This window comes from Ciceribacter ferrooxidans (assembly GCF_004137355.1).
In the GTDB taxonomy this organism is placed as follows: Bacteria; Pseudomonadota; Alphaproteobacteria; order Rhizobiales; family Rhizobiaceae; genus Allorhizobium; species Allorhizobium ferrooxidans.
In genome coordinates this window covers 1-55,732 of record NZ_SDVB01000042.1, presented here as the reverse complement: position 1 = coordinate 55,732, position 55,732 = coordinate 1, and the positions used below count along the sequence as shown (strand labels likewise).

The window sequence follows — 55,732 nt, the reverse complement described above, 5'->3', positions numbered from 1 at the left end:
TCTTCTCGCTTGCGGAGAGACTGCTGCTGGCGTTGACGCGCTCCTTGAGCGCATCGATCTTTGCTTCCGCGGTCGTGGGTCCCTTGGGTTCGTTGATGAGCACGTCGGCGGGCAAGGGCCTCAGTGCGGTCTTGGCCGCCGACATCAGCATGATCGCATGCGGCACGTAGTAGACCATGTCGTCGCCGGTCGTGCCGAGCGCGTCGAGGTTGCGCCCGAACAGGATGGCACTGCCGCCGCCGGAGAGCCGCTCGATCGCATTCGTGCCGACCTTGAGCCGTTTCATTTGCTGTATCTGCGTTCTCTCGGCATCGGTCGGCTGCACCCTTCCCGCCACGATATCCTTGAGGCGCCCCTCACCGATCTTTTCGGTCACGTCCTTGACGAACTTGTTGAGTTCAGGGTTCTTCTTGTCGGCCGTCCCGTCGATGTACTTCATGACGGCGTCGACCTCAGCCTTGCTCAGTCCGGCTCCGCCATTCATGAGAGCGGACTGGACGCGGTTCTCCGCGAGCGCCGTCTGGATGTCGCCGACACGGCCCTTGAGGGATTCGGTGACGGCGAAGGTTGCGAGCGCCCGCGCCGAACGCTGAACCCAGATCGTACCGGTTGCGTCCGGATCGGTGCCCTTTTCCACATTGGCGTAGGGATCCGGACCGTCGTTCTTCGGCATGTCCGGCAGGTCCTTCATCGCTTCGCTGATCGACTTCGACTTCGTCATCATGATGCCGGTGCCAAACAGCGAGGGAATCGGTGCTTCCGTCTTGAGGCCGTCGACCTTGCTGAGCGGCTCCTCGTAGATCTTCAGGGCGAGATCGATGCTCTCCTGCTGTTCCCAGAGCTGCTGGCGGACCTGCCCTTCCTTCACGAGGTCCTGGGACTTCTGCTTGTTTTCGGGGCTGAGGTTGTCGATCGCCTCCATGTCTCGGGCGAGCTGCGTGGCACCCGAGACAGGGTCGTCGGGTTTGGCGCCGTTCCAGCCGGACAGGCCGTGGTAGAGCTCGTTGTAGAGCGTGGTGATCTTCTCGTCCTGCGCCTTCGAGACATTGCCGAAATTCTCGATGCTGCGGCGGATCGCCCATTGGGCGTCGGAGTTCTGCTCGAGGTAGTCGTTGTAGCCGAGCTCGCCCTTGGCCTCGAGTTCCTCACGCTTCTGACTTCCGAGCTCCGCCGTTCGAGCCGCCATCGCGGTCAGCAGTGCCGTGCCGCCACCCTTCACGTCCTCACTGCTCAAGATGCTGAATATCCGCTGGTGCGAGAGGACGTTGAGCCCCGGCAATTCGGTGTTCATCTTCTCGACGATGCGATTGGCGACGTGATCGACAAACTCCTTGCCCGGCCCGGCCTTCTTACCGTCGCCGTAGAGAATATTCTGCGAGGCGACACCGAGATCCTGTATCGCCTTGATCTTCGCTTTGGTGTCCCCCTTGCTTCCGGAGTCGGCGATGGCGTCGATCGACTGGTCGACCATCTTGCGGACCCGAGGATCCGATGCGATCAGTGCGCCGGTCGACTGGTCAAGCAGCTTTTTGATATCCCCGGTCGCCTTGCCGGAGGTATCGAAGCTCGGAAGCGCATGAGCCGGGTCGGTCTGCTCCTTGAGCTTGGCGAGGAACTTCTCGGCGCCCTCGACTCCTCCCTCTCCGTAAGCCGCTTCGAGATCGCGGACATGGCGATCGACACGCACTTCCTTCAGGGCATCCTCGATCCCCGCCTTCAGGGCGTCGCCGTATTTGTCCGGATCGCCTGCGGTATAGCCGGCATAGATCGACGCACGGTTCGTCAGCGCGGTGATCTGCGCGCCCTCCTCATTGCCGGCGGCGAGAGCGATGTCGACCAGTTGCTTCTTGGTCTCCCTGGTGACCCCTTCATAATCCTTCTTGTCGCCGAGGCTGGCGATGCGCCCGAGTTGGTCGTCGGTCCTGCCGTCCGCCTTCCATTCCTTCTCCTTCATGTCGCGCACCTGATTGAGCGCGTCCATGAAGACCCGGTCATCCGGTGCCCGCTCGGCGATGGGGCGGACGAGATCGCTCACCTCGCCGGCATCGAGCTTCTTGTCGCCGTTCTTGTCGACGCCGAACTTCGGCGTGCCGAGACTTTCCGAAGCGAGATCGACCTCCTTGGCGATGGCGACGACGAGATCGTCCTTGGCCTTGTCGCGTTCGCTCTCGCTTTTGGTCTTGTCGTTGGCCGTGGCGAGGGCCGTTCTCTGCTTTTCCAGAAGGTCCAGCCGTTCGGGGCTCAGGACGAAGACGGCGTCCCCGTTCTCGAGTGCCTTGTCTGCTTCTTCTGGCGCCGACGGCCTGTTGCCGAAGGGTTTCCGGTCGAGCTCGGGCGTCGCCGCCAGCTGCTCGTTGAGGGCCTTGTTGTCCTTGGGATCGATGCCCGCCTGCTCATAAATGCGGAAAGGCCAAAGTCCGGGCTCCACCTGCTTTTCGACAATGCCCGAGGGGCCACCGTTCCAGGGTAGCGCCGGCGGCGGCTCGTTCTTCTTGCTGTTCTTCTTGGTCTGATCGATGACCTGCTCGAACGGTTTGGTCATGTCCGAGCGTTCGGAACGGTTGCGTGCGAAGAAATTGACCAAAGACATCAGCTACTCCCTGCTCCGTTTTCAGGATTTCGAACCGGCAAGACTACCGGGGAATGCAAAGCGACAGGCGGCAGGTGCCACCCTTCGTGAGTGTCAGAATTCGGGAATCGGCCCTATTGAATGCCGTATGCGGTGCGGGCATGCCCGCTGATCAGCGCGTCGACCTGCTTTTCGTCCAGGCCCTTGCTGTCGGTCGACGACCAGGAATGCTGTTTGAGCGCATCGACGATGCTTCTCCGCGTCGCCTCGCCCTCATAGGGCTCGATGAGGACATCCATGATCTCCTTGAGACGCGCTTCCTGCATCTCGGGCGAACCGAAATCGGCGCGCGAATCCATGAGCGCGACGGCGGCGTTCGTGCGTTCTCCGACATTGCCGGAATGCTGGCCGAGATAAGTCCTGACCGCGGCCTTGCGGTGATCGGCCGTCGACGAGGACGCCTTGAGTGCGTCGATCGCGGCCGGCGCTCCTTCGGGCTTCATGGTCGGGACGAGGACGAAATCCGGCTTGAGGCTTCCCTCATGATAGGCGTTGATGAGATCCGGATTGGAAAACTGGACGTTGCCGTCGATCATCAGCATCGTATCGACGTCGCTCAGGTTGTTGTCCTTGCCGATCTTGAACTGCGAATCGCCCTCCTCCGGAACGGCGATCTTCACGTTTGCCAGCAATTCCTCGGAGTTCTTGAGCCCCTGCTCGCGTGCGCGTCGATCGAGGATCTCCTGCCACGCCTTCGCCTGTGCCGGCGACACGTCAAATTCCCGCTTGTTGTCAGCGCTTTTCAGCCGGAACCCTTTGCCGACAACCTCCAAAGTCAACGCCATGCCTACCTCCCTGCGTGTTATCGTCGGTGGTGGAGTCGCGCCTTCTCAAAGGCATTCAGTCCGCTCGGCTCACTGCTTTCGCCATCCTCCATGGGAAAGGATCGCCGAGGTAAAAGGATGTCACCCTAATACTAGAGATTGCAAAAGGCCGCAAACCCTCATTTAGCCTCTTCTAAAGGTAATGGTTTCCGAGCCGACGCCGTCCATGCCGGATTCACCGTGGTGAGTGCATCCGGTGAATTTCGGACAGCTGGCAGCTTCGGAAAGCGGCTCTCCCATGTATCCGCGCCTTCGGCCATGCCGCCATTGGCCGAGCTCCCCGCGGCCTCGGCGCCTACCAGCGCAGAAGCCGCCGGCCGAGAAGCGCGCCAGCAAGGACGACGATTGCAATCGCCAGCATGTACCAGGTCGCACCGAAGAGCGGGCTGTCGTCCGGGCAGTGCCAGGCGTAGATCGCCGCGGCGATCGAGCCGGAGGCGAGACCTGCAACAGCGCCGGCGAAGGTCGGATTGCCAGGGGCTCCCCGCTTGAGTGCGGCCATCAGGCCGACCATCGGAGCGGCAGAAAGCACCGGGATGAAGAAGAGGCAGAAAGCGGCGTTCTCGCCGATCAGCTTGCGGCCCCAGGTGCTTGCCGGGGATACGTAGAGCTCGGCGACGACCGCGCCTGCGAGCAGCAGGAGAGGCAGAAGCAACGCCGACAATTGCATGCCGAGCGAGGCGCCCGGCCGGCCGACGCGGAAGACGAGAGCTGTCGAAAGGGCGGCCAGCAGCAAGGTCATCCCGATCTTGAAGGCGACCCGGGCGGTCTCGATCGCCGTCGCGATGTCGTCCCGCAGACCGATCGTCGAGAGCAGTAGCAGCAGCGAAACGCAAATCCCCACGGCGACGGCCGACCATACGGCGGGGGCGAGCGGCCGGACGCTCGGCGCGTCTGCAGCGATCATGGAAATCAACTCACTCGTCTTCATCGACATCACTCCGGTATAACTTCGCCAGCGTCTTGAGCGCCCGATGCAGCGCGACGCGCACGGCCCCTTCCGACATGTCGAGCCGGCCAGCCATCTCGCGGGCATCCTTTCCCGCGAGCGACAGCCGGACGATCTCGTCCTGCGGTGGCCGCAACCGCGCGATCAGCCGTTCTGCATCGCCGAGATCGGTCGTCCCGTCGGTGGTCTCATCGGCCGTCAGAGTGTCCATCACATCCTCGATCGGCACATTCGTTCGCCTGCCCCGCCGCCTCAGGGCGTCGATCAGCTTGTTGCGGACGATCGCCGAAAGCCAAGGGCCGATCGGCCGGTCCGGATCCCATGTCCCGCGCTTCAGGTGCACGGCCAGCAGCACTTCCTGCACCACATCTTCGGCCTCGCCTTTCGGCGCGCCGAACCGGTCGCATCCGTTGAGCGCCAGCGCTCTCAGATGCGGGGTGACGCCCGTCAGGAACGACTGGTACGCGCGGCTGTCGCCCGCGATCGCCGCCCGCATCCATTCCGCCCATTGCTCTTCTCGCGTTCTCGCTGACAAGCCTTCTTATTCCCCTACGCACCGGCCCGCGCCTTTATTACAGGCCGAAAGAAAAAATTCGTCAAATTTCCTCTCGCTCCGGTCAACTTCTCGTGCATCTCCGAAAAATACGCCCGGACAACAAAAAAATCTCGGCGCTTGTAACAAAGCGACGAACGGTTCCGTAGTCCCTTTCGCAGCCGATCCTCGGCCAGCACCCTCAAAGGAGACAGAACCATGAAGAAGTCTATCGCAACACTTGCACTGACCGGTGCCATTGCTTCGGCCCTCGCATCGATTTCCGTGCCGGCCGCCGCCGCCGAAAACAAGGAGAAGTGCTACGGCATCGCGCTCAAGGGCCAGAACGACTGCGCCGCCGGCAAGCACGATTGCGCCGGCCACCAGACGATCGACTACGACAAGGCGTCCTTCAAGCTCGTGCCGGCCGGCACCTGCACGACGATCAAGACGCCTGCCGGCATGGGTTCGGTCACCCCGGCCTGATCGGCCGTCGGCAAGTCAGAACACGCATCAACAAGGACGATCCGAAATGAACCTGCTCACCCCCACGCTTCTTGCCGCCTCCGTCGCCGCCGCCATTGCTGCGGCGTCCGCTGCACCGGCCGCGGCCGCCGACGCAAAGGAGAAATGCTACGGCGTCGCCCTCAAGGGCCAGAACGACTGCGCTGCGGGCCCCGGCACCACCTGTGCCGGCACGTCCAAGGTCGACTACCAGCAAAACGCCTGGAAGCTCGTTCCGGCCGGAACCTGCGAGACGATCAGCACGCCCAATGGTCACGGCACGCTGACCCAGGGCCCCGCCCCCGTCTGAGCCGAGCCTCCCTGTCCCTCGCCGCCGTGCACGAAGGCACCGGCGAGGGACGGGTACCGTCGCCACAAAAGGAGACTGACCGATGCGAGCCTCACGACTACCGCCCCGCCCCGGCGTCGGCTTCAAGCCGGAGCACTTTCACGACATCGACGCCGCCCGGCAGCCTCTGGGCTTCTTCGAGGTCCATGCCGAGAACTACATGGGCGCCGGCGGGCCGCCGCATGCCCGCCTCGGCAAGCTCAGGGCCAACTACGCCCTGTCGATCCATGGCGTGGGCCTGTCGATCGGTGCCACGCAGCCGCTCGACCGCGATCACCTCGCGCGGCTCAGGACGCTCTGCGAGCGCTACGAACCGGAGAGTTTCTCCGAGCATCTCGCATGGTCGAGCCACGGCGAGAATTTCTATAACGATCTCCTTCCCCTCCCCTATACGGACGCGACGCTCGCGACCGTCGCCGAACACGTCATGCAGGTGCAGGAGGCGCTCGGGCGCCAGATGCTGCTCGAAAACCCGGCGACCTATCTTCTGTTCGAGGAGAGCACGATCGAAGAGACGGCGTTCCTCGCCGAGGTGGTGCGCCGCACGGGTTGCGGCCTCCTGCTCGACATCAACAACGTCTTCGTCGCTGCGACCAACCACAATCTCGACGCGCGGGACTACCTCGACCGCTTTCCGCTCGCCCATGTGCGCGAAATTCACCTGAGCGGCCATTCGGCAACCGTCGACGATCATGGCGCTCCGCTGTTGATCGACAGCCACGACACGCCGGTCCATGATCCTGTCTGGGCGCTCTACGCGCGCACGATTGCCCGCACCGGGCCCGTCGCAACCCTCATCGAGTGGGACAACGACGTGCCGGACTGGACGACCCTGCGCGCCGAAGCGGAAGCGGCGGGGTGCATCCTCGATCACGCCGCGCTCGCCAGAGCGTCGTGAGGTTGCCATGACGTCACAAGCCATCTTCTCGGCCGCGCTGGTCTCGACCGATCCCTCCGCTCCCGACGGGCTGACGGCCTGGAACGGCGCGCCGGACCGCCGCTTCGGCGTCTACCGCAACAATGTCATGGTCGGATTGACGGCGGCCCTGCAGAGCCGCTTCCCGGTTGTGGAAAAGCTTGTCGGCGCGGATTTCTTCGCTGCCATGGCACGGGCGTTCATCACCGCTCATCCACCCCTGAGCCCACTGCTGCTCGCCTACGGCGACGCGCTTCCGACCTTTGTCGAAGGCTTCGAACCCGCAGCCTCCCTGCCTTACCTCGCCGATGTCGCGCGGCTGGAGATTGCCCGCTCGCGCGCCTATCACGCGGCGGATGCCGCACCTCTCGATCCGGCGACACTGGCGGCAATCCCGCCGGAAAGCCTGGCGTCGTTGCGTTTCGGGCCTCACCCGTCGCTCACGATCCTGCGCTCGTTCCATCCCATCGTCACCATCTGGGCGATGAATGCGGGTGAGGCCGAACCTGCGCCGATCACCGTCTGGCGTGGCGAGGACGCCGTCGTCGTCCGACCGGAAATGCTGGTCGAAGTTCGGCGATTGCCGCCCGGCGGCGCCGTCTTCCTGCAAAGCCTTGCCGACGGCGCCCCGCTCGGCGACGCGGCGGTCCGGGCTATGGAAGCAAGCGCTGACTTCGATCTTCCTGCCAATCTCGCCGGCCTCTTCGAAGCCGGTCTCTTCACGGCCATAGAGGCCCCGGAGGAATTGCCATGACATTCGTCGCATCTGCCGTCGCGCTCCATGCGCGGGCGGTCTCTCTCGCCGAGATAATCCCCCACTCCTTCCTTGCCCTCCTTGCCCGGGTCTCGATCGCCGGCGTGTTCTGGCAATCGGGCCAGACCAAGGTCGACGGCTGGATGGTCACCGACAGCGCCGTCTACCTCTTCGAGAACGAATACCGGCTGCCGCTGATCGACCCCTGGCTCGCCGCCCATCTCGCAGCGGCGGCGGAGCACTTTTTCCCCCTGCTACTGGTCGTCGGCTTCCTCAGTCGGCTCTCGGCACTCGCGCTCCTCGCGATGACGGCGGTCATCCAGATCTTCGTCTATCCGGGCGCCTGGCCGACGCACGGAACATGGGCGGTCTGCCTGCTGGTAATCGTCATCCGCGGCCCGGGCGTCGTTTCGCTGGACCACGTGCTCGGGCGATGGTGGCACGGAAGTGCCGTACCGCCGGCGATGGCAGGCAATCGGCCTCACATGCGCTGAGAGCCAGGGACACGAGAAATGGATCGCCAGCTCACATGACGAGCAGGCGCAGACCGGCGGCCATCAGGCCAATTCCAGCCAGGCGCGAGAGCAGGTGCCCCGCCGGCGTGAGTTTCTCCGTGAGGGCGAACACGGCGAGTGCGGCGATCCAGAGAACATTCATCACGCCGCCGACGAAGAGGAGAGCCATCAGCGCCCAGCAGCAACCGAGACAATAGACCCCGTGCGTGGCTCCCATCCTAAACGCTCCGGCCGCCCCGCGGCGAAAGCCGCCGAGGCGTTGAATGAACAACACCGGAGACTGGCATTGCGAAAGGCAGGCGTGCTTCAGCGGCAGCCACTGGTAAAGCCCGGCTGCGACCAGGATCACGCCGCCCAGAACGTTGTTCGTGCTCGCCATTTCCGGACCGAGCAGGGCCAGCCGTTCAAGCGCCCATTGGGCCGTCGTTGCCGCGAGAGCAAACCCGCTCCACACCGCCAGGTATCCGGCCACGAACCAGCCGGTCGCGGCAAAGGGCTTGGCAGACGCGGCGGCCATCCTGCCCGTGCGTGCGTAGATGAGGATCATCGGCGCCGCAGACGGCGTCATCATGCCGATCATCATCACCGTCCACATGACGAACATCAGCGCAAAATCGCCGGGCGTCCAAGCTTGCTGCGCGGGCGCCATCGCCATCTCGAAGCCGTTCGAGATCATACGATAGCCCATCATGTCCATGCCGCCCATGGTCATGCCCGCAGCAAGCCGCAGGATATAGGCCCATGCAAGCACGGTCAGGGCCGCGATGGACGTTGCGACGATCAGTCCATCGCGCCGCAGCACGGCCTCGAGCGGTGTATCCGTCACCGTGTTCAATGGACGACACCGCTTTCGGTCATGTTCAACCGCGAGAAGTGCGCGTGCGAGTCATTCAGCGAAAGCGCCAGAGGTCCCTTTGTCTCGCCCCAGCCTCGCCCAACCTCACACACATCGTATTCGAAGCCCTGCGGCAGGTTGATCCGCGCGCGATGCGCGTCACCCGTCACGGGGTTGCGGATCGGTTCGCCGCGCGCCTCGACCCAGCCCGGAACGGCCACTCTCGCGGTGCGACCGTCGACATCGATCTCGAAATCGATCTTCGCGAAGACCGGGTCGTGGACCTTCTCGAACGTCGTTGAGAAGACCTGGAAGAAGGTGGCGCCGGGCTCTGTGTCCAGCCCGCTCATGATGCGCAACAACGCCTCTCGCTGTTCGGGCGACGCGCGCTCGTCGACGATCGGCACCACCTGCCCCCTGCCCTCATGAATGGCGCCGGGCCAGGAGGCGATGATGCCGATCCTCAGCCCGCCGAGCTTCGTATCACCGTGGAAGCCTTCCTCGATATCGACGAAACCGAGCGCGTCGCAGCCGCCTTTGGTGGGACGAGAGTTGAACTGGCACGGACACCCGTAATCACAGTTGCAGTGGATGAATTCGCGGCCACTGATGGACCATTTTGTCTCGGTCATTGTCCTCTCCCTTTCTCGATTTACGTGTCCTGCCGGATCGTTCCTCCGTCGCCATAGCCTATGGCGTTGAGCTGGCCATATGTCTCCTTCAAGTCCAATTCGATCGGTCGAAACGCCGGCTCGTGGACCGTCCTCGACAGGACGCGAGGCACGCTCCCATGCCGGTGGCAGACTTTTGCCATAAATCAAAAGTCTACACCTTTCGCCGAGGTGGAAGAAGTCGTCCGAAAGCATTAGCTAATACATGCTTTGATTGCATCCCTGTGCGTCGGCACGTCGCCAAGCAGCGCCCGATCACCGTGCCCAACCCTGGTCGCCTGCACGCTCCGGCGGCGAAAGCGTCTGACGTCACCGGCCATGCGGTGCTGCGACCGTCCCGCACCGCATGGTCGGCCTACCGGGAACCAGCATCCCAGCCTCGCGGGCCGCCGTCATGAAGGAGCACCGGGCGAGACCCGCCAGTTGCTCCGTCTCGAGCGACTGGCCGCACCAGAGGACGGCACGCCGGTAGGCCGCACCATGCGGCGTCGGCCATTCGCATTCGAGGAAGTCGAGCGCGTCGTAGGGGTGGCGGAAACTTCGCGTCAGCCCGCACTGCATTTTGATTTCGACGGGCTTCGTCCAGTAGAGATCGTAGATGCTCATCTTGTCCTCCGGTTCGTGAGGACTGTCGTGGAGGCAAAGGCGAGTCGCCGCTTTGACTGCGATCAAACGCATGCGGCCGCGGAAACGACCTTGCTCGGCCTGTCAGGACTTGAGGGCCGGAACTTCGGGGATTTCGGCGCGCTCTGCGTCACGCCGCCGCAACCAGTCGGCGGTTGCCCGGCCCGCCTCGGACGCCGCCTCGCCTATCGTGCGGCCGAGCAGGAGATAGTGCAGAAGCGCGCCGCTGAAGCTGTCGCCGGCGCCGATGGTGTCGGCCGTCGTCACCGCATCCGTCAGGTGGACGTCCGTCGTCTGCCGCCCATCGTGAATCGTGATGCTGTTCGGCCCGTCCGTCAGCAGCAGATGTTGCAGCCGATCGCCGGCGATTTGCCGCGCCCGCGTCCAGACCGCGTCGAGCCGCTCACCCGGAAAATCGGCAATCGAGCCGACCATGACGTCAGCGGGACGCGGCGTCACTGCGCGCAGCGGAAACTGCGACACGACGAGCGGCGCCTGCGTAAGCGCGGTGACCAGCGCCTCCGGCAGTTGCGTGCCGTTGACGTAGAACGCATCCCCCGAGACCTGCCCGGAAAGTTCGACGCTGCGCGTCACCTTGTGGATGCTTCCGAGGATCGTGCGCTCGCCTGCGGGATCGAGCAGGATCTCGGCAAACTCGGTTCTGCCCTCCGTCAACGTCACATGATCGGTGACGAAGCCGAATGCCGCGAGCTCCCGCAATGCAGCGAGACCGTGCGCGTCTCGCGCCAGCGAAGCGACCAGCGTCACCCGGTGCCCGAGTTCGATCAGCCGTCGTCCGGTGTAATAGCCACCACCGCCGAGACGCAGGCTGCGGTCGCTGAAGCTGATGCGCCCGCCGGGCCGTAACGGCTCGGTGATCCGCCAGATGTGGTCGTGGTTGACGTGGCCGACGACGACAATGTCCATCAGGCGGTCCTCGGCCTGGTCGATTCCCGCAGGATGAGTTCGACCGGCCAAAGCTCATGGATATCGGTCGGCTCACGCCCGCCGAGCACCTGAAGCAGCAGGTCGGCGACGCGCGTGCCCGCTGCCCGGATCGAGGAGCGGGTGGTCGAGAGCGACGGCGACATGTTGTCGGCAGTCAGATAGGGAAAGACGTCGTCATGGGCGACGACGGAGATGTCCTCGCCAATCTTCAGGTTCAGCGAGCGGGCGGCGCGGTAGACGCCGAGCGCCGTCATCATCGAACCGGCGACGAAGGCGGTCGGGCGCGGGGTCTGCTCGAGCGCGGAACGGGCGAAACGGAAACCCACCTCGTCGGTGAAGATGCCGTGCGACACGAGCTTGGGATCGAAGGCGATCCCCCGCGCCTCGAGTGCCTTGCGGTAGCCGGCATCGCGGTGGAGCGTAAACGTGAGGCCCTCGCGTCCGTTGATCATGGCGATCCGCTGGTGTCCGAGGTCGAGCAGATGCTCGGTCGCCCTGCGGACGGCGCCCTCGTTGTCGATGTCGAGCCAGGCATGCGGCACGGTCGTTTCCGACCGCCCATGCACGATGAAGGGCATCTGCATCTTGTGCAAGAGGGCGATGCGCTCGTCCTTCGGCCGCGGCGCATGGACGATCACCGCATCGACCCGCCGGCTCTCCGCGAGCCTTCGAAAGACTTGCAACTCGCTCTGCAGGTCCTGCTCGGCCATCGGCGTCACGAGGATGTCGATGTCCTCGTCGCTCAGCCGCTCCGCGATCCCGCTCATGAATTCGGTGAACTGGTATTCGCCGGTCTTGCTCATCACCACGCCGATGGCGCCCACCCTGCCTGTCGCGAGCCGGACGGCGTTGATGTTGGGACGATAGCCGAGCCGCGCGGCCTCCTCGACGACGCGCGCGCGCGTCTCCGCGTTCACCTCCGGGTAGCCGCCGAGCGCCCGGCTGACAGTGGTCGGTGAAAGCCCTATGTGTTCGGCAAATTCCTTGAGCTTCATCCTGCGGCGGGTTCCTCCGGAGATTGCGTCAGTGCCGGTCGCATCGGCGTCCGTCAAACGGCTTATCCCACGCTCGCGCGGCCACTTGCAAGATGGCGCCCCTGGGAATCGAAAGCGCTTACAAAAACCCGTGCAAATGAGTGGGGCACGGCTTCCGCAGTAAACCAACGACGGATGCCTTCACAGCCATGACCGCGATAAAATGCACCATAAATCAATTGGATACCTCGACGCCATCAATCCAAGTCCCTCCTCATTTGACTCCCGTCAGGTTTTTTGCCACAGTCGCAGAACCAAAGCGCTTTCAATTTAATTCAGAGGCTGCCTTGGGTTCTGGTTTTTCTGGGAGGAGAGACGCATGAAGAAGCTGTTGAGTGCCGCCGTGGTCGCCGCCATGGCCCTGTGTGGTTCCGTTCAGGCGGCCGAGATTTCGATGGCCGCAAATTCCACCGGCAAGAATCTCGATTTCCTGCGCAAGATGTTCGGGGAGTTCGAAAAGCAGACCGGCCACAAGGTCACGCTGGTGACCATGCCGCCGTCGAGTACGGAGCAATTCGCGCAATACCGGCTCTGGCTCGCCGCCGGCAATTCCGACGTCGACGTCTACCAGACCGACGTCATCTGGGCGCCGCAGCTCGCCGAGCAGTTCGTCGACCTCAAGGAGGCGGCGAGCGACGTCGTCGACCAGTTCTTCCCCTCGATCATCGCCTCGCAGACCGTCGATGGACGTCTCGTCGCCATGCCGATGTTCACCGATGCGCCGGCGCTCTACTATCGCAAGGACCTGCTGGAGAAGTACGGCAAGGCCGTCCCGAAGACCTGGGAGGAGCTCGCCGCGACCGCCAAGGAAATCCAGGACAAGGAGCGCGAGGCCGGCCAGAAGGACGTGTGGGGCTTCGTCTTCCAGGCGAATGCCTATGAAGGCCTCACCTGCAATGCGCTCGAATGGATCAAGTCCTCCGGCGGCGGCCAGATCGTCGAGCCGGACGGCACGATTTCGGTCAACAACGAGAAGGCGGCAGCCGCCCTCGAACAGGCAAAATCGTGGATCGGCACCATCTCACCGCCCGGCGTTCTCTCCTATCAGGAGGAAGAGTCCCGTGGCGTCTGGCAGACCGGCAATGCCGTCTTCATGCGCAACTGGCCCTACGCCTACGCCCTCGGCAACGGTGCCGACAGCGCGGTGAAAGGCAAGTTCGACGTCGCCCCGCTGCCGGTGGCGGCCGTGGGCGACAAGCCTTCCTCCACCCTCGGCGGCTGGAATCTCGCGGTCTCCAAGTATTCCGACGAGCAGGAGGCGGCGATCGCGCTCGTCAAATTCCTGACGTCGGCGGACGCGCAGAAGCGCAGGGCCATCGAGAACTCCAATCTTCCGACCCTGCAAGCGCTCTACGACGATCCGGACATTGCTGCCGCCCAGCCCTTCATGCCGAACTGGAAGCCGATTTTCCAGGACGCCGTTCCGCGGCCGTCGGCGGTCACCAAGGTGAAGTACAACGAAGTCTCCTCGCGGTTCTGGGGCGCGGTCCACAACACGCTCTCGGGCTCAGGGACGGCTGCTGAAAATCTCGAACTGCTCGAAGTCGATCTCACGGAACTCATGGGCAGTTCCTGGTGATCCGCGAGCCGGGCGGCCGTCCCCGCCGCCCGGTCTGACTTTGGCTGTTCCCGAGGATCGCTCATGACCAATCTCACGCTCGACCGCCCCGCGCTGCATCGGCCCGCGAATATTGCCGCCGGTTCCGATCTCAGCGCCCAGCGCATCCGTTCCGCATGGACCTTTCTTGCGCCGACCCTTCTGGTGCTTGCCCTCGTCGCCGGCTGGCCGCTGATCCGGACCATCTCCTTCAGCTTCACCAACGCCACCCTCACCAATCTCGGCGCGGCGGAGTTCATCGGCTTCGACAATTACCTGAGCTGGATCACCCTGAAGAGCGGCCGCACCGTCTATCGCGGACTGCTCGCCGATCCCGCCTGGTGGGGCGCTGTCTGGAATACGCTGCGCTTCACACTGATCTCCGTCACCGTCGAAACGGTGCTCGGCCTCGTCGTCGCGCTCGTCCTCAATGCGCGCTTTCCCGGCCGCGGGATCGTCCGCGCGGCCATCCTCATTCCGTGGGCGATCCCGACGATCGTCTCGGCGAAGATGTGGGCCTGGATGCTCAACGACCAGTTCGGCATCCTGAACGACATCTTCCTCAGTCTCGGGCTGATCAGCGAGAAGATCGCCTGGACCGCCGATCCGCAGACGGCCATGACCGCGGTGCTGATCGTAGATGTTTGGAAGACGACGCCGTTCATGGCGCTCCTCATCCTCGCCGGCCTGCAGATGGTGCCGCAGGACATCTACGAGGCGGCGAAGATCGACGGTGTTCATCCGGTCAAGGTCTTCTGGCGCATCACGCTGCCGCTCATCCGTCCGGCGCTGATGGTCGCCGTCATCTTCCGCATGCTCGACGCGATGCGGGTTTTCGACCTCATCTACGTTCTGACGCCGAACAACGACCGCACCAAGACCATGTCGGTGATGGCGCGCGAAAACCTGTTCGAGTTCGACAAGTTCGCCTACGGTGCGGCCGCCTCGACCATGCTCTTCCTGATCATCGCGACGATCACCGTGCTCTACATCCGCTTCGGTCGCGTCAATCTGTCGGGAGGTGAACGCTGATGCCTACCGTCGTCCGGCAATCCGCCTTCTACCTTCTCGTCACCGTCATCGTCGTGGTCGCGGTCTTTCCGTTCTATTACGCCGTCATCACCAGCCTCAAACCCGGCAGCGCGCTCTTCGACGTCAGCTACTGGCCGCGATCCATCACGTTGTCCAACTACGTCGCCGTGCTGTCACGGGGCGCATTCCTGCGCAATCTCGGTAACTCGCTGCTGATCTCGACGCTGGTGGTGATGATCTCGCTGCTGCTCGCCATCACCGCCGCCTATGCGCTTGCGAGAGTGCGTTTCCGCGGGCGCGGCCTGCTGCTGCTGACCATCCTCAGCGTCTCGATGTTCCCGCAGATCGCCGTGCTCGCCGGCCTCTTCGAGCTCATTCGCTGGTTCGGAGTGTTCAACACGCCGATCGCGCTCATCTTCTCCTACATGATCTTCACCCTGCCCTTCACGGTCTGGGTGCTCACCACCTTCATGCGCGAACTGCCGATCGAGATCGAGGAGGCAGCGATCGTCGACGGCGCCTCGTCATGGGTGATCGTCAGCCAAGTCTTCATGCCGCTGATGTGGCCGGCGCTGGTGACCACCGGCCTTCTCGCCTTCATCGCGGCCTGGAACGAGTTCCTGTTCGCGTTAACCTTCACCTCGTCCGACAGCCAGCGCACGGTGCCGGTCGCCATCGCGATGCTGTCGGGCGACAGCCAGTTCGAAATTCCCTGGGGCACCATCATGGCCGCCTCGGTCATCGTCACCTTGCCGCTGGTCGTGCTCGTGCTGATCTTCCAGCGGCGGATCATTTCCGGCCTCACCGCCGGCGGCGTCAAGGGATAGGAGGAGAACCCATGGCCCACATCCAGCTTGCCGATGTCCGCAAGTCCTTCGGCGCGCTCGAAGTCATCAAAGGTGTCGACCTGGAGGTTCGTTCCGGCGAGTTCATGGTCTTCGTCGGCCCGTCCGGTTGCGGCAAGTCCACCCTGCTGCGGCTGATCGCGGGGCTTGAGGACATTACCTCCGGTACGCTTGCTTTCGACGGCGACATGATGAACCGCCTGCCGCCGGCCAGGCGTGGCATCGCAATGGTCTTCCAGTCCTACGCGCTCTATCCGCACATGACGGTCTACGACAACATGGCTTTCGGCATGAAGCTCGCCGGTCAGGACAAGTCCGAGCGGGACCGCCGGGTGCGCGAAGCCGCCGAAATGCTCCAGCTGACGCCCTATCTCGAACGGCTGCCGCGCCAGCTTTCCGGCGGCCAGCGCCAGCGTGTCGCGATCGGCCGGGCGATCGTGCGCGATCCCCGCGTCTTCCTGTTCGACGAGCCGCTCTCCAACCTCGACGCGGCACTGCGCGTGGCGACCCGTCTCGAAATCGCGAAGCTCCACCGCAGCATGCACGGCACGACGATGATCTACGTCACCCACGACCAGGTGGAGGCGATGACACTGGCCGACCGCATCTGCGTGCTGCGCGACGGCGTGGTCGAGCAGATCGGCACGCCGCTCGAACTCTACGAAAGGCCGAACTCGCTCTTTGTCGCGGGCTTCATCGGCTCGCCGAAGATGAATTTCCTCTCGGGACGCTTCTCCGAGGACTTCGGCGTCCCCACGATCGGCATCCGCGCGGAACACATGTCGCTCGGCCAGGAGGGCCGCTGGCAGGGATCGGTCGTCCATTCGGAAATGCTCGGATCCGACAGTTACGTCTATGTCGACATCGGCGCCGCCGAGCCGCTGGTCGTGCGCCAGGAGGGCACCGTCACCCCGAAACCGGGCGAGACCGTCGCCATCGTCCCGCAGGAGAGCGAGTTGCACCGGTTCGACGCGAATGGCCGTGCCCTCCATCGCGACCTGATGAAGGGCGCTGCCTGAACGGCAAAGAGAGCAATGCCGGACGCCACGGCGGCGTTCGGGAAACAAGGAGAAGTCACGTGACGATCAGGACAGTTGTCTGGGGAGAGAATATCCACGAGCGCGTCAACGAGGTGGTGCGCTCGATCTACCCGGACGGAATGCATACGACCATTGCCGCCGCATTGAACGCGGACGACGCGATCACGGCGTCTACCGCGACCCTGCAGGAACCCGAGCACGGGCTGACGGAAGCGCGGCTGAAGGAAACCGACGTGCTCGTCTGGTGGGGCCACAAGGATCACGGCGCGGTCGCGGACGAAGTGGTCGAGCGCGTCGCGAGGCGCGTCTGGGAAGGCATGGGGCTCATCGTCCTGCATTCCGGCCATTTCTCGAAACCGTTCAAGCGGCTGATGGGAACGCCCTGCGCCCTGAAATGGCGCGAAGCAGGCGAGCGCGAGCGCATCTGGACGGTCAATCCGGGCCACCCGATCGCCGCCGGCATTCCGGAGAACTTCGTCCTGGAGAACGAGGAGATGTACGGCGAGTTCTTCTCCGTGCCGGAGCCGCTGGAAACGGTCTTCATCTCGTGGTTCGCCGGCGGCGAGGTCTTCCGCTCGGGCCTCACCTGGCGGCGCGGAGCCGGAAACATCTTCTACTTCCGGCCCGGTCACGAAACCTATCCCACCTATCACGACGAGACGGTGCAGAAGGTGATTCAAAACGCTGTCCGCTGGGCCTACAATCCTCAGCCTGCGTTCGCCGGTATCCACGAGGCGCCGAACGTGCCGGTCGACAAGGCGCTCGAACCGATCGCCGAACGCGGCCCGAGACTCCACAAGGCCGGCGAGGAAGGATACCGCTGATGGCTCCCGTTCGTCTTCTCGTCCTCGGAACCGGCGGCATGGCCAATACCCATGCCATGAACTTCGCCACGATCCCGGATGTCGAGCTCGTCGCCGCGGTCGACGTCGATCTCGCGAAGGCGCGTGCCTTCGCCGCCCGCCACGACATCCCGAACACGTTCACGTCGCTCGACGAGGTCCTGGCCTGGGGCGAGTTCGACGCCGTTACCAATGTCACGCCGGATCGTGCCCACCACCCGACGACGCTTCCCCTGATTGCCGCCGGCAAGCACGTGATGTGCGAAAAGCCGCTCGCCGAGACCTACGGCAAGGCCGACGAGATGGCGACGGCCGCCGAACGCGCCGGTATCGTCAATGTCGTGAACCTCACCTACCGCAATGTCGCGCAGGTGCAGAAGGCACGCCAGATGGTGCTCGCCGGCGAAATCGGCAAGGTGCGCCACATCGAGGCCTCCTATCTGCAGAGCTGGCTCGTCTCGAAGGCCTGGGGCGACTGGTCGACGGAAAGCCAGTGGCTCTGGCGTCTCTCGACCAAGCACGGCTCCAACGGCGTGCTCGGCGACGTCGGCATCCACATCCTCGATTTCGCCGGCTATGGCGCGGCAACCGATATCGACCACATCTTCGCGCGGCTGAAGACCTTCGAGAAGGCGCCGGGAAACAGGATCGGCGAATACGATCTCGATGCCAATGACAGCTTCACGATGACGGCCGAGTTCACCAATGGTGCGATGGGTGTGATCCACGCGAGCCGCTGGGCGACGGGCCACCTCAACGAGTTGAGGCTGCGCGTCCACGGCGACAAGGGCGCGCTCGAAGTGATCCATCGCCCGGATCGCTCGGTTCTGCGCGCCTGCCTGCAGGAGGATGTCGAACTTGCCGTCTGGAAGGAAATCGAGGTCGATCCGGTCGCGACAAATTACCAGAAGTTCATCGCCGCAATCCAGGAAGGAAGGGGCCAGGAACCGAATTTCCGGCACGCCGCCAACCTGCAGAAGATCCTCGACCTTGCCATGGTGACCGAACTCGAACGACGCGAACTGACCGTCTGACACACGCCGGGTCGCGGCGCCCCCGTCGCGATACCTGCGGAGCGAGACCCCGCGGCCCTCTCCTGCCGCGGGGTCTTTTCGTCTGTGCCGCGGAGGCGGTCGGCGCCGGCTACAGCACGAGGCTCTGCCCGCCCGGAGCCGGACGGCCGATGAACTGTGAAACCGAAGGCGAAAAACCGGAAACGGCGGAGGCTGCGCCTTCCGGCATATGAAGCTCGATCGCCCGCGCGAAGGCCTTCAGGGCCGCGTTCGACCGCCCGGCCGCCTGGCGAAGCACGATTTCGACCGTGCCGAGTTCGGCCAGATCCACGTCGCCGAGCCTCTGCAGCCGCAGAAGCCCTCCCGCTTCGACCTGGCTCTCCGCGAGCGCGGTGATGCCGAAGCCGGCCCGGACCGCGGCAAGCACATTCGCATAGCTCTGGCCTTCGTAGACCACCTGCGAACGGATGCCCTTGGCCTCCAGGCTCTCCAGGAGATGGCGCCGGTAGGCGCATCCCTCATGGAAGACGACGAGCGGCAGGAGCCGATCCGGATCGGAGCGGAATCCCGGACCGGCGGCCCAGACCAGCGCCTCCCGCCGCAAAACGCCTTCGGAAGGCGCGGCGTCGGCCGGGGCGAGCTGCTTCACGATCGCAATGTCGATCTCGCGGTTTTCCAGGCGGCGCTCCAGCCGGGCGGAGAAATCCGAGACCGCGCGGACGTCGCAGTCGGGATGGCTCGCGCGGAAGCGGCTGACGAGCTCGTTCAGCCAACCGACGTCGATGTCATCCATGATGCCGACACGGATGCGGCCGGAAACCGAGGGCCGCTGCAGGCTCGTCCAGGCATCGTCGACGGTGGCAAGGATTTTCAGCGCGAAGGGCAGAAGCCGCTGGCCGGCGTCGGTGAGCCCTTCAACATGGCCACGCGAACGCTTGAGCAGGCGCTCGCCGAGCGCGTCCTCCATGCTTCTGATCTGCCGGGTCAGCGCCGTCTGCGTCCGCATGCGTGACCGTGCGGCGTTCGTGAAGCTCTGGTGTTCGGCGACTGCGACGAAAGCCCGGATCTGTTCGAGCGTCAGCCTGCGCAAATCGATCATCGTAATGCCTCCTTCGCATATCGGCACAGCATAATTCATTTTCGTCATGCTGCAATGCGCAATACCCTTCATGCGGGAGGATGGTTCTAATCGTACCGCCGAACGTTACATAGCCAAGGAGCCCATCATGGGAATGACATTTCCGGCTGGTCACAAGCCGCGCTTTTCGAACTTCAGCATTGACGGCGTGCTCGACGAGACCCTGCGCGAAGGGGCTGAACGCTGCATGTTCTCCATCCCGACCGGCGACAAGCTGCCGTTGATCCGCAGCATCATGAAGTCCGGCGTGCGGGATCTGGTCTTCGGAAGCGGTCCGGACGATCCGGACGATCTCGCCGCCGTGTTGGCGAGGCTCGAAGGAGAGCATGCGATCGACGGACAGAAGTTCTCCTTCATCCTGCTGCTCAACTGCTTCGAACCACTGATGGTGCAGTTCGAGCGTTTTCCCGAGGCGCTGCGCAAGCATGTCACGATCAGCTTCGGCATGATCACCCATGACAGCGAGCACGGCCTGTTCGAGAAGACGGTCGACCGGTTCCGCCGCCTCGGCTTCGACAGTCTTCGCGTCTCCCTCCTCAACAATTTCGGCGGCGAGATCGGCGAAGACGCCTATGCCGGCATCCGGCGGCAGATCGACCGGTCGCGCGCCCTGGGGATCGAGACGGTCAGGATCAACGATTCCCTCGGCACGATCTATCCCGAGGCGATGGCGGTGCTCGCAGCGAACCTGCGCCACGACTATCCGGCCACCAATTTCTGCCTGCACGCCCACAACGACAGGGGTTTCGGCCTCCAGAACGCGCTCGCCTCGATCTATCACGGCTTCAACCTGATCGAAGGCGGGTTCGCCGAATTCGGCAACCGCTCCGGCCTGCCGGCCATCGAGCTTCTGAGCAAGATCTTCGCCGAGAAGAACATCCACATCACCGGCGGCGACCTCAACGACGAGACCGTTTCGGAAACGGCACGGCTGGCCGAGGAGACCTTCCTCCTGGTGCCAAGCCTCTTCCGCCCGGCGAGTGGCCACATCGTCGACTGCGAGAACATGGGGGTGACCAACATTCCCGACTATCTCGGTGCGAGCAGCGCGTCGCGCTACTTCCTGAACCGGATCGGCCTGCACATGCCGACGCTCGAGCGGCTCTTCCACGACCTCGGCGTCAACGACCAGGGGAGCATTTCGGAGATGGCCGCCGGTTTCCGCGACCATCTCGAAGGGCTGATGCACGAGGTCACCGTGAGGAAGGCCTTCGAGTACCGCGCGCTGCGCCGGATGGTCGAGACCTTCTATGACGACGACGTGTTGTTCTCCGACCGGGTCTACGACATGGCCCGGCAATTCCTCGACACCCGCGGCGCCCGGCCGGTCGCCGCATGACCGCCCGCTTCATCCGGCCGTCGCATCGTCGCGGCGGCCGGTTTCCGACGAACCGCAAAAGGCATGAGTTGCATGATTGAGATCGTCATCCCGGTCTTCCTCGTCATTCTGGTCGGCTACCTCTTCGGTCGCCGGAACCAGTTCAGCGCGGAAGCCGAAAAGCTGATCAACGAATACGTCCTCTACATCGCGCTTCCGGCGCTGCTCTTCCTCGCGGTCGCGCGTGCCGACCCGAACGACCTCGCGCAGTGGCGCTTCGTGCTCGCCACCCTCGCCGGCATCGCCGCGGCCTACGTCGCCGGCAACGTGCTTGCCTGGACGCGCGGTGTCCGCTTGCCGCAATCCTCCCTCGTCGGCATGGCGTCGTGCTACGGAACGACCGGCTATATGGGCATCCCGATCCTCGTCGCCGCCTTCGGCCCGCAGGCGGCGGTGCCGGCGGCGATCGCCACCATCCTCCACAATATTCCGGCGATCATGACCGTGATCGTCACCCATGACATCGCCGGCCGGACGAATGTCGGGCTGCTCACCAGCCTGAAGCGCGCCCTGACGACGACGCTGAAGAACCCGCTCACGCTGGCGGTGCTCGCGGGCGCGGCCTTCGCGCTCCTGCGCATCCCCCTGCCGGGCGTCGCCGTGTCGTTCACCCAGTTCCTCGCGAATGCGGCCGGGTCGACCGCCCTCTTTGCCCTCGGCCTCGGGCTCGCCCGCATTCCAATCTCCAGAAAGGCGCTTTCCGCCAAGCTCGGCTGGGTCGGCCCGACCGCCCTCATCAAGATCGTGCTGCAGCCCGTCGTCACGCTGGTCGTGTTGCTCGCCCTGGTCGGGACTGGCGTCGACATCTGGTTTGCGACCGCTGTCGTCATGGCGGCCCAGCCGATCGGCGCGGGTGCCTATGTGTTCGCCAACCGCTACGGCTATTTCGGCGAGGAGACCTCCGTCGCGATCATTCTTTCGCTGCTGGTGACCGTGCTGACGCTGACGGTCATCCTTCAGATCTTCGGGACGCAGCTCGCCACCTGAACCATACCGACAGGCGGCGAGCACCTTCTCCGGGCACCCATCACGCACGCCAGCAAGAAAAATCCTCATGTCCCGACAACGGGTTGGCCGATCCGTGCGGCACTGCAGCATGGAATCTGCATTGACATTTTTCGTCACCAAAGTGAGTATTTGCCCATCAACAGCGCAAATGCTCATTTTGGGAGGAAGACATGACATTGAAGACCTTGTTGCTGGGCGCCTGCTCGGCCCTTGCTCTCGCCGGGATCGCCTCGGCCGAGACGCTGACGATCGCGACCGTGAACAACGGCGACATGATCCGCATGCAGGGGCTGACGGACGATTTCACCAGCAAGAACCCCGACATCAAGGTCGAGTGGGTCACGCTCGAGGAAAACGTGCTGCGCGAGCGCGTGACGACCGACATCGCCACCAAGGGCGGCCAGTACGACATCATGACCATCGGCACCTACGAGGTTCCGATCTGGGCCAAGCAGGGCTGGCTGCTGCCGCTCGACAATCTCGGCGCGGACTATGACGTCAACGACCTGCTGCCGGCGATCCGCTCGGGCCTCACCGGCGACGACGGCAAGCTTTATGCCGCGCCCTTCTACGGCGAAAGCTCGATGGTCATGTACCGCAAGGACCTGATGGAAAAGGCCGGGCTCACCATGCCCGACGCCCCGACCTGGGACTTCGTCGCCGATGCAGCCCGCAAGATGACGGATCGCGAGAACGGCATCAACGGCATCTGCCTGCGCGGCAAGGCCGGCTGGGGCGAGAACATGGCCTTCCTGACCGCGACCGCCAACGCCTTCGGCGCCCGCTGGTTCGATGAGAACTGGAAGCCGCAGTTCGACCAGCCGGAATGGAAAAACACACTCGACTTCTACGTCAAGCTGATGAACGACGCGGGCCCGCAGGGCGCCTCCTCGAACGGCTTCAATGAAAACCTCGCCCTCTTCCAGCAGGGCAAGTGCGGCATGTGGATCGACGCCACGGTCGCTGCATCCTTCGTTACCAATCCGAAGGATTCGACCGTCGCCGACAAGGTCGGCTTCGCGCTCGCCCCGGATACCGGTCTCGGCAAGCGCGGCAACTGGCTCTGGGCCTGGAACCTCGCGATCCCGGCGGGCTCGCAGAAGGCGGAAGCCGCGGAAAAATTCATCGCCTGGGCGACCGGCAAGGGCTATCTCGAACTCGTCGCGGCCAAGGAAGGCTGGGCGAACGTTCCCCCCGGCACCCGCACCTCGCTCTACGAGAACCCGGAATACCAGAAGGCGGCGCCTTTCGCGAAGATGACGCTCGACTCCATCAACGCGGCTGACCCGAAGAACCCGAGCGTCAAGCCGGTGCCCTATGTCGGCGTCCAGTTCGTGGCGATCCCCGAATTCCAGAGCCTCGGCACCTCGGTCGGACAGCTCTTCTCGGCAGCCCTTGCCGGCCAGATGTCGGTGGATGACGCGCTCGCCCAGGCGCAGAGCATCTCCGAACGCGAGATGACCCGCGCCGGATACATCAAGTAACTCGACCTCCCGAGAGCAACGCCGCCCGGACTGCGGTCCGGGCGGTGCGGACATCGGCATCGTTTTCCCTCGCGAGGCGGAAGACGCCATCACGGATGACGGGAGATGCTTGTCTTCCGTCATCCCGGCCTTGAGCCGGGATCCAGCGCGATCAAGTCCGTGATCGCAAGAGACTCTTCTCGGCTCGCAGACACGAGCCGGCTGGATGCCGGATCAAGTCCGGCATGACGGAAGCTGATGATGCATCGCTCCCAATATCTGCGGCACCATCTGCGAATGCACGACCCGTAACTAGGCAAACAACAGGGTGACTACGCCATGGCAACGGAAAACACACGAGGACTGGCGCGCATGATGATGGCGCCGTCGGTCGGGCTCCTGCTGATCTGGATGATCGTGCCGCTGGCGATGACGCTCTGGTTCTCGTTCCAGAACTACAATCTCCTGAACCCGGCCAATGTCAGCTTCGCGGGGCTCTTCAACTACCGCTATTTCTATACCGACCCGGCCTTCTTCCAGTCGCTCTGGAACACGCTCCTGATCGTCGGTGGCGTGCTCCTCGTCACCGTCGTCGGCGGGATCGCGGTCGCGCTTCTGCTCGACCAGCCGATCTTCGGACAAGGGCTGGTGCGGATCATGGTCATCTCGCCCTTCTTCGTGATGCCGCCGGTCGCAGCCCTCGTCTGGAAGAACATGATCATGCATCCGGGCTACGGCGTGCTCGCCGACATCAACCGGACGCTCGGGCTCACGCCGGTCGACTGGTTCGCGCAATATCCGCTGGTGTCGATCATCATCATCGTCGCCTGGCAGTGGCTGCCGTTTGCCACCCTCATCCTGCTCACCGCGCTCCAGTCGATGGATGCCGAGCAGAAGGAGGCCGCCGAAATGGACGGCGCGAATGCGCTGAACCAGTTCGTCTATCTGACACTGCCGCATCTCGCCCGCGCGATCACGGTCGTCATCCTGATCCAGACGATCTTCCTGCTCGGCGTCTACGCGGAAATCCTGGTCACAACGAACGGCGGGCCGGGCTACGCTTCCACCAATCTCGCCTTCCTGATCTACCGCACCGCGCTCCTCGGCTACGACGTCGGCGGCGCCTCGGCCGGGGGCATCATCGCCGTCGTACTCGCCAACGTCGTCGCCTTCTTCCTGATGCGCGCCGTCGGCAAGAATCTCGACCGCTGAGGAGACGACCATGGCACGCAGCATCACCACCCGCCGCAAGATCGCCGTCACCGCGCTGGCCTGGGCCGTCGCGCTGCTGATCTTCTTCCCGATCCTCTACACGATCATCACCAGCCTGAAGACCGAGACCGAGGCGATCCAGGGTTTTGACCTCGTGCCCTCCTTCACGCTCGAAAGCTACGTGACGGTCCAGACCCAGCGCGACTACCTGAAGCCCTTCATGAATTCGGTCGTGCTTTCGGTCGGCTCGACGCTGCTTGCCCTTCTCGTCGGCATTCCCGCCGCCTGGGCGATGGCCTTCTCGCCGACGAAGCGGACCAAAGACATCCTGATGTGGATGCTTTCCACCAAGATGATGCCGGCCGTCGCCGTCCTCGTCCCGATCTATCTCCTCTTCCGGGATATCGGCCTGCTCGATACCCGCATCGGCCTCACCGTCATGCTGATGCTGATCAACCTGCCGATCGTCGTCTGGATGCTCTACACCTATTTCCGGGAAATCCCCGGCGAGATCCTCGAAGCCGCCCGCATGGACGGAGCGACGCTCTTCGGCGAAATCGTCTACGTCCTCACGCCCATGGCAGTTCCCGGCATCGCCTCGACGCTGCTCCTCAACATCATTCTCGCCTGGAACGAGTCCTTCTGGACCATCCGGCTGACCACCACCAACGCCGCGCCGCTCACCGCCTTCATCGCCTCCTTCTCGAGCCCGCAAGGCCTGTTCTGGGCCAAGCTCTCGGCCGCCTCGACGCTCGCCATCGCGCCGATCGTCATCCTCGGCTGGTTCAGCCAGAAGCAACTGGTGCGCGGGCTCACCTTCGGCGCCGTCAAGTAAGGAACGACCATCATGGGAAGCATCAGACTGGAACAGCTCTCCAAATCTTTCGGCGAGCACGCGGTCATCCCCTCGATCGACCTCGAAATCAACGATGGCGAGTTCGTCGTCTTCGTCGGCCCGTCGGGCTGCGGCAAGTCCACGCTGCTGCGCCTGATCGCCGGGCTGGAGGACGCAAGCGGCGGCAGGATCCTGATCGACGGCAAGGACGAGACAGCAACGCCGCCGGCCCAGCGGGGGCTCGCCATGGTCTTTCAGTCCTACGCCCTCTATCCGCACATGAGCGTGCGCTCCAATATCGGCTTCCCGCTGAAGATGGCAAAGATGGACCCGGCGGAGATCGTCCGCAAGGTCGAGGACGCCGCACGCATCCTCAATCTCGGCGACTATCTGGACCGCAAGCCCGGCCAGCTTTCCGGCGGCCAGCGCCAGCGCGTGGCGATCGGCCGGGCGATCGTCCGTTCGCCGCGCTGCTTTCTCTTCGACGAGCCGCTCTCCAACCTCGATGCGGCGCTGCGCGTCGCCATGCGGCTTGAAATCACCGAGCTCCACCACAAGCTCGGCGCCACCTCGATCTACGTCACCCACGACCAGGTCGAGGCGATGACCATGGCCGACAAGATTGTCGTGCTCAACAAGGGCCGCATCGAACAGGTCGGCTCTCCGCTCGACCTCTACCGCCGCCCCGCGAACATCTTCGTCGCCGGCTTCATCGGCTCGCCGAAGATGAACCTGATCTCCGGCCGGACGGCGACCGATGAAGGCGCGCATACGATCGGCATCCGCCCGGAACACCTCACCCTTTCGACAGAGACGGGCCACTGGAAGGGCAAGGTCACGGTGGCCGAGCATCTCGGGTCCGACACCTTCCTGCATGTCGACGTTCCGGGCATCGGCACGCTCACCACCCGCACCGGCGGCGACGTGCCGGTCCGCCATGGCGACGAGGTCTTCGTTACACCCGAGCCCGGCCATCTCCACAAGTTCAACGAGAAGGGACTTGCCCTATGACGGGACGACTGCAAGGCAAATCCGCCCTGATCACCGGCTCGGCCCGCGGCATCGGCCGCGCCTTCGCCGAGGCCTATGTCCGCGAAGGGGCGACCGTCGCGATTGCGGATATCGACCTTGACCGGGCGACGCGCACGGCCGAAGAGATCGGCCCCGCCGCCTATGCCATCCGCCTCGATGTGACCGACCAGGCCTCCATCGATGCTGCGGTGAAGGCCGTCGAGGATCGCGCCGGCGACCTCGACATTCTCGTCAACAACGCCGCCCTCTTCGACCTCGCGCCGATCGTCGAGATCAGCCGGCAAAGCTTCGACCGGCTCTTCTCGATCAACGTCGCCGGCACTCTCTTCATGCTGCAGGCGGCGGCAAAGTCGATGATCGCCAGAGGAAAGGGCGGCAAGATCATCAACATGGCAAGCCAGGCCGGCCGCCGTGGCGAGGCGCTCGTCGCCGTCTATTGCGCCACCAAGGCCGCGGTCATCTCGCTGACGCAGTCGGCCGGGCTCGACCTCATCAAGCACGGCATCAACGTCAACGCGATCGCCCCCGGCGTCGTCGACGGCGAGCACTGGGACGGCGTCGACGCCCTTTTTGCGAAATACGAGAACCGCCCGCAGGGCGAGAAGAAGAAGCTGGTCGGAGAGGCCGTGCCCTTCGGGCGGATGGGGCGCGCCGAAGACCTGACCGGCATGGCGATCTTCCTCGCCACACCCGAGGCCGACTACATCGTCGCCCAGACCTACAATGTCGACGGCGGCAACTGGATGAGCTGAGCGATCGGCCGGCACGTCAATTCGAGGACTTCCCCATGACCTTCAAACTCTCGCTCGCCAATCTGCCCGCCATCGCCGCGAGGGCCTCGGTTCCCGCCTATGACAGGGCGAGCCTCAAGGCCGGCATCGTGCATTTCGGGGTCGGCAATTTCCACCGCGCCCACATGGCGGTCTACCTCCACGAGCTCTTCAATCGCGGACGCGATCTCGACTGGGCGATCATCGGCGCGGGTGTGATGCCGTCGGATCAAAAGATGCGGGACACTTTGAAGGCGCAGGACTATCTGACCACCGTGGTCGAGCAGGATGTCGCCCGCTCCGCCGCGACCGTCACCGGCCCGATGGTGGACATCATCACGGCGCCCGACTTCGACCGGATCGTCGCGACGCTCGCTGATCCTGCGATCCGCATCGTCTCGCTGACGATCACCGAGGGCGGCTACTTCATCGACCCGGCGACCGGCAAGTTCGACCCCGCCCATCCCGCGATCACCGCCGACGCCGCTGATCCCGATCATCCGAAGACCGTGTTCGGCCTCATCATCGCCGGGCTCAAGGCCCGCCGTGCGGCGGGGCTTTCGCCGTTCACCGTCATGTGCTGCGACAACATTCCCGGAAACGGCGAGGTGACGGAGGCGACCGTCTGCGGGCTCGCCGCCCTCTCCGACCCCGATTTCGCCCACTGGATCCACGAAAACGTCGCCTTCCCGAATGCGATGGTCGACCGGATCACGCCGGCGACCGGCGAACGGGAGATTGCGATCGCCCGCGACACCTACGGCATCGAAGACGGCTGGCCGGTCTTCTGCGAGGAGTTCAAGCAGTGGGTGCTGGAGGACAGGTTCCCGCTCGGGCGCCCGGCGCTGGAAGAGGTGGGCGTCACCTTCGTGCCGGATGTCGCCCCTTACGAGCTGATGAAACTTCGCATCCTGAACGGCGGCCATGCGGCGATCGCCTATCCCGCAGCGCTCATGGACATCCATTACGTCCACGAGGCGATGGAAAACCCGCTGATCCGCGGCTTCCTCGCCAAGCTCGAAAACGAGGAGATCATCCCCGTCGTGCCGCCGGTGCCGGGCACCAGTCTCGCCGACTACTATGCGCTGATCGAGCGCCGTTTCGCCAATCCGAAGATCGGCGACACCATCCCGCGGCTCGCCCAGGACGGATCGAACCGCCAGCCGAAATTCATCCTGCCCTCGACCGCCGACCGTCTGGCGAAGGGGCTCGACGTCGTCGGCCTCGCCCTCGTCTCGGCCCTCTGGTGCCGGTATTTCGAGGGTGTTTCGGACAGTGGCAAGGCGATCGTCTTCAATGACGTCAATGCCGAGCGGCTCCAGGCGGCCGCACGCGCCTCGCAGTTGGACCCGAAGACCTTCCTCGACCTCGGCGACATCTTCGGCGAGGTCGGGACAAATCCGCGTTTCGTCCTCCGCTTCACGGAAGCGCTCGCCAGCCTCCGGCAAAACGGAACCGCCGCAACCCTCCAGAAATATCTCGACGGTAAGCTTGCCTGAAACGAAAGAGGAGACCCGATGGCCCCGGAGAAGAGGCTCGTCATCTTCGACTGCGACGGCGTCCTCGTCGACAGCGAGCCGATTTCGATCGAGGTGCTCGTTGCCTCCTTCGCGCGCGCCGGCGTATTGATCGACGAGGCCGGCGCCTATCGCCGCTTTCTCGGACGGAGCCTCTCCACCGTCATCGCCGCTGCCCGCGAGGAGTTCGGCCTCGACATGGACGAGGCTTTCCTCGAACGCCTGCGCCACGATCTCTTTGCCCGTTTCAGGGCAGATCTTCGCCCGATCCCCGGTGTCATCGAGGCCCTGGAGGCGCTGCAGGCCCAAGGCATCGGCTGGTGCGTCGCCTCCTCGAGCCACATGGAGCGCGTCCGCCTGTCGCTCACCGTCACCGGACTGATCGACCGGTTCGACCCGAACATCTTCAGCGCAGCGATGGTCACCCGCGGCAAGCCCGCACCGGACCTCTTCCTCCATGCCGCCGAGCGAATGGGCCGCACGCCCTCAGACTGCATCGTGATCGAGGACAGCCCGGCCGGCATCGAGGCGGCCAAGGCGGCCGGCATGACCGTCTTTGCCTTCACCGGCGGCTCGCATACGCATTTCGCATCCCACCGTGCCGCCCTCGACGCTCTGGCACCCGACGCCGTGTTTGACGCCATGGCCGATTTGATCCACCTTGTCGCAAAAGAATAGGGACGGAAGCGGGCCAGAATGCGCGATCACGTGATTGCGGTCGACGTGGGGACCGCCAGCGCGCGGGCCGGTGTCTTCGACGCGGCGGGAAATCTTCTGGCGCGGCGCGAGTACCCGATCCTACTCCGCCGGCCGGGTGCCGAGCGCGGCGAACACGATTCCGAAGACATCTGGCAGGTGAGCTGCAAGGCCGTGCGCGAGGCACTCGCCGCCTCCGGCATAGCGGCCGAACAAGTTGCAGCGGTCGGCTTCGACGCGACCTGCTCGCTGGTGCTGCGCGCGGAAAACGGTTCGAAAATCGCGCTGGCCGAGGAAGGTGGCGTCACCTTCGACACCATGTCCTGGCTCGATCACCGGGCCTCGGCCGAGGCGGAGGAATGTACCCGCACCGGCCATCCGGCGCTCGCCCATTGCGGCGAGGTCATGTCGCCGGAGATGCAGCTACCCAAGCTGATGTGGCTGAAACGGCAGAAGCCGGATCTCTGGGCGAGCGCCGGGCTCTTCTTCGACCTCGCGGACTTCCTCACCTGGCGGGCGACCGGCTCCCCTGCCCGTTCGCTCTGTACGTTGACGGCAAAATGGAACTATCTCGCCCATGAGGGCAAGGGCTGGCAGCCGGACTTCCTCTCGGCGATCGGCCTCGACGATCTCGTCGCCCGCGGCGGACTGTCGGAAGAAGGCGTTCCCGTCGGCCGTCCAGTCGGCACACTCTCGCCCTGGGCCGCCGCGGAGCTGGGCCTCGATCCCGGCATCGCTGTCGCCGCCGGCATGGTGGACGCCTATGCCGGCGCCCTCGGCGTCCTCGGCCCGGTGGCGGCGGAGCCCGGAGAACTGTCGCGGCAGGCCGCGCTGATCGCCGGCACGTCGAGCTGTCTCGTCGGCTTCGCGCCGTCCCCGCTCTTCGGGCGCAGCATATGGGGCCCCTATTTCGAGGCGATCTTTCCGGGCCAGTGGCTGATCGAGGCGGGGCAGTCGGCGACCGGCGGATTGCTCGGCCATCTATTGCTTGCACATGCCGAGGGCGGCGGCGCAACGGCGGCCGCCCACCAACGGGTGATCGGGAGGATCATCGAGCTGCGGGCGACGGAAGGCCCGGCCTTCGGCGAGCGGATCAACATTCTCCCCGATTTTCACGGCAACCGATCACCCTTCGCAGACGACCGGCTGACAGGCACGATCGCCGGGCTGACCCTCGATGCCTCCTTCGACGGCCTATGCCGGATCTACTGGCGCGCTTGCGTGGCGATCGCGCTCGGCCTACGCCAGATCCTGGAGACGCTTCAGGCGAGTGGCTTCCGGCCGGAACGGCTGCACCTGACGGGCGGGCATGTGAAGAACCCGCTTCTCGTCGAACTCTATGCCGACGTCACCCGGCTCGAGATCGCGGTGACGCAAAGCGAGGACGCCGTCCTTCTCGGTACGGCGATGAATGCGGCAGCGGCCGGAGGTCTGTTCACGACATTGGCGGAGGCGGGCACTGCGATGGGCCGCCCCTTCACGGTGCTGCGTCCCAACACTGCAACCCGCTCGCTCTACGAACGGGACTTCGCCCGGTTCCGTGCGATGCAGCGGCACCGCGCCGAACTCGACGCACTCTGACACACGCCTTCCACGAATGTGATGCTCCCGGCGTTCACCGGTATTTCGGCGGGCGGGCTACGGCGTTCATCGTCAACTCGTGGTGGGTGGCGAATTGTCCGAGTGCCTTCATCAACTTGCGGGCTTCGGACTTGTCGATGCCGTTGCGCCGGCAGTATTCGGAAACGTCATAGACTGGCTTCTTGCCGGGTACGTGTACCTGGCGATTGTCAACGTGATGGGTCATCTGCTCCTCCCGTCTATGAAGGTTAAACGACACTGGCTCACGAAAGGTCCGAGCTATTTTAGCGTAGCCTGAAATTGCAGAGAGGACAATCGCGGAAAGACGCCCCTGGCCGACCAATCGCGAGGAACCTTCCGACGGCGATCCGGGTTCAACCCTCGCCGCGCCGGCGCCGCCAGTTGGCGGCACGGCGTGGGATGGCGGAATCGGCAGGAGCACGATGATGGATTTTCAGGGAAAGACCGTTCTGGTGACGGGAGCCGGCTCGGGCATCGGCAGGGCGACCGCCCTGCAATTCGCCGGACTCGGGGCATCCGTCGGGCTCCTCGGCAGGACCAGGGACGAGCTCGAGGACGTCGAGGAGGAGATCGAACGGCGTGGCGGGCGTGCCGTGGCGCTCGTCGCCGACGTTTCGGACGAGGACCAGATGCGCGCAGCCGTGGTGGATCTCGTTGACCGCCTCGGCCCTCCGCATGTGGTCGTCGCCAATGCCGGCATCAACGGCGTCTGGGCGCCGATCGACGAACTCCAGCCGCCGGAATTCGACCGCACGATCGCCGTGAACCTCCGCGGCACCTATCTGACCCTGCATTTCTGCGTGCCGCACATGAAGGCGAACGGCGGCGGCGCGATCGTCGTGGTCTCCTCGATCAACGGCACGCGCACCTTCAGCTCGCCGGGCGCCTCGGCCTATACCGCCACCAAGGCGGCCCAGGTCGCCATCGTCCAGCAGACGGCGCTCGAGCTGGCACGCCACCACATCCGGGTGAACGTCGTCTGCCCCGGCGCCATTGCGACCAGCATCGAGGAGAACACCTCGATACGCCATCCGGAAGAGACCGCATTTCCCGTCGAATATCCCGAGGGCAAGGTGCCGCTGAGCGAGGGCCGACCGGGCACCAGCGGGGATGTCGCTGACGCGATCGTCTTCCTGTCGTCGGACAGGGCGCGCCACATCACCGGTACGCCGCTCTGGATCGACGGGGCGCAGGGCCTTTTGCTGTGAGGTTCGGAGCCTACGCCTGGCCCTGGTCCAGATAGACCCTCGCCTCGAAGCCGTCCTTCCGGCCGCTTGCCGGCGACAGCAGTTCGAGCCGCGCGCCAGCGCCGGCGGCGATGGATTCCGCGATCGCCAGCCCGAGCCCCGTTCCGTCGGCCGAGGTTTCGCCACGCGCGAAGCGCCGCGTCAGCGTCTTCAGCACCTCCGGGGCGACCGGCGGCCCGGCATTGCTGACGGAAAACACCCGTTCCGACGTCAGCGACACCGCGACGCGGGTTCCGGCGGGGGCGTGCTTCATGCCGTTTTCGATGAGATTGCGGGCGAGGATCGCGAAGACATCCGCATCCATCCGCGACATCACCGGCTCCTTCGGCAGCCGGAGATCGAGCCGGTCGGCCGTCGCCGCCGCACGGGTGAAGTCGTTGGCGACGAGCGAGAGGATGGGCACCAGGTTGTGGGGTTTCGCGGCGATAAGCCCGCCGCCCTCCGCCTTGGCGAGCTGCATCAGCTTTTCCCCGAGACGCGCGAGTGAATGCAACGCACCCTCGATGTCCCTCGCGCGGTCCTGCAACGGACCGCGCGGCGCCTCGGCGACCAGCCGCTGGGTCTGCGCAAGGGCGGCGGCGATCGGCGTGCGCAGCTCGTGTGCGCTGTTCGCGGTGAAGATCCGCTCCGCCTCGAGCGCTCGCCGCAGCCGTTCCATCAGCCGGTTGACGCCGTCCGCGATCGGGGTGATCTCGCGCGGCAGCGACGCCGTGTCGACGGGGGTCAGATCGCCGCTGCCGCGCCGTTCGATCTGGTCGCCGAAGACATGGACGGGGCGCATGCTGCGCCTGACCAGCCACCATACGCCGACGAAACTTGCCGGGATCAGGACGCCGAGCGGCAGTGCGAGCGCCATCGCCGCATCGAGCGTCGCCTTGCGACGGTCGTCGAGAGGTTCGGCGATGGTGATGGTGACGGTGCCGCGTACGGCTGCCTCCGAATAGAGCCGGTGCGTCTCCGTGGTCGTGAAGCCGGTCTTCTCGAAGGGCGGGAAGATGTTGAGCTCCGCGTCATGGGAGCGCATCAGGACGTTGCCCTTTTCGTCGCGCACGACGTAGTTCAGGTGCTCGTCATGCTTGCGGATCGAGAGAATCCGTTGCGTCGGACGTTCCTCGCCCTGGCTGATGATGTCGATCACGGCGAGCGGCAGGATGCGCTGGGCGGTTTCCTGCATCGCGCTGTCGAAGACCTCGTCGAGCTCCGCACGCACGATGAGCGCCGCGGCGGCCGTCGCGGCAATCCACATGACACTCACGCCGATCGCCAGCCCGATCGCCAGATGTCGTTGAAGGCTCGCCCTCTTCCTCATGACTGGCGCAACCGGTAGCCCATGCCGCGCACGGTCTCGACCACGTCATGCCCGAGCTTGCGGCGAAGCCGGCTCACATAGACTTCGATGGCATTGCTTTCGATCTCGTCGTCGAAGGAATAGAGACGCTCCTCGAGTTGCGGCTTGGACAGCAGCATGCCCGGATGCTGGAGAAAGGCCTCGAAAAGCACCCATTCGCGGGCCGTCAGCGGCACGGGCTTGCCCTGGCGGGTCACGCTGCGGGCAGCGAGATCCACCTGGAGTTCACCGACCGCGACGAGCGGATTGGGGTTTCCGGTATAGCGGCGTGCCACCGCCTTCACGCGAGCCGAGAGTTCGCTGAGGTCGAAGGGTTTCACCAGATAGTCGTCGGCGCCGGCGTCGAGCCCTTCGATGCGGTCGGAGATCTGGTCGAGCGCGGTCAGGATGATGACCGGCGTCGCGTCACCGCCGCCCCGCCGTGCCCGCAGGAAGGGAATGCCCCGTCCGTCCGGCAGCATCAGGTCGAGGAGGATCAGGTCGTAACCGGTCGTGCGCAGGTAGTCCTCCGCAAGATCGAGTCGCCGCGCCCAGTCGACGACATGTCCGTCGGCGGCGATCTGGTCGCGCACCGCGGCACCCAGCCCACCGTCATCCTCCACCAGCAGCACGCGCACGATTCCCGGCCCTTTTCCCATCGTGATATTTACATGAACGCGCTATCAGCCAAAGCTGACAACAAGCTGAAAGAAAATCTTTCCGCCTTTCAGGTCGCTGTCAGGATGACCATGCATGGTCCGGCCAGACAATAGTCAGAGGACACCGAGAATGAAATATCACGCCCTTGCAGCCGCCCTGCTCTATGCCGGTCTCGGCGGCATCGCGCTTGCGGACGACGACTGCGATGTGCCCATGGCCGACTGGCAGCCGCGGAACGTCATCCAGAAGATGGCGGAAGAGCGCGGCTGGACCGTCCGCAAGATCCGCACGGACGACGGATGCTACCAGATCTTCGCGACCGACGCCTCCGGCCGGCAGATCGAGGTGAAGGTCAATCCCTCGACGCTCGACATCGTGGAAATGGAGGAGGAGAGCTTCCACGACCACAAGCGCGAGCGCCATGACGGCGATCGCGAAGAGGAGGACGACGATCACGACGCACGGCGCAGAACGACCGACGGCGAGATCACTCCGACGCCGATCAAGGCGAGCCCCCCGGCGAACGGCCTCTTCAAGAACGGCGCAAGGCCGAAGGTCATCATCCAGTAACGAGCCGCTCCCCTTTTCTATCTCTTCGGCCGGCGGACCACCTCGGTGGTTCGCGGAACGGGCATCCCCTGCCCGCGGCCGGCACATGCCATCACCCCTTCACGATCCATCACTGGAGACAAGACATGAACAAGATTGCATCCGCGCTTGCCCTCGCCGCCGTCGTCGCGGCCCCCGCCGTGGCGGAGGCCCGCCAGGTTACCTTCAAGACGCAGCTCAAGAGCTACGGCGGCGACGGCGCCTATGTCGTCATCTACGTAACCGACGCCTCCGGCCAATACGCCGGCACGCTGTGGATGGCCGGCGGCAAGTCCAAGTACTACCGCCACCTGACCGACTGGCGCCGGCTGAGCGGCGGCAACCGCTCCGAGATCGACGGCATCACCGGCGCAAGCGTCGGCAGCGGCCAGACGCTCGGGATCACGCTCGACCTCGCCGACACGCTGATCGACGCCGGCTACGAGATCCACATCGATACCGCCGTCGAGGACATGCGCGAGAACCCCTCCGACGTGACCGTGCCGCTGACCTCTGCCGGGGCCGGCAAGCCCGTCAAGGGCCGCGGCTACGTGAAAGCCTTCACCTACGACATGTAACGGACCGGAAAGTCTCGCAATGCTCCGCCACCTCCATTCCATCCCCGGCCTGATCGTCGCCCTCGTCGTTACCGTCATCGCCGCGACGGGCGCGATGCTGGCCATCCTTCCCGCATGGGAGCAAGCCCAGTCGACCGGCTCCCCGGCCGGGGTCAGCGTCGCGACCCTGGCCGAGGCGGTGGCGGAGAAATATCCGGGCGTCGAGCGCATCGAGCGCAAGCCCTCCGGCGCCCTCGTCGTCTACTATTTCGAGGGCGACGCTCCGGGTGCCGATGTCGTCGACCCGACGACGGGTGACAAGATCGAGCCCTATGCACCCTCGGATTTCGCCCGGACCGTGACCCAGCTGCACCGCAGCTTCTTCGCCGGCAATACCGGCCGTGTGATCGCCGGCGTCGGTGCGGCGGCGATGCTGCTGCTGAGCCTCACCGGCATCATGCTCCTTGCGAACCGTCTCGGCGGTTGGCGCAAGCTCTTCTCGCCGATCCGCGGCGACGGCATCAGGCGCTGGCACGCCGAACTCGGCCGCCTCGCCCTCCCCGGCCTCACCGTTTCTGCCCTGACCGGTCTCTACATGTCGCTCGCGACCTTCGGCATGATCTCCGACGGCTCGGACGCGGAACCGGATTTCCCGGACGCCGTGGCCGGCACGGAAGCCATGGCGATCGGCGACATCGCCCCGTTCAAGGCGACGAGCCTCGACAATCTCCGGGAGCTGCGCTTTCCCTATCAGGGTGACCTGAACGATGCCTTCACCCTGACGACGGCCGACGGCATGGGCTATGTCGACCAGGCGACGGGCGAACTCATGAACTACATGCCGAACGGCATGGTGAAGTCGGTCTACGAGACAGTCTTCATGCTGCACACCGGCCAGGGCCTCTGGTGGTTCGCCCTGCTCCTCGGCCCCTCGGCGCTCGCAGTTCCCTTCTTTGCCGCAACCGGCGTGCTGATCTGGTGGCGGCGGCGTGCCGCGACCCCGAGGATCGCCGATAATCACGGCGCCCAGTCGGCCGACACGGTGATCCTGGTCGGCAGCGAGGGCAACACGACCTGGGGTTTCGCCAAGACCCTGCACGAGGCGCTCACTGCCGCCGGTCACAAGGTCCATACCGGCGCCATGAACGACCTCGCCAAGTCCTACAAGCACGCCGAACGCATGTTCGTTCTGGCCGCCACCTATGGCGACGGCGCCGCCCCCGCCTCGGCCCGCCAGTTCCTCGACAAGCTCTCGACAATCCCGACGGCGCCGCAGTTTCCCGTCGCCGTTCTCGGCTTCGGCGACCGCCAGTTTCCGCGCTTCTGCGGCTTCGGCCGCGAGGTCGAGGAAGCAATCGTCGCCAGGGGCTGGCATCAGTTCGCCCCGTTCGCGACGATCGATCGCCAGTCGGTGCAGGAATTCGCCCGCTGGGGCGAAGAGATCGGCCAGCGCATCGGCACGCCGCTTTCGCTCGTCCACGTCGCCGCCCGCCCGAAGACGGCGCGCATGGTCCTCGTCGAGCGCGTCGACTACGGCACCGAAGTGCAGGCCCCGACCTCGGTGCTGCGCTTCGCTGCAGCCGAAGGCGAGAGAAATGGGCTGGTCGCCCGCCTTTTCCGCCCGTCCCTGCCGCGTTTTCATGCCGGTGATCTGGTCGGCATCCTGCCGCCCGGAAGCGACCTTCCGCGCTTCTATTCGCTCGCGAGTTCGGCGCGGGACGGCGTGCTGGAGATCTGCGTGCGCAAGCAGCCCGGCGGTCTCTGCTCCGGCTACCTTCATGGCCTGACGCCCGGCGATGCCATCGAAGCCTTCGTCAAGCCGAACCCTGCCTTCCGACCGCGCCGCGGCAAGCAGCCGCTGATCCTGATCGGCGCCGGCACCGGCATCGGTCCGCTCACCGGCTTCATCCGCAACAACAGCGGTCGCCGTCCGATCCACCTCTACTTCGGCGGACGCAGCCCGAATTCCGACTTCCTCTACCGCGAGGACCTGCGGACCTGGCTCACCGACCGCCGTCTCTCCGGCGTGCGGACCGCCTTCTCCCGCAGCGAAGAACGCGCCTATGTCCAGCACAAGCTGACGGCCGACGCAGACGTATTGCGCCACATGATTTCCCGCGGCGCGCAGGTCATGGTCTGCGGCGGTCGCGACATGGCCCAGGGCGTCGTGGCGGCGCTCGAAAAGGTCCTCCACCCCCTCGGCCTCGACGTCGGGACCCTCAAGGAGCAAGGCCTCTATGTCGAAGACGTCTACTGACGCGATCGCAGCGGACGCCCCCCGCCGCCACGTCCTGAACGGCACGACGATGGGAACGCGCTATTCGGCGATTTTCTACGGCCCGGACCGCGTCGATCCCGCCCTGCCCGCGGCCCTGTTTGCGGCCGTCGACGCCGTCGACCGGCAGATGTCGAACTGGAAGTCCCAGTCCGACCTCTCCCGCCTCAACCACGTGCCGGTCGGTGAATGGGTCGAGGTCCCGCCGGAGATGTTCGAGGTCCTGAAGACGGCGCTCCACATCGGCAAGCTCTCCGGCGGTGCCTTCGACATCGGCGTCGGCGATGCCGTCAGCGCCTGGGGCTTCGGGCCGGGCGGGCGGCAGGCAAACGATGCGGCCGGGTCCCCCATTTCCAACCAGCGGCCGGACACCGGCGAGATTCTGGAGCTCGATGCCGCCGCCTCGCGTGTGCGCAAGCTCGCGCCGCTCACGCTCGATCTCTGCGGTATCGCCAAGGGCTTCGGCGTCGACGAAATGGCGCGCTGCCTCGATCGCTTCGGTATCACCTCCTACCTCGTCGGCATTGATGGAGAGATGCGGGCGCGTGGAGAAAAGCCGGGGCGCGAACCCTGGTCGGTCGCCGTCGAACGGCCCGACCGGCAGAACCGCGACATCCTCGGCGTGATGACGCTCGAAGACGGCGCGATCGCCACCTCCGGCGATTACCGCCACTTCGCCGAAGTGAACGGCGAGACGGTCTCGCATACCATCGATCCGTCTGAAGGCCGGCCGGTGACGAACCCCGTCGCCTCCGTCACCGTGCTCGCCCGCACCTGCATGGAAGCCGATGCGCTGGCGACCGCGCTGATGGTGCTCGGCGAGAAGAAGGGCGTCGCATTCGCCCTTTCCCGGCAGCTCGACGTGCTCTTCGTCCTGAGGAAGGACGGAAAGCTTTCGGAGATCGGTCTCGGCCGCTTCGGCGGCGCCTGAGAAGCGGAGACGGCGAGCCTCAGCCGGCGGTTTCGTAGGTGCCCATCACGCTCGCCTCGGCGAGCGCGTGCTTCTTCGCCTCCCGCCAGAGCTCGCCCGCCTTCGCCGTACCCATCGGCGACAGCGTCGGCACGTCGAGCGCGGCGAGCCGGAAGAAATAGCGGTGGACGCCGTGGCCCGCCGGGGGTTGCGGCCCGTCATAACGGGCATGGCCGAAGTCGTTGGCGACAAAGCGCGGATGCCGGCCGGGCGCGGTATCGGCGCTCTCCTGCAGGGAAAGCCAGTCGGCCGGAATGTTGAACATGCCGAGATGATGGAACGTGCCGCTCGGGGCATCGGGATCCTCGATGATCAACACGAAGCTGCGGGTTCCCTCGGGCACCCCGCTCCATTTCAGCGGCGGCATGATGTTTTCGCCGCGGCGGGCATATTTGTCGGGGATCTTCTCGCCCTCGGCAAAGGCAGGGCAGATCAGGGTGAGAGGCATACGGACACTCCTTTCCACTGGTTGCGCGGCCCGGCCGATCCGTTCCGGTCGAGGGACCGCCGGTACCCATTCGGCCGAACAACGAGTGCCAGGCCATGTTCCCGCTTTTGGAACCCGGTCCCGGGCTCCTCAGCCGCCGCGCCCGATCTCGCGGGTGAGCTCGTGAAAGCTCGGGACCTCGCCGCGTGCCGTGCACTTGCTCGCATGAAGAAGGAAATGGATCGGAAAAGCGATCGCCTTGCGGCGCGAATCCGTATCTCCGTCGACATGGCTCCCGGCGACGGCGGATCTTTCCGCCTTCTGCAAGGCGTCGTGCAATTCCTCGCGTTCGACCGCACCCTTTTCGACCAGCAGGTCGCAGAGAGCAGATAGGGCCAGGTAGAGGCCTTCGAGCTGCGGATTGGCGGTGTTCATCCTGTTTCCCCTTTCGTTCTGGCGTCGGTCGGCGGAAGGACCGGCCGATCATGGAAAGCAAGCGACAAATGTGGCTCCGATCCCTCCGGTTCCCCCACGCATTGCGCCGCCACAGTCGGCGGAACAATGACCGGATCGTCTGGTTCGGTCCGCGGAAGGAGAACTATATCATGAAAACACCGACAATGATCCTCGCGCTGCTTCTATGCGGCAGCGCGGCGCTGGCCCAGGACGATCCTGCCCGCCAGACGGCGGAGGGCTTCGTGACCAAGGCCGCGACCGCCAACCTCTTCGAGGTCGAGGCCGGCAAGCTGGTGCTTCAACGCGGAAAGGATCCGGAGGCGCAGGAATTCGCACAGCAGATGGTCACCGATCATCAGGCGGCGGGATCGAAGATGCGAGAGGTCGCAATGGCCGACGGCATATCCCTTCCGCAGGGTCTCGACGACGAGCACAAGTAGAAGCTCGATGCGCTGAAGGCGGCCTCCGACGCGGACTTCGATCAGGCGTATCTCTCGACGCAACTGACCGGCCACCAGCAGACGGTGGCGCTCTTCGACGACTATGCGAAACACGGTCCGGAGGGCGAGGTCCGCGACACCGCGAAGGCGCTGCTGCCGACCCTGCGGATGCACCTGGCCCACATCGAGGAGCTGACGGACAAGTAACGGCGAGCGACCGGCAGCGACCGGAGGTCGGCCTGCGTTCGGGAGACGGGGCGTTCACCCGAGACGTGAGACCGCCTCCGGTCGCCGGAAGAAAGCCGGCGTCGAAGGTGGGAAGAGCCGCCGGCTTCCGCTGGCCCCGGATGCTTGGCGAGCCGAGGCCAGTTCGTTCGACGCCTAGTTGACGGTCGGCTCGCGCACGACGCGCCAGTTCGGACGTCCGAGGTCATACGGCCAGGGATGGACTTCCTTGTCGTTGAAGTAGACGACAGCCTCGAGCCTCGGGTATTCCGCACGCTTGACCGTCGCGTCCTGCATCCATGATTGCAGATAGCTGTCCCCGCCCTCGTAGCCGAACTCGGCGATCCATACCGGTTTGCCGTAGCCCTGGACCAGGTCGTAGCCCTGCTTCACGCTTTCCGGAACCGTGCGTGGACCTCCGTAGGCACGCTCGTCGTACCCCTCCAGCCCGAAGACCGACAGCCCGATGTAGTCGGCGTAGTCGTCACCGGGATAGTAGTTCTTGAGATTGGGCAGGCCCTTCGGCGACCACATGAGCTTCGCCTGCGGCGCCTCCTTCCGGACGATGTCCATCATCCGGTGATAGGCGGTGAGATAGGACTGCGGGTCCCATCCGGCCCAGGAGAAGCGACCGGAGGTGTCCTCCATCTCCTGTCCCCAGCGGACGATCACCGGGCTCTTCATCTGACCGATGATCGCGGCGATGGTGCGCATGTTGACGTCGTAGTCGCCGTTCAGCACCTTCATCCGCAGCTGATTTGAGGTGAGCCGCCAGTCGACGTCCCACGACCACGGTTCGATGGTGATCAGCAGCGTGCGGCCTCTCGCCAGCGCATAGCCGTCGGCCGCCTTCAGCGATTCGAGATCGACGTCTTCCCAGGGCAGGAAGAGACCCTCTATGCCGAGGTCCTTCTGTTCGGAAAAGTCGCCGTGGGGATCATAGGCACCGAAGGTCAGTCCGCCGGGATGAACGACCGGCCGCTTGTCCATGATGGACTGTACGGCGTTACCCGCCATCCCGCCGGCATTCTGCGCCTGGCTCATCGGAACGGATGCGCCGACCAGCAGCAGCACCATGGCGGTTGCTGCAAGTGCTTTCTGTTTCAGCGTTTTCATCGTGTTGTCCTTTCTCGTTCATTTCGTCGCGACGAGAGTCTTCTTCAGCCGGGCGGCCCTCGGACCGACCGTGTCTGCATCGACGAGCTTGCGGAACTCGTCGCTCGCGCGCGGCTTGGCATGGCGGAAGACGTACCAGTGGCCGAACGGGTGACGTCGTTGGTAGACGGTGTCGCCGACCTTGGCATGGCCGAAGCAGGTGGCGGCGCGTCCTGCACCATCGGCGGCGGTCCACTTGGCGAAGATGCAGAGCTTGCCGTTGTTGTCGACGGCCCAGCGGCCCTCGCCGAAAGACGGCTTGTTCTTCTCGTTCGTCCAGGCGACGAAACCGTTTTGCCTGCCGTTGAAGCGGCCACCGCCGGTGTTCCAGATCCAGGTCTTGTCGCCATAGATCTGCGTGAGCTCGCGCGCGGTCACCGGCTCGACCTTCATCTTCGATGCACGCTCGCCCGCCGATACGGCGGAAGGCGAGACGAGGCCGAGCAACAGGCACGTGACCGTTGCGGTTTTGATGAGTCCTTTCATTTGCACCCTCCTTTGAACACGACACACGGAGCGGCATTGCCCGGTGCTACACATCGGATTTCTCGACGCCGGCAGCGCGCACGGGCTCGAAGCCGTGCCAGCGGATGCGCAGGCGCGTTACGGTTGTCTTGCCGCCGAAGCCGGCCCCGGCGACGGTGAAACGGGTTTCCGTGAAGCTGACGACGTCCTGTCCGGCGGCAAGCGCCTCGATCGAGCCGACGCCGTGCCGGCCGAGTTCCGCACCGCCGACGAAGACGGCGAACACGGTGCTGGCGAGTGTCACGGCGAGCCCGCGGGAAACGGGGATGGCTTCAAGCCCGTTCTCGATTGCATGGCGCACCACGACCGTCAGCCCGAGCAGCGCGTAGAGCGCGACGTTGATCCCGACGAAGACATAGAAGCCCGCGGCCGAATTCTCCTGCGGCGCGAGTGCGATCGCCGCCGCCGAGACCACCGCCAGCAAGGCGTAAGGCGCAAGCACCCGCACCGGCAGCTGGGCGCGCTCCTGCTTTCCCTTCGGTGTGATGCGGAAATCGACGAAGCTCCTGGCAATCGCGTCGCGGACGGCGGCGATCACGCCCGCGAGCGACCACGGCCAGCGCAGGAGGATGAAGGCGATCCCCTCCCAGCCGAACAGTTTTGCGTCGTGCGGACGGTAGGTCTCGGTCCGTCTCCAGAAGAAGGCGAGCACGATCAGCACCAGTGACAGCGGCGCGAAATGCAGGAGGAAGTCCGGATAGGTGACGTTGACAAAGACGCGGCCGTCGACGAGAGCGGCGAGTGGAAGCAGGAACATCAGCGCCATCATGCCGGAAAAGAGCGGATACCAGAGCTGCGAGAACAAGAACTGGAACTTGAGCCGCAACGGCAGGCGCCGGACGAGCGGACGGGAATATTGCAGCAGGATGGTGACGAGGCTCCGCGACCACTGGAATTCCTGGACGGCGAGGTCCGCGAAGGTCGCCGGCCCGTCGCCGTGGGCGATCGCGTCAAGCGCATGCACGCCGCGCCAGCCGGCGGCATTCATCATCAGGGTGGTCGAATGGTCTTCGGCGAGTTCCGGGCCGAGGCCGCCGATCTCCTTCAGCGCCGCCGTGCGCACGGCATAGTGCGAGCCTATGCAGAGCGGCGCCCAGCCGTTGTTGTAACCGGCCTGCAGCGAGCCGTGCAGGCTCGCCTCGGCATAGAGGCGTCCGCGCGCCGCCCAGCTTTGCGCGGCATTGGCATCGCAGATGCTGGGAGCCGAGACATAGCCAACCCTCGGATCGGCGAAGGGGCGGATCACCTCCCGCAGGTAGGTGGGGTCGGGCACGTGATCGGCGTCGAACTGGGCGACGAAATCGTAGGCGTCATAGCCGTACTGATCGTAGAAATAGGCGAGGTTTCCCTCCTTGCAGCGCGTGCGACGCGGCCATTCGCTGCGGTGATAGGCCTCGACGCCCTTGCGGGTCGAGATGCGGATGCCGTGCTCGATGCACCAGCGTCGGGTCTCGTCGTCGGGATCCTCGTCGGCGAGCCATACGTCGAAGGAGAGGCCCTCCTGCGCCAGCATGGCAAGCAAGGTCTTCTGGACGACATCGAAGGGTTCCGAGGGAGCCTTGGTGGCGACCATCGCCACCCGCCCCTGCGGCAAAGGTGCCGTCCGGCTCACCCGTCGGGCGCCGAGAAAGATGAAGATGAAATAGGCCGGCAACAGCGTCACCCAGGCGACGACCAGCGTGAGGATGAGCCAGGAACCGATACCGATCACATGGGCGGGATCGAGCCACCACTCCCAGAAATATCCGAGCGCGGTAAGCCAGGCGAGAATGCCCAGCCAGTAGCCGAACCGGCGCCGGCCGGTGAAGATCGGCTCCAGCGTCGCTGGCCCGGTCAGCACCTCTGTCTTGGCTCTCGTCAGGCTCCCGTTCATATCCGTGCCTCCAGGCCGAAGGTCGGACAGGCGGTCCGTATGATTGTGTCGATGTCGGAAAGTTGCGGCCGGAAGCCCAGGCGTTCGCTCGCCCGGCCGGTTCCGGCAAAGAGGATCGGCGGGTCGCCGGGGCGGCGCGGTCCATATTCGACGGGCACGTTGCGGCCGGTGATGCGGCCGATCGCCTCGATGATCTCGCCGACGGAAGTGCCGCGGCCGGAGCCGAGGTTGAGACGCAGCGTCTCACCGCCGAAGAGAAGATGGTCCACCGCCGCGACATGGGCCTCGGCGAGGTCGCTCACATGGATGAAGTCGCGCACGCAGGTGCCGTCCGCGGTCGGGTAATCGCGCCCGAAGACCTCGAAATGCGGGAGACGCCCGACCGCCGCAAGCAGCGCCCGCGGGATGATGTGGGTTTCCGGCTCGTGACGCTCGCAGAGCTCGCCGTCCGGATCGGCGCCGGCGGCATTGAAGTAGCGCAGCGCGACGAAGCGGAGGCCGTGCGCGGCGGCGAAATCCTCAAGCATCATTTCGAAGATGAGCTTGGTGCGGCCGTAGGGATTGATCGGCACCTGCGGGCTTTCCTCGTCGATCGGCAGGCGCTCGGGCACGCCATAGGTCGCGCAGCTGCTCGAAAAGACGATATTGGTCAGTCCCATGTCGAGGGCGGTCTCCAGCAGGGTGAGACCGCCTCCGACATTGTTGGCGTAGTATTTGCGCGGGTTCTCGACGGACTCGCCGACATAGGCGTTGGCGGCGCAATGGACGATGCAGGCCGGCGCGAATTCCTCGATCGCCCGGCGGAGCGTTCTGGCGTCGGCGACGTCGCCGAGCACCAGAGGGCCCCACCGGACCGCATCGGCATGGCCGGTGGAGAGGTTGTCATAGACCACGGGCTGGTAGGCGGCCCGGAAGAGCGCCTTGCTGATGTGGCTGCCGATGAAGCCGGCACCGCCGGTGACGAGAACATTCCGCGACATGTCAGACGGTCTCCATCTTTCTCCGAGCATCCGCTTCGCTGCGCGAGAGCAGCGCGTCGAAATAGCGGATGGTCTTGGCAAGCCCGGCCGTCAGAGGCACGCGCGGGGCCCAGCCGAGTTCCTCCGCCGCGCGGCTGATGTCGGGGCGGCGCTGTTTGGGATCGTCGACGACGGCCGGCAGGTGCACGATCCGCGACCGCGACCCGGTGAGTTCACGCACCAGTTCGGCCAGGTGGATGACCGGGATCTCCGCGGGATTGCCGAGGTTGATCGGGCCGGTTGTGTGGCCGTCGGCGCGGGCAAACCGCATGAAGGCTTCGACGAGATCGTCGACATAGCAGAGCGAACGCGTCTGCTGTCCGTCGCCGTAGACGGTCATGTCCTTGTTCTGCAGTGCCTGGACGATGAAGTTCGAGACCACCCGACCGTCGTCGAGGCGCATGCGCGGGCCATAGGTGTTGAAGATGCGGCCGACGCGGATATCGACGCCGTATTTGCGATGGTAGTCGAAGAACAGTGTCTCGGCGCAGCGCTTGCCCTCGTCATAGCAGCCGCGCGGGCCGATCGGGTTGACGTTGCCGAGATAGCTCTCCCGTTGCGGATGCTGGAGCGGATCGCCATAGACCTCGGAGGTCGACGACTGCACGACGGTCGCGCCGGTGCGGCGTGCGAGATCAAGGGCGTTGACCGCGCCGATCACGCTGGTGAGCAGCGTCCCGACGGGATCGCGCTGGTAGTCCGGCGGGGAAGCAGGCGAGGCGAAATTGAAGATCAGCGAGACCTCGAAATCATAAGGATTGCGCACGTCCTGCTCGACGACACGGAAGCGGCTGTCACCCGTCAGGTGCGCGACATTCTCGCGGCGTCCGGTCAGGAAATTGTCGGCACAGATCACGGTGTCGCCGGCGGCGAGCAACCTTTCGCAGAGGTGGGAGCCCAGAAAGCCGGCCCCACCGTTGACCAGGACGACGCGCGGAACGGCTCTAGAGGCCATATCGAGCGACGGGGAAATACTCGGAAACAACTTGCGCATTGCACACACTCCCTCCGTCTGCGCTCTCGATAAGAGCGCAGCGCCAAAACAACATTTTGGAAAAGAAAGGGATATGGGGGAATTTCGCGAGATGAGCCCCTATTTGCTCACACAAAATTCTTTTCCCCACCTCTCGTTTCATAACAATTACGCACTGGTTTTAATAGATCGTCAATCTTTTTTAAGCATAAAGTACGAATTGATTACGAGTATTACTTAAGGGCTATGCCTATTCACTAATCCTTTTAATCCCCGCACCCCCGGCAACGCGGGGGGTTATCCACAGCACTCCCTAATGTAGCCATATTTGGTAACTTTTGGATGGGATGATTAGTTCGAAAGGGACATCATCAGCGTCGGAGGAATGAGGTGACGACGAATTTTTGGACCAACCTGAAGCGCCACGGTCGCTCCACAGGGCTCATCGCCACGGTACTCGCAAGCGTGACTTTGCCGACGTCCTGCGCCTTCGTGGCGGATGACGACGCCCCGCGCGCGCCCCTGGCACAGCGCGGGGTAACCCCCGGCGTAACCCCGGTGGCAAAGGCAAGCTACGGCTATAGTGAAACCGTTCCCCTGGGGCGGACGGCCGAAGCACCGAGAAAGCCTGCTCCGGCGAAAGTCCGCATGACGAGCTATCTCGGCTCCGCTCCCTATATTTGTTCGGCGAGCGGTTTCGGACAGAAGTCTCGTTGCTTTACGCGATAGGAAACTGATTTTCCGACTAGTTCTGTCGTGCTGTGGCCGCGGAACGGCCGGTACCGAAGAAATGGGATGCTGCCTCGGTGCGGTTCCGGACCTTCATCTTCTTGTAGATGTTCCGGATATGGACCTTCACCGTGTTCTCTGACAGGCCGAGACGGTCTGCGATGATCTTGTTCTGCCTGCCATCGCAGATAAGATCGAGGATCTGCACCTCGCGGGTGGTCAGGGCAGAGGTATCGCCTGTCGCGGTCGCCCCCTGGGCCGGCCGGGCGGTGGCGACGAGCGGGCCGTCGAGCGCGGCATCGGCCGGAGACGGGGGTTCGCTGCTCAGCAGATGCAGCAGCGCCGAGGGAAAATGCTCTCCTCCCTTCACCAGCAGCTCGACAGCCGCGACGAACACGTCCAGGCGCAGATTGGCAGGAAGAACCCCCGCAATCTCGCGGGACTCCGCAAGTGTCGCAAGCTGGCATTCGAGTTTGCTGATCGATTCCACCACGATCCCGACGGACGTATCGGAATTCTTGATCTTCAGCCGCTGCAAGACTGCCGTTATGTCTTCGAAGGGAAGACGATAGAGAAGGACGAGCGTCGCACAGCTCTCGACATCCTTCGTGACCGCCTCGTCGCGCTCATGAATAACCACGTCATAGGTCGGAAACTTCTTCGAAAGAACTTCGGCCAGACATTCGGACAGAAGGTCTTTCTTGGCGATCATGAGTATCGTTTGTGGACGAAGCTCACCCTTTGGGATATGCGCGGAATGCGCCGCTCTTGTCTCCATCATCTGCATGGTCTGCTCCCTTTTTACACAGCTACTCGGTACTCTGAGGCCGTTGGGCGCGCAGGCAGCCCCCTCAGCCCTCTTATATTAGCAACAGACAATAATATGAATTGTCCGTAAAGAAAACGACTATATTGGGTTATATATTCGATGGAGCTAACCCTCATGGGTGAGCCGAATACTGCATCTGGAGCACCGACCGATTTCAACGGATACAGCATATTCCCAAAAACCCCCAAATGAGCGGGGGCGACTTATACCTCTTTCGGCGAAAAGTGGCCCGGAATAACCTAAAAAGGGCTATTTTCCGCTTGGCGGCGCGAAAGCAGAATGGCGACGCCTCGCCGGGTTCGCTCAGTAATGTTCCCTGAATTTTTAGGGGAATATGGATCAGGAGGGCAGCCACGGGAACGTTGCCGTTGGTTTCCGGTGCGCCGGAAGCGAAGAATTTACTGCCTCACATCGGGACAAAAACGTGAAAAGGCGGGGCTCTGTGTTTCGATTGGCCTACAGCCGGCCGCCGAAAAGCAAAATATTACCGGATATACTTGGATGTAACGTTCGCCGATCTATCCCTTCCATGCATCCTCCACAACGCCTCCAGCGTCACCGGCAACGCGGAGCCACACGCCGAGCGTCCCTCGGGCACCGCCGCAGGCCGCCGGATCGCCGGCCCCGGACTCGCAACCTCCCGCAAATCCCGGCCGGCAAACGGCATCGGTCACGATCACATCCGCGTGAAGGAACAAGCCCTCGCCGGAATGGTTAGAGGCCCGCCGGGTCCGCGGCGTCTGCGGAGCCGTCATTGAGGCGACAGCGCAGGAAACGGAGATGACATCAGGAACCAAACGCACGCGCACGGTCGTCGGCCTTCTCGTCGCCGCCCTCGCGATCCTGCTTCTGGCCTGGCTCTTCCTCGGCGAGGAAGGCAACACGACCAGGACGGATCAGGGCAATTATCCTCCGCACGCCGTTGAGCAGTAGGACCGTTCCGAGGCACGCCGCACCCACGCACAGACACGTTGCGCGCCGATCCGAGCGAAAAAGTTTCGGATATGGAGGAAACATCCGTGTGATCCCCGTGTTGTGAGACTGCCGGAGCGGATACGCAACGCTCGGCACAATCCTCCCAGGGCCCCGTCGCCACCAGGCGACGGGGCTTTGGCTTTATGGAGACAAACATTGCGGATGCGGGGCCCGGCGCTGGAACTTTTGTCACACGCCCACATTATTCCAGCCATCAGGGGCACGAAATTCATTCTCCCGGCGGACGTCCGGGGCATCCCCAACGCACAGCATCAGGATGGTCGATAGTCATCGATCTTTGTCCGACACGAACCGGAGAAGGCACGGGAACCCGCAATGAAGGTTCTGGCAGTAACCTCGGAGTTCTTTCCCTTTGCGAAAACCGGGGGGCTCGCGGATGTGACCGGCGCGCTGCCGAAGGCGCTTTCAAATCTCGGGGTCTCCACCACCACGCTCCTTCCCGGCTACGGCACAGTGCTGGAGCGGCTCGCAGGCGTGCTGGTCCCGATCGCCGAGATGAACCTTCTCAGCGAACCAGTGACGCTGAAGAAGGCGAGGACCGGCGCCGGCGAGATCATCGTCCTCGATGCGCCTTCCCTGTTCCACCGCGCCGGCGGCCCCTACAGCGACGAAAACGGACAGGACTTCGGCGACAACTGGAAGCGGTTCGCGGTGCTGTCGCTCGCGGGTGCGGAAATCGCCCGCGGCGCACTGCCCGGCTGGAAGCCGGACGTCGTCCATGTCCACGACTGGCAGGCAGCGCTGACCCCCGTCTACATGCGGCAGCGCGATTGCGGCATCCCGACAGTGCTGACCGTCCACAACCTCGCATTCCAGGGGCAGTTCGACGCGAGCCTCCTGCCCTTTCTCGATCTGCCGGCTTCCCACTACCGCACCGAGGTCATGGAGTATTACGGTGGCATCAGCTACCTGAAGGGCGGCCTCCTCCACGCCGATGCGATCACCACCGTCAGCCCGACCTATGCCCGCGAAATCCTGACCCCGCGCTTCGGCATGGGCATGGACGGCGTCCTGCGCACCCGCCGTGACGATCTCGTCGGCATCGTCAACGGCGTCGACGAGGAGGTGTGGGACCCGACGACCGATCCCCACCTTCCCTACAACTACGGAGCAACCAATCCGCGGCAGAAGGAGAAGAACAAGAAGATCCTGCTGCAGCGCCTCGGGCTCGACACCGATCCCGGCCCCTTGTTCGGTGTCGTGAGCCGCCTCACATGGCAGAAGGGCATGGACCTGCTCGCCGCGGCGGTACACGACTTCCTTTCGAAAGGAGGAAAGCTCGTGATCTGCGGCCGCGGCGACCGGTCGATCGAACAGCAACTGGAGTCGCTCGCGCGTGCCCATCCAGGCCGGATGTCGGTCTATATCGGGTACGAGGAGCACCTGGCACATCTCATTCACGGCAGTGCGGACGCGATTATCCAGCCGTCGCGCTTCGAGCCGTGCGGACTGACGCAGCTCTATGCGCTGCGCTACGGCTCCGTTCCGATCGTCTCCCGCACAGGCGGGCTTTCCGAAACGGTCATCGATGCCAATGTCGCGGCACTCTCGGCGCGTGTCGCAACGGGCTTCCAGTTCCATCCCGTGACCGTGGATGCGCTTCGCCACGCTCTCAATCGCGCACTCCACGCCTACAGAGACGGCAATCATTGGGCACGGCTGCGCGGTCAGGCGATGAAGGCCCGCTTTTCCTGGGACCGCAGCGCCAGGGAGTATGCGAGGCTCTACGAACGACTGACGGGAACGACCATCGAACAGGCGACGGACGTGCGAACGTCCGAGCCGGGGCCGAGCCGCCGTTCCGCCCGCCGGCTGGCACGCTGAGGTGGAACCTTTTCGTGCCATGCGCGGTTACTGGCGCACGAGGACACGAAGGGGCGAAACATGGAGGGGCGGCACCACACGTCGCGGCAGGTGAAGGCAAATGTCTTTCCTGGCGAGAGGCGCTTTTTCCGAAAGAGCTGGGGCGCGGAGATCCTCTCGCAGGGCGAGGTCTGCTTTCGCATCTGGGCGCCGGCATGTTCCCACATGCGCCTGCGGATCGAAGGGCGTGGTGACCGCGAGATGGCGCCTCACGACGGCGGCTGGTTCGAGCATGTCGCGCAGGACGTGCACCCCGGCACCCCCTATTCCTTCGTGCTGCCGGACGGAAGGGCTGTGCCGGACCCGGCGTCCAGGGCCCAGGTCTCGGGAACCGAGAGCCCGTCGCTCGTCGTCGATCCCACCGCCTATACCTGGAGGAATACCGGCTGGCGCGGCCGGCCATGGCACGAAGCGGTGTTCTATGAGCTTCACGTCGGAACGTTCACCCCCGAAGGAACCTTCCGGGCCGCTGCCGAGAGGCTGCACGAACTTGCCGAACTCGGTATCACGGCGCTCGAGCTGATGCCGGTCGCCGCCTTCCACGGCGAGCGCGGCTGGGGCTATGACGGCGTGCTGCAATACGCGCCCCACGTCGCCTATGGCAGTTCGGACGACATGAAACACTTCATCGACGCGGCCCACGGCCTCGGGATGATGGTGGTGCTCGACGTCGTCTATAATCACTTCGGCATCTATGGGAATTATCTCACGCATTACGCGCCCGACTTCTTCGATCCGGAGCGGGAGACCCCTTGGGGGCCGGCGCCCGACTTCGGCAAGCAGCCTGCCCGTGATTTCGTCGTCAAGAACGCACTCTACTGGCTCGAGGAATACTTCATCGACGGCCTGCGCCTCGACGCCGTCGACCACTTCGTCGACAAACCCGGCAGGCCGGCACTGCTGACGGAACTCGGAGCCCGTGTCGCCGCGGCATTTCCCGGCCGCCGGGTCCACCTCATCATAGAGGATGCCCGCAACGTCACCGGACCGATGGAGGTGCAGCCGGACGGGACGAGGCCCTTCGTCGCCAAGTGGAACGACGATTTCCATCACGTGGCCCACGTGATCGCGACCGGAGAGACGGCTGGCTATTATCTCGACTTTTCGGCCAATCCTTTCCGGCTCGTCCAGCGCGCTCTGGCGGAGGGCTTCGTCTATCAGGGAGAGCCACGCCCCACGCTTGACGGCAAGCCGGTCGGGGAGCCGAGCAGCCATCTGCCGCCGGGCGCCTTCGTCAACTTCCTGCAGAACCACGACCAGATCGGCAACCGCGCCTTCGGGGAGCGGCTGCGATCCCTCACCAATCCGCAGCTCGCCGACGCCCTGATGGCGGTCCTCCTGCTCTCTCCGCAGATCCCGCTCATCTTCATGGGCGAGGAATTCGCCTGCGAACGGCCCTTCGTCTTCTTCTGCGATCACCCGGAGGAGGTCCGCGAGGCCGATTACCAGGGCAGGCTCAGGGAAGCGCGCAATTTCGGCCACGACTCGCACCATTCGACCGACATCGAGGGACTGCCGGACCCGAACGACCGCAAGACGTTCGAGGCCTCGAAGCTGGACTGGGCGGCCGCGGAGACGGAGCAAGGCCGGGCCTATCGCGCTTTCGTCGGCGACCTGATCGAGGCGCGTCGGCGGTTCGTCTGGCCGCTCACCGCCGGTGCGACGGCCATGGGCGGCAGGATCGTCGAGCAGAGGGACGGCCTCATCGCCGTCGACTGGGGATTCGCGGAAGGAAAACTGGAACTGCGCGCCAACCTCACCCGTTCACTATCAGAAGTGCCGGCCGTTGAGGGACGGATCGTCCACCGCTGGCCGAAGGATGCGACGACGGCACGAACCGGCGCGCTCGAGCTTGCACCCTACGCCGTCTGCCTCGCTGCCGGCCGGCATGGGTGACGTTAGGAAAGACGAAGGGAGAAGAGGAAAATGGAACGGGAATTCTTGGACATCATACCGCATTCGAACGGCTGGTGCTTCATCGGGCGCGGCCTGCGCTCGCCGGCCTATCCGAGCTATCACCTGGCGCTCGCCGCGGCAAAGAAGCTGCGCTCGGAGCGCAAGAGCGACACGCCGCCCGTCCTTCGCAGCCTCGATCTCAAAGGCCGCCTGCTGCCGATCGACGACCGCCTGGTGTTTCCCGAACCGCGCTTCGGCGGTTGAGGGCCGGGCCTACTTCTTCTCGGCCCGCAGGTCGAGGGCCGCCTGAAGCTCTTTCGCGAGTGCCTCGATGCGCGGCGGAACGGGGCAGCTTTCGATCTCGGCCAGAAGCTGTCGCAGCTTCGCGTCGACGCCCTTGCCGGCCGTCCTGCGGCTATTTCGGTCTTCGGTTTCGCTCAAGCCTGGTCCCCGGAGATTGCCGCGCGCCGCTCGCAAGGTCGAAACGCACGATGGAACATGGCGAGGAGAATTTGCTCTCCTCGCGGGCAGAATATGCCCCGGCGCGATCCTTTTCAACGCATTCGCCGCGGACGAGCGCAGGCAACTTGACGTAGAAGTCTCGGGAACCAGGACCGGCCTGTCGCGTTGACCGGGAACACCCGCACTGCTGCCAACCAAGAGGATTACCGGTCGTGACCACGTATCCGCAAGGAACCGTTGCGCATCACGAGCTCGTCGACCTTATACCGGCCCTGCGCGCCTTCGCCAGGTCTCTCTGCCGAAAACCGGACGATGCCGACGACCTGGTGCAGGAGACGTTGATGAAGGCGCTCGCCAACCTCGACAAGTTCGAACGCGGCACCCGCCTCAAGTCCTGGCTCTTCACCATCATGCGCAATACCTTTCTCACCCGGAGGCGCACGGCCGATCGCGAGCCGGTCGGAATAGAGGACTGCGTCTCGCAGATGCCCCAGATCGCCGCCGACCAGGAAGGCACCTTGCGTCTTTCCGACGTCAAGCGCGCCCTTTCGCGCCTGCCGCAACACCATCGCGAGATCATCGTCCTGGTCGTGATGCTCGGCGAGCGCTACGAGGATGCGGCCGTCATCTGCGGTTGCGCGGTCGGAACGGTGAAAAGCCGCCTCTTCCGTGCCCGTCAGCGGCTGCAGATGGAGCTTGGAGAATCCGCCGAGCTTGCCAACTCGATGCCGTGAACTGGCGCCTCAGGCGTTGTGGTAGATGCGGTCGAGGACTTCGGCGATGCATATTCCTCCATGCGTGTTTTGCCTGCAGGCGCGAGCGCCCGACCCGGCAGCCGACGCGGAACGCGGCCCGCGCCGGCTCATGGTGCATGCATCGCTTCTAGTGCGCGTGGGCGCCGCCCGGACGAGCGACCTTGCTGAGGCCCGAACCGGCGGCCTGCGCATCTCCGAGCGCGGCATCGCCGATCGAGACGACGCCGGTCAGCCGCTTGTCACGGTTCACCACCGGCAGGCGGCGGACCTTGATCTTGCCCATGTTGCGCGTCACCTCGGCGAGATCCTCGTCCTCGAAGCAGTATTTGACGTCACGCGTCATCACCTCGCGCACCTTCGCGTCGGTGCCGAGGCCATCGGCGAGTGCACGGGTGACGAGGTCACGGTCGGTGACGGTCCCGATCAGCCGGTCATCCTCGCCGACGGGCATGAAGCCGATCTCCCGGTCGGCCATGATTTTGGCGATCTCGGCGATGCTCTGGTGCGGGCTGGCGACCTGGACGTCGCGCGACATGATGTCGGATACTTTCATGGCAATGCTCCTTTCGTGAGTGAAGACGACGCCGTCATCCGCGGGAGGCAAGGCGACTTGCGGCCGCCATGACGCTCTCTCCGACGGATACGGCGCTCATGTGCCAAACCGGGGCCAAGGCCAAATGGTTCCCTGCGCCCTCGACGGGTGGTCGCTCTCGGCGCGACCGCCGTCTGCGCGTCCGCGGCCATGCCGATGTCGCGGCGGCGCGGCGATCCTTTGTCGATGACCTGCGGCATATCGGCGAGCATGCAGGGAACCCTTGAGGCCTCCCGAGGTTCTCCCTTTCTCGACAATCGAAATAAAACACGGAGAAGAGACGCCATGAGCGAACTGCGCGACAACTATATCGGCTGGATTCGGGACGCCCACGCCATGGAGCAGCAGGCGATCACCATGCTCACCTCGCAGGCCAAGCGGCTCGACAACTATCCGGAACTGCGCACCCGCATCGAGCACCACATCGAAGAGACCCGCGGCCAGTCGCAGGCGCTCGAACGGGTTCTCGACCGTCTCGACGACGATCCGTCGATGCTGAAGGATGTCGCCGGCAAATTCACTGCCACCATGCAGGGGATGAGCGGCATCTTCGCAAGCGACGAGGTGGTGAAGGGGACCCTTGCGGGCTACACCTTCGAGCATATGGAGATCGAGAGCTATCGCGTGCTGATCGCCGCGGCCGAGGCGGTCGGCGACCTCGAGTCGAAGGCCGTGTTCGAAACCATCCTGCAGCAGGAAGAGGCGATGGCGAACTGGCTCGCCGCCAATACCGGCCGGACGGTGAAGACCTTCCTCGCCCGGGCCGAGGCCGACCTCCAGGCGAGCCACTGACCGCCGGGCCGCGAGACACGGAGGAGACGATGACCGATCCCCGACGCCGTCAGGAGGGCGACACCGCCGCCCAGGTCCGCGGTGACATCCAGCAGGGGCTGACCGGAGACAAGCGACGCGGTTTCGATCCGGCGGCAGCCCCGCTGGAGACCGATGGCGAAGCTGCCGGCACGCCCCTGACCGCCGAGGAGGCAGGTCTGGCGCGCGCCGGCGAACGGGCCGGCCGGCCCGTCGACCGGTCGGAGGATTTCGACACGGCGATGCGCGGCGACGAGGAGGCGGTGCCACGGTCGCTGCGCAACCGCCACATCGCGCTTGCCGTCCTTCTCTCCCTGGTCGCGGCCACGTTGGTGATCACCGTCGCCGGCCTCGGCCTGCTGTGGTGACGGAGCCCACCGTATGCCCACCTCCCCACCCTCCCTGCGGGCGAGGGAGCGGCCGCGGCAGTGTCGCTTGTCGCTTCTCCCCGCCTGCGGGGAGAAGGTGTCGGCAGGCGGATGAGGGCTTTTTCTCCCCCTCGGCGGGGGAGACTTCGGAGCGTTGGCCGAAGGCCGGAAATCGATCCGGTGGATCGATTTGAGCGAACGAAGGCCTGAGCGCGACGCCGCGCGAAGGCTGTGCAAGGCCCTACTTCAGCTAAGTGTTAGAAATTCCAAGTGAGGGAGTAGGTTTCACCTGTTTGACATCCCCCTCACCTGCGATTTCTGGCACTTACGCCTTCGGCCTAAGCTGCCGAAATCGCTTCCTCTCCCTCAAGGGGAGAGGAATGGCCGCAGCGCCGGCAGCAGGCCGATCTCCCCCCTTGTGGGGGAGATGTCCGGCAGGACAGAGGGGGGTGAGCGGCCCCACTGCGGGGTCTCATTGCCAAATTCCTCAACAAAATCAATCACCGATACCATTTTTCATTCACCCCCTTCCGACCTGTCGTAGAATCAACCCCGTTCCGCCATCGGATACACCGGACCATGCGAAGTCCGGCGAGGCGGGACCGGCGCCG

57 protein-coding genes and 1 pseudogene (1 of these 58 cut by a window edge) are annotated in these 55,732 nt (G+C 64.6%); 35 read left to right on the top strand and 23 right to left on the bottom strand.

What is annotated here, in order from left to right; translation table 11 throughout:
• From EUU22_RS01055 to EUU22_RS01040, 4 genes are all read right to left on the bottom strand, one after another.
• On the bottom strand, positions 1-2,590 hold the 5' portion of the coding sequence (locus tag EUU22_RS01055) for a hypothetical protein (protein WP_129330271.1). The gene continues 998 nt to the left of window position 1, outside the view; only the first 2,590 of its 3,588 coding nucleotides appear in the window; its start codon is at positions 2,588-2,590; its stop codon lies beyond the left edge, outside the window.
• 113 nt (positions 2,591-2,703) lie between these two features.
• Positions 2,704-3,414: a hypothetical protein gene (locus tag EUU22_RS01050; protein ID WP_129330270.1), complete on the bottom strand. Its 711-nt coding sequence runs from the start codon at positions 3,412-3,414 to the stop codon at positions 2,704-2,706.
• Between the two features lie 334 nt (positions 3,415-3,748).
• Entirely contained in the window at positions 3,749-4,384 is a 636-nt protein-coding gene (locus EUU22_RS01045; RefSeq protein WP_129330269.1) for an NrsF family protein, read from the bottom strand.
• Positions 4,371-4,937, bottom strand: coding sequence for a sigma-70 family RNA polymerase sigma factor (locus EUU22_RS01040; RefSeq protein WP_129330268.1), 567 nt, complete (start codon positions 4,935-4,937; stop codon positions 4,371-4,373). Before EUU22_RS01040 ends, EUU22_RS01045 begins: the two co-directional genes overlap by 14 nt.
• 216 nt (positions 4,938-5,153) lie before the next feature.
• On the opposite strand from EUU22_RS01040, the gene EUU22_RS01035 reads away from it, so the two are divergent.
• From EUU22_RS01035 to EUU22_RS01015, 5 genes are all read left to right on the top strand, one after another.
• Positions 5,154-5,420 carry a BufA1 family periplasmic bufferin-type metallophore gene (locus EUU22_RS01035; RefSeq protein ID WP_129330267.1) on the top strand — a complete coding sequence of 89 codons (267 nt, stop codon included), beginning with the start codon at positions 5,154-5,156 and terminating at the stop codon, positions 5,418-5,420.
• 46 nt (positions 5,421-5,466) lie between these two features.
• The gene (locus EUU22_RS01030; protein WP_129330266.1) at positions 5,467-5,748 is read left to right on the top strand and encodes a BufA1 family periplasmic bufferin-type metallophore; all 282 of its coding nucleotides are present in this window, start codon (positions 5,467-5,469) and stop codon (positions 5,746-5,748) included.
• 82 nt (positions 5,749-5,830) lie between these two features.
• The gene (gene bufB, locus EUU22_RS01025) at positions 5,831-6,685 is read left to right on the top strand and encodes an MNIO family bufferin maturase (RefSeq protein WP_129330265.1); all 855 of its coding nucleotides are present in this window, start codon (positions 5,831-5,833) and stop codon (positions 6,683-6,685) included.
• Positions 6,686-6,692: 7 nt separating this feature from the next.
• A complete protein-coding gene (locus tag EUU22_RS01020) occupies positions 6,693-7,457 on the top strand; it encodes an HvfC/BufC N-terminal domain-containing protein (protein ID WP_129330264.1) in 765 nt (254 codons plus the stop codon).
• Positions 7,454-7,951, top strand: a complete 498-nt coding sequence (locus EUU22_RS01015; protein ID WP_129330263.1) for a DoxX family protein — start codon at positions 7,454-7,456, stop codon at positions 7,949-7,951. Before EUU22_RS01020 ends, EUU22_RS01015 begins: the two co-directional genes overlap by 4 nt.
• A 31-nt stretch (positions 7,952-7,982) precedes the next feature.
• On the opposite strand, the gene EUU22_RS01010 is transcribed toward EUU22_RS01015, so the two are convergent.
• The 5 genes from EUU22_RS01010 to EUU22_RS00990 form a co-directional block, all read right to left on the bottom strand.
• Positions 7,983-8,798 (bottom strand): DUF2182 domain-containing protein, encoded by an 816-nt coding sequence (locus EUU22_RS01010; RefSeq protein WP_129330262.1) that lies wholly within the window; start codon positions 8,796-8,798, stop codon positions 7,983-7,985.
• A 5-nt stretch (positions 8,799-8,803) separates the two neighbouring features.
• Positions 8,804-9,439: a DUF1326 domain-containing protein gene (locus tag EUU22_RS01005; RefSeq protein ID WP_129330261.1), complete on the bottom strand. Its 636-nt coding sequence runs from the start codon at positions 9,437-9,439 to the stop codon at positions 8,804-8,806.
• A gap of 348 nt (positions 9,440-9,787) precedes the next feature.
• Positions 9,788-10,084, bottom strand: a complete 297-nt coding sequence (locus EUU22_RS01000) for a DUF982 domain-containing protein (RefSeq protein WP_129330260.1) — start codon at positions 10,082-10,084, stop codon at positions 9,788-9,790.
• Positions 10,085-10,186: 102 nt separating this feature from the next.
• A complete protein-coding gene (locus EUU22_RS00995) occupies positions 10,187-11,029 on the bottom strand; it encodes a PfkB family carbohydrate kinase (protein WP_129330259.1) in 843 nt (280 codons plus the stop codon).
• On the bottom strand, positions 11,029-12,045 hold the full coding sequence (locus EUU22_RS00990; protein ID WP_129330258.1) for a substrate-binding domain-containing protein: 1,017 nt from the start codon (positions 12,043-12,045) through the stop codon (positions 11,029-11,031). The genes EUU22_RS00995 and EUU22_RS00990 overlap by 1 nt, the downstream gene beginning before the upstream one ends.
• 358 nt (positions 12,046-12,403) lie before the next feature.
• Between EUU22_RS00990 and EUU22_RS00985 the strand changes: the two genes are divergently transcribed.
• From EUU22_RS00985 to EUU22_RS00960, 6 genes are all read left to right on the top strand, one after another.
• Complete coding sequence (locus EUU22_RS00985) at positions 12,404-13,663, top strand: ABC transporter substrate-binding protein (RefSeq protein WP_129330257.1); 1,260 nt, start codon at positions 12,404-12,406, stop codon at positions 13,661-13,663.
• A gap of 63 nt (positions 13,664-13,726) precedes the next feature.
• A complete protein-coding gene (locus EUU22_RS00980; RefSeq protein ID WP_129330256.1) occupies positions 13,727-14,713 on the top strand; it encodes a carbohydrate ABC transporter permease in 987 nt (328 codons plus the stop codon).
• Positions 14,713-15,540 carry a carbohydrate ABC transporter permease gene (locus EUU22_RS00975; RefSeq protein ID WP_205687814.1) on the top strand — a complete coding sequence of 276 codons (828 nt, stop codon included), beginning with the start codon at positions 14,713-14,715 and terminating at the stop codon, positions 15,538-15,540. Before EUU22_RS00980 ends, EUU22_RS00975 begins: the two co-directional genes overlap by 1 nt.
• A gap of 11 nt (positions 15,541-15,551) precedes the next feature.
• A complete protein-coding gene (locus EUU22_RS00970) occupies positions 15,552-16,577 on the top strand; it encodes an ABC transporter ATP-binding protein (RefSeq protein WP_129330254.1) in 1,026 nt (341 codons plus the stop codon).
• Positions 16,578-16,636: 59 nt separating this feature from the next.
• On the top strand, positions 16,637-17,422 hold the full coding sequence (locus EUU22_RS00965; protein WP_165351025.1) for a ThuA domain-containing protein: 786 nt from the start codon (positions 16,637-16,639) through the stop codon (positions 17,420-17,422).
• On the top strand, positions 17,422-18,474 hold the full coding sequence (locus EUU22_RS00960; RefSeq protein ID WP_129330252.1) for a Gfo/Idh/MocA family protein: 1,053 nt from the start codon (positions 17,422-17,424) through the stop codon (positions 18,472-18,474). The genes EUU22_RS00965 and EUU22_RS00960 overlap by 1 nt, the downstream gene beginning before the upstream one ends.
• Before the next feature lie 109 nt (positions 18,475-18,583).
• Here the strand turns inward: EUU22_RS00960 and EUU22_RS00955 are convergent, their stop codons facing one another.
• The gene (locus EUU22_RS00955; RefSeq protein ID WP_165351024.1) at positions 18,584-19,552 is read right to left on the bottom strand and encodes a LysR family transcriptional regulator; all 969 of its coding nucleotides are present in this window, start codon (positions 19,550-19,552) and stop codon (positions 18,584-18,586) included.
• 127 nt (positions 19,553-19,679) lie between these two features.
• On the opposite strand from EUU22_RS00955, the gene EUU22_RS00950 reads away from it, so the two are divergent.
• The 10 genes from EUU22_RS00950 to EUU22_RS00905 all read left to right on the top strand — a co-directional run bounded on the left by EUU22_RS00950 (position 19,680) and on the right by EUU22_RS00905 (position 31,083).
• Positions 19,680-20,930, top strand: a complete 1,251-nt coding sequence (locus EUU22_RS00950; protein WP_205687813.1) for a hydroxymethylglutaryl-CoA lyase-like TIM-barrel protein — start codon at positions 19,680-19,682, stop codon at positions 20,928-20,930.
• A 72-nt stretch (positions 20,931-21,002) separates the two neighbouring features.
• Positions 21,003-21,956, top strand: a complete 954-nt coding sequence (locus EUU22_RS00945; protein WP_129330250.1) for an AEC family transporter — start codon at positions 21,003-21,005, stop codon at positions 21,954-21,956.
• 191 nt (positions 21,957-22,147) lie between these two features.
• Positions 22,148-23,461 (top strand): ABC transporter substrate-binding protein, encoded by a 1,314-nt coding sequence (locus EUU22_RS00940; protein WP_129330249.1) that lies wholly within the window; start codon positions 22,148-22,150, stop codon positions 23,459-23,461.
• Positions 23,462-23,779: 318 nt separating this feature from the next.
• Entirely contained in the window at positions 23,780-24,652 is an 873-nt protein-coding gene (locus tag EUU22_RS00935; RefSeq protein ID WP_129330248.1) for a carbohydrate ABC transporter permease, read from the top strand.
• Between the two features lie 10 nt (positions 24,653-24,662).
• On the top strand, positions 24,663-25,487 hold the full coding sequence (locus EUU22_RS00930) for a carbohydrate ABC transporter permease (protein ID WP_129330247.1): 825 nt from the start codon (positions 24,663-24,665) through the stop codon (positions 25,485-25,487).
• Positions 25,488-25,499: 12 nt separating this feature from the next.
• Positions 25,500-26,498 (top strand): ABC transporter ATP-binding protein, encoded by a 999-nt coding sequence (locus EUU22_RS00925; RefSeq protein WP_129330246.1) that lies wholly within the window; start codon positions 25,500-25,502, stop codon positions 26,496-26,498.
• Positions 26,495-27,271 carry an L-iditol 2-dehydrogenase gene (locus EUU22_RS00920; RefSeq protein WP_129330245.1) on the top strand — a complete coding sequence of 259 codons (777 nt, stop codon included), beginning with the start codon at positions 26,495-26,497 and terminating at the stop codon, positions 27,269-27,271. Before EUU22_RS00925 ends, EUU22_RS00920 begins: the two co-directional genes overlap by 4 nt.
• 35 nt (positions 27,272-27,306) lie before the next feature.
• On the top strand, positions 27,307-28,788 hold the full coding sequence (locus EUU22_RS00915; RefSeq protein WP_129330244.1) for a mannitol dehydrogenase family protein: 1,482 nt from the start codon (positions 27,307-27,309) through the stop codon (positions 28,786-28,788).
• A gap of 18 nt (positions 28,789-28,806) precedes the next feature.
• Entirely contained in the window at positions 28,807-29,484 is a 678-nt protein-coding gene (locus EUU22_RS00910) for an HAD family hydrolase (RefSeq protein ID WP_129330243.1), read from the top strand.
• Between the two features lie 18 nt (positions 29,485-29,502).
• A complete protein-coding gene (locus tag EUU22_RS00905) occupies positions 29,503-31,083 on the top strand; it encodes an FGGY-family carbohydrate kinase (RefSeq protein WP_129330242.1) in 1,581 nt (526 codons plus the stop codon).
• A 34-nt stretch (positions 31,084-31,117) separates the two neighbouring features.
• Here the strand turns inward: EUU22_RS00905 and EUU22_RS00900 are convergent, their stop codons facing one another.
• The gene (locus EUU22_RS00900; RefSeq protein WP_129330241.1) at positions 31,118-31,309 is read right to left on the bottom strand and encodes a hypothetical protein; all 192 of its coding nucleotides are present in this window, start codon (positions 31,307-31,309) and stop codon (positions 31,118-31,120) included.
• A gap of 220 nt (positions 31,310-31,529) precedes the next feature.
• Between EUU22_RS00900 and EUU22_RS00895 the strand changes: the two genes are divergently transcribed.
• A complete protein-coding gene (locus EUU22_RS00895) occupies positions 31,530-32,312 on the top strand; it encodes an SDR family oxidoreductase (protein WP_129330240.1) in 783 nt (260 codons plus the stop codon).
• A 10-nt stretch (positions 32,313-32,322) separates the two neighbouring features.
• On the opposite strand, the gene EUU22_RS00890 is transcribed toward EUU22_RS00895, so the two are convergent.
• Positions 32,323-33,660 (bottom strand): ATP-binding protein, encoded by a 1,338-nt coding sequence (locus EUU22_RS00890; protein ID WP_129330239.1) that lies wholly within the window; start codon positions 33,658-33,660, stop codon positions 32,323-32,325.
• The gene (locus tag EUU22_RS00885; RefSeq protein ID WP_129330294.1) at positions 33,657-34,316 is read right to left on the bottom strand and encodes a response regulator transcription factor; all 660 of its coding nucleotides are present in this window, start codon (positions 34,314-34,316) and stop codon (positions 33,657-33,659) included. The genes EUU22_RS00890 and EUU22_RS00885 overlap by 4 nt, the downstream gene beginning before the upstream one ends.
• Positions 34,317-34,467: 151 nt before the next feature.
• On the opposite strand from EUU22_RS00885, the gene EUU22_RS00880 reads away from it, so the two are divergent.
• The 4 genes from EUU22_RS00880 (at position 34,468) to EUU22_RS00865 (ending at position 38,689) form a co-directional block, all read left to right on the top strand.
• Positions 34,468-34,908, top strand: coding sequence for a PepSY domain-containing protein (locus tag EUU22_RS00880; protein ID WP_129330238.1), 441 nt, complete (start codon positions 34,468-34,470; stop codon positions 34,906-34,908).
• Between the two features lie 125 nt (positions 34,909-35,033).
• A complete protein-coding gene (locus EUU22_RS00875; RefSeq protein ID WP_112690159.1) occupies positions 35,034-35,504 on the top strand; it encodes a DUF2271 domain-containing protein in 471 nt (156 codons plus the stop codon).
• A 19-nt stretch (positions 35,505-35,523) separates the two neighbouring features.
• Positions 35,524-37,740 (top strand): PepSY domain-containing protein, encoded by a 2,217-nt coding sequence (locus EUU22_RS00870; protein ID WP_129330237.1) that lies wholly within the window; start codon positions 35,524-35,526, stop codon positions 37,738-37,740.
• The gene (locus EUU22_RS00865; RefSeq protein WP_129330236.1) at positions 37,721-38,689 is read left to right on the top strand and encodes an FAD:protein FMN transferase; all 969 of its coding nucleotides are present in this window, start codon (positions 37,721-37,723) and stop codon (positions 38,687-38,689) included. Before EUU22_RS00870 ends, EUU22_RS00865 begins: the two co-directional genes overlap by 20 nt.
• A 19-nt stretch (positions 38,690-38,708) precedes the next feature.
• On the opposite strand, the gene EUU22_RS00860 is transcribed toward EUU22_RS00865, so the two are convergent.
• Together EUU22_RS00860 and EUU22_RS00855 are read right to left on the bottom strand one after the other, a co-directional pair.
• The gene (locus EUU22_RS00860) at positions 38,709-39,176 is read right to left on the bottom strand and encodes a YbhB/YbcL family Raf kinase inhibitor-like protein (RefSeq protein WP_129330235.1); all 468 of its coding nucleotides are present in this window, start codon (positions 39,174-39,176) and stop codon (positions 38,709-38,711) included.
• A gap of 129 nt (positions 39,177-39,305) precedes the next feature.
• Positions 39,306-39,590 (bottom strand): hypothetical protein, encoded by a 285-nt coding sequence (locus EUU22_RS00855; protein ID WP_129330234.1) that lies wholly within the window; start codon positions 39,588-39,590, stop codon positions 39,306-39,308.
• 50 nt (positions 39,591-39,640) lie between these two features.
• Here EUU22_RS00855 and EUU22_RS25765 point away from each other — a divergent pair.
• Positions 39,641-40,258 (top strand): annotated as a pseudogene (locus EUU22_RS25765) (DUF4142 domain-containing protein).
• A 174-nt stretch (positions 40,259-40,432) separates the two neighbouring features.
• Here EUU22_RS25765 and EUU22_RS00840 read toward each other — a convergent pair.
• From EUU22_RS00840 to EUU22_RS00820, 5 genes are read right to left on the bottom strand one after another with little or no spacing between them, the layout of a single operon-like run.
• Positions 40,433-41,392 (bottom strand): glycoside hydrolase family 26 protein, encoded by a 960-nt coding sequence (locus tag EUU22_RS00840; RefSeq protein ID WP_129330231.1) that lies wholly within the window; start codon positions 41,390-41,392, stop codon positions 40,433-40,435.
• A gap of 18 nt (positions 41,393-41,410) precedes the next feature.
• Positions 41,411-41,917: a DUF995 domain-containing protein gene (locus EUU22_RS00835; protein ID WP_129330230.1), complete on the bottom strand. Its 507-nt coding sequence runs from the start codon at positions 41,915-41,917 to the stop codon at positions 41,411-41,413.
• Between the two features lie 46 nt (positions 41,918-41,963).
• A complete protein-coding gene (locus EUU22_RS00830; protein ID WP_129330229.1) occupies positions 41,964-43,829 on the bottom strand; it encodes a glycosyltransferase family 2 protein in 1,866 nt (621 codons plus the stop codon).
• On the bottom strand, positions 43,826-44,809 hold the full coding sequence (galE, locus tag EUU22_RS00825) for a UDP-glucose 4-epimerase GalE (RefSeq protein ID WP_129330228.1): 984 nt from the start codon (positions 44,807-44,809) through the stop codon (positions 43,826-43,828). Before galE ends, EUU22_RS00830 begins: the two co-directional genes overlap by 4 nt.
• Position 44,810: 1 nt before the next feature.
• Positions 44,811-45,803, bottom strand: coding sequence for a UDP-glucuronic acid decarboxylase family protein (locus tag EUU22_RS00820; RefSeq protein ID WP_245484872.1), 993 nt, complete (start codon positions 45,801-45,803; stop codon positions 44,811-44,813).
• Positions 45,804-46,211: 408 nt separating this feature from the next.
• On the opposite strand from EUU22_RS00820, the gene EUU22_RS00815 reads away from it, so the two are divergent.
• Entirely contained in the window at positions 46,212-46,550 is a 339-nt protein-coding gene (locus EUU22_RS00815; protein ID WP_129330226.1) for a hypothetical protein, read from the top strand.
• A gap of 16 nt (positions 46,551-46,566) precedes the next feature.
• Here the strand turns inward: EUU22_RS00815 and EUU22_RS00810 are convergent, their stop codons facing one another.
• Positions 46,567-47,337, bottom strand: a complete 771-nt coding sequence (locus EUU22_RS00810; RefSeq protein WP_439329106.1) for a helix-turn-helix transcriptional regulator — start codon at positions 47,335-47,337, stop codon at positions 46,567-46,569.
• Between the two features lie 822 nt (positions 47,338-48,159).
• Here EUU22_RS00810 and EUU22_RS25095 point away from each other — a divergent pair.
• From EUU22_RS25095 to EUU22_RS00795, 4 genes are all read left to right on the top strand, one after another.
• Positions 48,160-48,312, top strand: a complete 153-nt coding sequence (locus tag EUU22_RS25095) for a hypothetical protein (protein ID WP_165351022.1) — start codon at positions 48,160-48,162, stop codon at positions 48,310-48,312.
• Between the two features lie 378 nt (positions 48,313-48,690).
• Positions 48,691-50,199: a glycogen synthase GlgA gene (gene glgA / locus EUU22_RS00805; protein WP_129330224.1), complete on the top strand. Its 1,509-nt coding sequence runs from the start codon at positions 48,691-48,693 to the stop codon at positions 50,197-50,199.
• A gap of 60 nt (positions 50,200-50,259) precedes the next feature.
• The gene (treZ, locus tag EUU22_RS00800; protein WP_129330223.1) at positions 50,260-52,134 is read left to right on the top strand and encodes a malto-oligosyltrehalose trehalohydrolase; all 1,875 of its coding nucleotides are present in this window, start codon (positions 50,260-50,262) and stop codon (positions 52,132-52,134) included.
• A 30-nt stretch (positions 52,135-52,164) separates the two neighbouring features.
• The gene (locus EUU22_RS00795; protein WP_129330222.1) at positions 52,165-52,398 is read left to right on the top strand and encodes a hypothetical protein; all 234 of its coding nucleotides are present in this window, start codon (positions 52,165-52,167) and stop codon (positions 52,396-52,398) included.
• A 9-nt stretch (positions 52,399-52,407) separates the two neighbouring features.
• On the opposite strand, the gene EUU22_RS25090 is transcribed toward EUU22_RS00795, so the two are convergent.
• On the bottom strand, positions 52,408-52,575 hold the full coding sequence (locus tag EUU22_RS25090; protein WP_165351021.1) for a hypothetical protein: 168 nt from the start codon (positions 52,573-52,575) through the stop codon (positions 52,408-52,410).
• Between the two features lie 233 nt (positions 52,576-52,808).
• Here EUU22_RS25090 and EUU22_RS00790 point away from each other — a divergent pair, with 233 nt between their 5' ends.
• Positions 52,809-53,330, top strand: a complete 522-nt coding sequence (locus EUU22_RS00790) for a sigma-70 family RNA polymerase sigma factor (protein ID WP_129330221.1) — start codon at positions 52,809-52,811, stop codon at positions 53,328-53,330.
• Positions 53,331-53,478: 148 nt separating this feature from the next.
• On the opposite strand, the gene EUU22_RS00785 is transcribed toward EUU22_RS00790, so the two are convergent.
• Positions 53,479-53,904 carry a CBS domain-containing protein gene (locus tag EUU22_RS00785; protein ID WP_129330220.1) on the bottom strand — a complete coding sequence of 142 codons (426 nt, stop codon included), beginning with the start codon at positions 53,902-53,904 and terminating at the stop codon, positions 53,479-53,481.
• Positions 53,905-54,228: 324 nt separating this feature from the next.
• Here EUU22_RS00785 and EUU22_RS00780 point away from each other — a divergent pair, with 324 nt between their 5' ends.
• Both EUU22_RS00780 and EUU22_RS00775 read left to right on the top strand, forming a co-directional pair.
• On the top strand, positions 54,229-54,735 hold the full coding sequence (locus EUU22_RS00780) for a ferritin-like domain-containing protein (protein WP_129330219.1): 507 nt from the start codon (positions 54,229-54,231) through the stop codon (positions 54,733-54,735).
• Between the two features lie 29 nt (positions 54,736-54,764).
• Entirely contained in the window at positions 54,765-55,121 is a 357-nt protein-coding gene (locus EUU22_RS00775) for a hypothetical protein (RefSeq protein ID WP_129330218.1), read from the top strand.
• Positions 55,122-55,732: the final 611 nt, after the last annotated feature.

Coding starts and splice junctions, on each gene's coding strand:
- EUU22_RS01050 (WP_129330270.1), bottom strand. CDS start 3,414: ATGGCGTTGACTTTGGAGGTTGTCGGCAAAGGGTTCCGGCTGAAAAGC.
- EUU22_RS01045 (WP_129330269.1), bottom strand. CDS start 4,384: ATGAAGACGAGTGAGTTGATTTCCATGATCGCTGCAGACGCGCCGAGC.
- EUU22_RS01035 (WP_129330267.1), top strand. CDS start 5,154: ATGAAGAAGTCTATCGCAACACTTGCACTGACCGGTGCCATTGCTTCG.
- EUU22_RS01030 (WP_129330266.1), top strand. CDS start 5,467: ATGAACCTGCTCACCCCCACGCTTCTTGCCGCCTCCGTCGCCGCCGCC.
- bufB (WP_129330265.1), top strand. CDS start 5,831: ATGCGAGCCTCACGACTACCGCCCCGCCCCGGCGTCGGCTTCAAGCCG.
- EUU22_RS01020 (WP_129330264.1), top strand. CDS start 6,693: ATGACGTCACAAGCCATCTTCTCGGCCGCGCTGGTCTCGACCGATCCC.
- EUU22_RS01015 (WP_129330263.1), top strand. CDS start 7,454: ATGACATTCGTCGCATCTGCCGTCGCGCTCCATGCGCGGGCGGTCTCT.
- EUU22_RS01005 (WP_129330261.1), bottom strand. CDS start 9,439: ATGACCGAGACAAAATGGTCCATCAGTGGCCGCGAATTCATCCACTGC.
- EUU22_RS01000 (WP_129330260.1), bottom strand. CDS start 10,084: ATGAGCATCTACGATCTCTACTGGACGAAGCCCGTCGAAATCAAAATG.
- EUU22_RS00995 (WP_129330259.1), bottom strand. CDS start 11,029: ATGGACATTGTCGTCGTCGGCCACGTCAACCACGACCACATCTGGCGG.
- EUU22_RS00990 (WP_129330258.1), bottom strand. CDS start 12,045: ATGAAGCTCAAGGAATTTGCCGAACACATAGGGCTTTCACCGACCACT.
- EUU22_RS00985 (WP_129330257.1), top strand. CDS start 12,404: ATGAAGAAGCTGTTGAGTGCCGCCGTGGTCGCCGCCATGGCCCTGTGT.
- EUU22_RS00980 (WP_129330256.1), top strand. CDS start 13,727: ATGACCAATCTCACGCTCGACCGCCCCGCGCTGCATCGGCCCGCGAAT.
- EUU22_RS00975 (WP_205687814.1), top strand. CDS start 14,713: ATGCCTACCGTCGTCCGGCAATCCGCCTTCTACCTTCTCGTCACCGTC.
- EUU22_RS00970 (WP_129330254.1), top strand. CDS start 15,552: ATGGCCCACATCCAGCTTGCCGATGTCCGCAAGTCCTTCGGCGCGCTC.
- EUU22_RS00960 (WP_129330252.1), top strand. CDS start 17,422: ATGGCTCCCGTTCGTCTTCTCGTCCTCGGAACCGGCGGCATGGCCAAT.
- EUU22_RS00955 (WP_165351024.1), bottom strand. CDS start 19,552: ATGATCGATTTGCGCAGGCTGACGCTCGAACAGATCCGGGCTTTCGTC.
- EUU22_RS00950 (WP_205687813.1), top strand. CDS start 19,680: ATGGGAATGACATTTCCGGCTGGTCACAAGCCGCGCTTTTCGAACTTC.
- EUU22_RS00945 (WP_129330250.1), top strand. CDS start 21,003: ATGATTGAGATCGTCATCCCGGTCTTCCTCGTCATTCTGGTCGGCTAC.
- EUU22_RS00940 (WP_129330249.1), top strand. CDS start 22,148: ATGACATTGAAGACCTTGTTGCTGGGCGCCTGCTCGGCCCTTGCTCTC.
- EUU22_RS00935 (WP_129330248.1), top strand. CDS start 23,780: ATGGCAACGGAAAACACACGAGGACTGGCGCGCATGATGATGGCGCCG.
- EUU22_RS00930 (WP_129330247.1), top strand. CDS start 24,663: ATGGCACGCAGCATCACCACCCGCCGCAAGATCGCCGTCACCGCGCTG.
- EUU22_RS00925 (WP_129330246.1), top strand. CDS start 25,500: ATGGGAAGCATCAGACTGGAACAGCTCTCCAAATCTTTCGGCGAGCAC.
- EUU22_RS00920 (WP_129330245.1), top strand. CDS start 26,495: ATGACGGGACGACTGCAAGGCAAATCCGCCCTGATCACCGGCTCGGCC.
- EUU22_RS00915 (WP_129330244.1), top strand. CDS start 27,307: ATGACCTTCAAACTCTCGCTCGCCAATCTGCCCGCCATCGCCGCGAGG.
- EUU22_RS00910 (WP_129330243.1), top strand. CDS start 28,807: ATGGCCCCGGAGAAGAGGCTCGTCATCTTCGACTGCGACGGCGTCCTC.
- EUU22_RS00905 (WP_129330242.1), top strand. CDS start 29,503: ATGCGCGATCACGTGATTGCGGTCGACGTGGGGACCGCCAGCGCGCGG.
- EUU22_RS00900 (WP_129330241.1), bottom strand. CDS start 31,309: ATGACCCATCACGTTGACAATCGCCAGGTACACGTACCCGGCAAGAAG.
- EUU22_RS00895 (WP_129330240.1), top strand. CDS start 31,530: ATGGATTTTCAGGGAAAGACCGTTCTGGTGACGGGAGCCGGCTCGGGC.
- EUU22_RS00890 (WP_129330239.1), bottom strand. CDS start 33,660: ATGAGGAAGAGGGCGAGCCTTCAACGACATCTGGCGATCGGGCTGGCG.
- EUU22_RS00880 (WP_129330238.1), top strand. CDS start 34,468: ATGAAATATCACGCCCTTGCAGCCGCCCTGCTCTATGCCGGTCTCGGC.
- EUU22_RS00875 (WP_112690159.1), top strand. CDS start 35,034: ATGAACAAGATTGCATCCGCGCTTGCCCTCGCCGCCGTCGTCGCGGCC.
- EUU22_RS00870 (WP_129330237.1), top strand. CDS start 35,524: ATGCTCCGCCACCTCCATTCCATCCCCGGCCTGATCGTCGCCCTCGTC.
- EUU22_RS00865 (WP_129330236.1), top strand. CDS start 37,721: ATGTCGAAGACGTCTACTGACGCGATCGCAGCGGACGCCCCCCGCCGC.
- EUU22_RS00860 (WP_129330235.1), bottom strand. CDS start 39,176: ATGCCTCTCACCCTGATCTGCCCTGCCTTTGCCGAGGGCGAGAAGATC.
- EUU22_RS00855 (WP_129330234.1), bottom strand. CDS start 39,590: ATGAACACCGCCAATCCGCAGCTCGAAGGCCTCTACCTGGCCCTATCT.
- EUU22_RS00840 (WP_129330231.1), bottom strand. CDS start 41,392: ATGAAAACGCTGAAACAGAAAGCACTTGCAGCAACCGCCATGGTGCTG.
- EUU22_RS00835 (WP_129330230.1), bottom strand. CDS start 41,917: ATGAAAGGACTCATCAAAACCGCAACGGTCACGTGCCTGTTGCTCGGC.
- EUU22_RS00830 (WP_129330229.1), bottom strand. CDS start 43,829: ATGAACGGGAGCCTGACGAGAGCCAAGACAGAGGTGCTGACCGGGCCA.
- galE (WP_129330228.1), bottom strand. CDS start 44,809: ATGTCGCGGAATGTTCTCGTCACCGGCGGTGCCGGCTTCATCGGCAGC.
- EUU22_RS00820 (WP_245484872.1), bottom strand. CDS start 45,803: ATGGCCTCTAGAGCCGTTCCGCGCGTCGTCCTGGTCAACGGTGGGGCC.
- EUU22_RS00810 (WP_439329106.1), bottom strand. CDS start 47,337: ATGCAGATGATGGAGACAAGAGCGGCGCATTCCGCGCATATCCCAAAG.
- EUU22_RS25095 (WP_165351022.1), top strand. CDS start 48,160: ATGACATCAGGAACCAAACGCACGCGCACGGTCGTCGGCCTTCTCGTC.
- glgA (WP_129330224.1), top strand. CDS start 48,691: ATGAAGGTTCTGGCAGTAACCTCGGAGTTCTTTCCCTTTGCGAAAACC.
- treZ (WP_129330223.1), top strand. CDS start 50,260: ATGGAGGGGCGGCACCACACGTCGCGGCAGGTGAAGGCAAATGTCTTT.
- EUU22_RS00795 (WP_129330222.1), top strand. CDS start 52,165: ATGGAACGGGAATTCTTGGACATCATACCGCATTCGAACGGCTGGTGC.
- EUU22_RS00785 (WP_129330220.1), bottom strand. CDS start 53,904: ATGAAAGTATCCGACATCATGTCGCGCGACGTCCAGGTCGCCAGCCCG.
- EUU22_RS00780 (WP_129330219.1), top strand. CDS start 54,229: ATGAGCGAACTGCGCGACAACTATATCGGCTGGATTCGGGACGCCCAC.
- EUU22_RS00775 (WP_129330218.1), top strand. CDS start 54,765: ATGACCGATCCCCGACGCCGTCAGGAGGGCGACACCGCCGCCCAGGTC.